We start from the raw sequence: 56,903 nt of genomic DNA on the forward strand, positions 1-56,903 counted from the left end.
ACCAGGTGGTCCTCCGGGTGGGTCCGGTCGCTGAAGAAGGGCTCGTCCGGGGCGGGCGCGGACGGGGTCACCGCGTGCTGGGGCGACCAGGTGTCCCGGTCGAGCCGGGCCAGGGCCGCGTCGTCCTCCTGGCGGGCGGGGCGTATCTCCAGATCGGGCATGTGGCCCAGCCTAGGGGGCACCCGCGGGGGCGGGCAGGGAATTTCCGCGCCCCGCAGCGCGCCCCGGACCGGGGGCGCGCCCCGTTCTTCGGCAGGATGGAACCATGCAGCCTTCCCGCATCGCGGTGGCCGGGGCCTCCGGGCTCGTCGGTTCCGCGCTCGTAGCTTCGCTGACCGCCGACGGCCATCGGGTGGTGCGGCTGGTGCGCCGCCCGCCGCGGGGGCCGGACGAGGTCCGTTGGGACCCGGTGCGCCAACGGATCGAGGCGCCCGGCCTGGCGGACTGCGACGCCGTGGTCAACCTGGCGGGGGCGGGAGTGGCGGCCCATCGCTGGACCCCCGCGTACAAGAAGGAGATCCGGGACAGCCGGGTGCTGGGCACGGCGACCCTGGCCGAGGCCATCGCCTCGCTCGACGTGCCGCCGCGGGTGTTCGTGAACGGCAGCGCGGTCGGCTTCTACGGGGACACCGGCGGCCGGACGGTGGACGAGGGCGCGCCCCCCGGGAGCGGGTTCCTGTCGTCGCTGGCGGTGGAGTGGGAGGAGGCAGCGGCGCCCGCCGAGGAGGCCGGGGTGCGGACGGCGTACGCCCGGACGGGACTGGTCGTGGCCCGCCACGGCGGTGCCTGGCAGAAGCTGTTCCCCCTGTTCAAGGCGGGGCTCGGGGGCCGGCTCGGCCACGGTCGGCACTACTGGAGCTTCATCTCGCTGCACGACGAGGTGGCCGCGCTGCGCCATCTGCTGGACACCGAGGGGCTGTCCGGGCCGGTGAACCTGACGGCTCCCCGACCGCTGACGAACCGTGAGGTCACCGCCGCGATGGGACGGGTGCTGCACCGCCCCGCGGTGTTCGTGGCCCCGGCGCCCGCGGTGCGACTGCTGCTCGGCGAGATGGCCTCGGACGTGCTGACGAGCACCCGGGCGGTTCCGGGGAAGCTGCTGGAATCGGGGTTCGCCTTCGCGTACCCCGGGATCGACGAGAGCCTGCGGGCCGCCCTGCGCTGACGGGGGCGTACGGGGCGGGGCCCGCGCACGGCGGGTGGGTCCCGCCCCGTTGCGGTACGGCCGTGCGACCGGTGTGCGTCCGTGCCACGGTGGCGCGCGCCCTGCCAAGGGCGGCCCACGCTCCTACGCTCGACCGGAACTCGGGTACTCACGGAGCCGCGTCGAGGGTGTCACCCCCCGCGGCCGCGCAACCTCGGGGAGGAGCACGTGTCTGAGCCCGCACGTCACACGGACATCGTCGTCGTCGGTGCCGGAGTCGCCGGACTCTCGGCGGCCCGACGACTCACCAGGGCGGGGATTCCCACCGTGGTCCTGGAGGCCGCCGACCGGCCGGGCGGCCGGATGTCGACCGAGAGGGTCGACGGCTTCCTCCTCGACCGGATGGGGCAGCCCCTGTCCACCGCCCACCCCGAACTGCGGCGCGCTCCGGGACTGGAGGGGCTGGTCCTGCGCCCGTTCTCACCCGGGGTGTTGGTACGGGGCGAGGGTCGCTTCCACCGGGTCGGGGAGGCCCGCAGCATCCGGCGCGCGCGGGGCGCGTTACGAGCTGCGCGCGCCCTGGCAAGCGCCCCTCGGATGCCGCGTACGGGGTGGGTGCCCCGGACGGCGGGCGCGGTCGGGAGCCCACTGGACCAGGCGCGCCTCGCCGCCGCGCTGGCCCGGCTCGCCGACACCCCCCGGGAACGGCTGTTGGCCCGCCCCGAACTGCCCGCGGCCGACGCGCTGCTGGCCCGGGGCGTGCCCGCCCGCACGGTCGAGGGCTTCCTGCGCCCGCTGCTGTCGACGCTGCTCTGCGACCCGGAGCTCACGACGTCCAGCCGGTGCGCGGACCTGGCGCTGCACGCCTTCGCCCGGGGCCGGCTGTGCCTGCCCGAGGGCGGTACCGCCACCCTCCCGGACCTCCTCGCGGCCGGGCTGCCGCCGGGGACGCTCCGTACCGGGGTGCGGGTCCGGTCCGTGTCGACCAACCGGGTGGTCACCGAGGAGCACGGCGAACTCCGCTGCCGGGCGGTGCTCCTCGCCACGGACGCCCGGTCGGCCGCGCGACTGCTGCCGGGGCTTCGGGTGCCGGACTTCCACGGGGTCACCGTCGTGCACCACGCGGTCGACGAGCCGCCGTTGGAGGAGCCCGCGCTCGTGCTCGACACGGAACGGCGCGGGCCGGTGGCCCACACGGCGGTCGTCAGCCAGGTCGATCCGACCCGGGCGCCGGCCGGGCGGTCCCTCGTCGCGTCGACGGTGCTGGGCCCGCCGCCGCCCGACCCCGACCGGGCGGTCCGCGCGCACCTGGCGCAGTTGTACGGCACGGGGACGGCCCGCTGGGAGCTGCTCTCCGTGCGGTACGTGCGGGACGCGGTGCCCGCGATGCCGGCGCCGCACGATCTGCGGCGGCCGGTTCGGGTGCTCGCCGGGCTGTACGTGTGCGGTGACCACCGCGAGACCAGTACGTTTGCCGGGGCCATTCAGTCCGGTTGGCGGGCTGCGACGGCCGTTCTCACGGATCTCGCGCCGGAGCTCAGCCGATCCTCGGAGCGGTTCGCGGCGTAGCCCCGTGCGGGGCGGCGGGGCGGTCCTGTGCGGGTGCGTAGTGGTGGCCCGCGCCGTTCCCCGCGCCCCCTCCGGTGCGCCCGGCTGCGGGTGCGCTGCTCTGCGCGGGCACGCGGCCCCTTTCCGGTGCGACCCGGCCGGCCTGCGCTGCCCCGCGGGGGTACGCGGTCGTCATCCGCGCCGTTCCCCACGCCCCTCTCGGGGCGTTAGCGTCTCGCTGGGGGCGCACGCCCACCCGGAGCGCCCGATAGGGGCGCGGGGAACTGCGCAAAACAACCACGCACCCGCACAGGACCGCGCACCGCAGGTGGACGCACCGATCAGGGGCGCGGGGAACTGCGCAACGCGACAGCGCACCCGCGCCGGACCGCGCACCCGGAAGTGGACGCACCCGATCAAGGGGCGCGGGGAACTGCGCAGAACCGCAGCGCACCCGCACGGGACATCGGACTGTCAGATCAACGCGACCTTGTCGCGATACGCCCGGGCCTGGACCGTCTCCCGATACGGCTCCAACCGCCGCTCGAAGTCCCGGACGTACTCCAACGCCCGCACGGACCGCATGTCCGCAGCCTGCTGCGCGGCCTCCGCACCCAACGCGCAGGCCTGGTCCAGCTCCCCGAGCCCGAGCCGCGCACAGGCCAGCACGACCCGGCAGAACAGCCGACTGCGCGCGTACCCGTGCGCCCGCAACTGCAACGACCGTTCCGCGTGCTGCGCGGCGGCCCGGTACTGCTGGAGGTCCCGGTAACAGTGGCCGAACTCGTCGGCGAGTTGGGCCTCGTCGAAGAACCGGGCCCAGTGCGGGGGCTCGTCCCCGGGCCGGGCCGCGTCCAACGCCCGTTCGGCCCGGACCAGGGACGCCGTACAGGCCCGCACCTCACCGAGCACCCCGTGCCCCCGCGCCTCCGCGGCGTGCAGCAGCGCCTGGACGACGTGCGGGGCGGAGGAGCCGATGCCCTGTTGGGCGACCCGGGCCAACTGCACCGCCTCCCGACCGTGACCGAGGTAGACGGCCTGGCGGCTCATGGTGACCAGGATGTACGAACCGTACGCCCGGTCGCCGGCCGCCTGGGAGAGCCGCAGCGCCTGCACGAAGTACCGCTGGGCGAGCCCGTGCGCCCCGATGTCGTACGAGGTCCAGCCGGCGAGCCGGGTCAGCTCGGCCGCCGCGCCGAACAGTCGCCGCCCGGTCTGCTCGCCGTAGACGCCGCGCAACATCGGCTCGGCCTCGTGCTCCAGGTAGCGCACCAGGGCCTGCCGGGCGTGCCCGCCCCCGTACGCGTTGTCGAGGGTGCGGAACAGTTCGGCGACGGAACGCAGGGCCGCGATGTCACCGCCGGTGACCCGGTGGCCGGGGCCTCGTTCCGTACCGCGCTGTCTCTGCTGGGGCACCGCGCCGCGGCCCTGTGCGGGGATGCGCGCGCCGGCGCCGGGTGCGGGAGCGGGCGGGGGCTCGCTGCGGCCCGGGCGGTCGCCGGGGTGGGCGGGCCGACCCGCCGCGACGGTCGCCCGCTCGTCCACCCGGGAGCGGTCGTCGCCGCGGCTGACCTTGTCGTCGGCGCGGCCGATCAGCCAGTCGCGGCTGGGGACGACGAGCCCGGCGGGGGTGAAGGCGATCTTGCGCAGTTCGGCGTGGCTGCCGGAGTCCTTGCGCCACAGCCCGCTGACGATGTCCACCGCCTCCTCCGGGCCGGCGGCGAACTCCAGCCCGGCGTACACCGGCGCGCACGCGTCGAGGCCCAGGTCCTGGGCGGTGAGTCTGCGCCCGAGGCGCCGGGTGAACACCTCGGCGATGAGGGCGGGGGTGGTGCCGCGCGGCTGCTGTCCGCGCAGCCAGCGCGTCACGGACGTCTTGTCGTACCGCAGGTCGAGCCCGTGCTCCAGACCGAGCTGGTCGACCCTGCGGGCAAGCCCCGCATTGGAGAATCCTGCCTCCGCGATGAGGGCGGCTAGCTGGCGGTTGGGGGTGCGCTGCGGAGGTCGTTCCGTCATCAGATGTGCGGTCTCCTGCCTTTCGGGCCACACCTTGAGCGGCCCTTATGGCCTTGTGAACGGCGCGAATGTAGCGGTAGAAGTCACCCGCAACGCCGCCTTCGCCCCGCATTCATCCGATCGTGTGAGGATCGGCCCGACGGCTGACGCTGCGCGGCGGGTCGTAGAGTGGCGGGGGTGGAGAGGTGGACATCTGCTCCGGAAGGCTCTAGGGAGGCACGTGCCGTGAGTGAGCTGCGGTTCGTCCGGCTGGGATTCGGCGCGGACGCGGTGGAGTACCAGGTGGCCTGGGACGAGCAGCGGCGGGTGCACGCGGCCCGGTTCGCCGACGAGGTCCCCGACACCTGCCTGCTCCTGGAACACCCGCCGGTCTACACCGCCGGACGGCGTACCGAGGACCGGGAACGGCCGCTCGACGGGACGCCGGTGATCGACGTGGACCGGGGCGGGAAGATCACCTGGCACGGCCCGGGCCAGCTGGTCGGCTATCCGATCATGAAACTGCCGCGCCCGGTGGACGTGGTGGCGCACGTCCGCAGGCTGGAGGAGGCCCTGATCCGGGTCTGCGCGGAGCTCGGTCTGGAGACCACGCGGATCGAGGGCCGTAGCGGCGTGTGGGTGCTCGGCGACCCGGTCGACCAGCGGCCTTCGCTCGGCGGGCTCTCCCTGGACTTCGACCCGCGGATCACCGACGACGAGTTCGACGCGCGGTTGAACGGCCCCGAGTACGCCCCGTCGAACGCGGGTCAGCGTCGCGAGGACCGCAAGATCGCCGCGATCGGCATCCGGGTGGCCAAGGGCGTCACCATGCACGGCTTCTCGCTCAACGTGAACCCCGACAACACCTGGTTCGACCGGATCGTGCCCTGCGGCATCCGGGACGCGGGGGTCGCCTCGCTGGCGGGGGAGCTGGGTCGCGAGCTGACCGTCCCCGACGTCCTGCCGCTGGTGGAACGACACCTGACCGAGGTGTGGGAGAACGCGACCCCGCTGCCCCGTGAGGTGCCCGCGACCGAGGACGCCGACCGGCCCGTCGCCACCCCGACCTCCGTCTGACACCGACCCCGACACGGGCCCTTACACCAGGACCGCGCGGCACTGGGTGCCAATTACACACACTCACCCGAACGGGGAATGCTCCCCTACGGTCCGAGGTTGGCACCAGCGCGGGGGCCTTACACCTTTCGGGCGTACCCTGGTGGACGCCCAAGAATCGAATGCACAGGGAGCCGATGTGTCCGCAGTCGCACCCGACGGACGCAAGATGCTGCGCCTGGAGGTCCGCAACAGCCAGACCCCCATCGAGCGCAAGCCCGAGTGGATCAAGACCCGGGCGAAGATGGGTCCCGAGTACACGAAGATGCAGAACCTCGTCAAAAGCGAGGGCCTGCACACGGTGTGCCAGGAAGCGGGTTGTCCCAACATCTACGAGTGCTGGGAGGACCGCGAGGCGACCTTCCTCATCGGCGGTGACCAGTGCACCCGGCGTTGCGACTTCTGCAACATCGACACCGGCAAGCCGCAGGCGCTCGACCGTGACGAGCCGCGCCGCGTCGCCGAGTCCGTCGTCACGATGGACCTGAACTACGCCACGATCACCGGCGTCGCCCGGGACGACCTCGACGACGGCGGGGCCTGGCTGTACGCCGAGACCGTCCGGCAGATCCACGGCATGACCGCGGAGCGCGCCGACGGCCGCACCAAGGTCGAGCTGCTGATCCCCGACTTCAACGCCGAGCCGGACGCGCTCGCCGAGGTCTTCTCGTCCCGGCCCGAGGTCCTGGCCCACAACGTCGAGACGGTGCCCCGGATCTTCAAGCGCATCCGCCCGGGCTTCCGCTACGAGCGGTCCCTGAAGGTCATCACGGAGGCGCGCGCCGCCGGGCTCGTCACCAAGTCCAACCTCATCCTCGGCATGGGCGAGACCCGTGAGGAGATCAGCGAGGCGCTGCGCGAGCTGCACGAGGCCGGCTGCGAGCTGATCACCATCACGCAGTACCTGCGGCCGACCGTGCGTCACCACCCCGTCGAGCGCTGGGTGAAGCCGCAGGAGTTCGTGGAGCTGAAGGAGGAGGCCGAGCAGATCGGCTACTCCGGTGTGATGTCCGGTCCGCTGGTCCGCTCCTCGTACCGGGCCGGACGGCTCTACCAGATGGCGGTGGAGAAGCGGGGCGCGTACATCGCCGTCCAGGCGGTCTGACGCGCTCCCGGAGCGGGTTCCGCGCCGGCGCCCGCTCCCCCCGGGGCAGCACCCGGCTCGGGACCCGCTCCGGGACGGCCTGCTCCCGGGCCCGCGGGGGGCGCACCGCTGCTGCCGGCGTGTGAGTCTCCGCACAGCTCCCTACCGGCTGGTAGCGCCGGCGGGACGGGTCTTCGCAGCTAACGGCCCGCCCCGGGGTGCGACCGGCGAACCGGTCCCCTCCCCCGGGCTTCACGTGCGTTTGACCAGCAGGTCACGCACTGGTAACACCACTTGTAGACCCTGGTTTCCGTGACACCGGTCCCCTCCGCGTACGACGACGTACGAGCCGTACCGTCCGTACGGCTCCGGCAGGTGGACCGGCGCCGCACAGCCGTGAGGCGCCCCACCGCCGCCCGACTGCCGGGCCCACACCACCCGCCGCGCTCCGAGGGGTACCACCATGCAGACCGCGCCCGCCACGATCCCGTCGATCACCGGCGCCCTGCGCGCCGTCGAGACGCTGCTCATCGGCCGCGGCCAGCGCACCGCCCGCCGCAACGCGTGGACGTCCGTCCTGGAGGACCGTCGTCGGGCCGAGGACCGGACCGAGGCGCAGCGCGCGATGGAGCGGTCCCCGGGCCCCGCCCGCACCTCCTGAACCGCGCGGGAGCGCCGCCCCCGCGCACGCAACCGGAATCACGGGGCGCCCGGACGTCGTAGCCGGCCCGCGGGGCACGTAGACTCACAGCATGGCGAGGAAGGAACCCGCAGCGAACGCTGCGAACACCGGGCGTCTCAAGCAGATCGCCCTCACGTACAAAATGACCCGCAGGGCCGACTCCAAGATCGGTCTCGTGCTCGCGGCGGTCGGAATCGGCACCCTCGGTGTCTTCCTCGCGTTCGGTTTCTGGATCGGGCATCCCGTCTACCTGGGCATCCTCGGACTGCTGCTCGCGTTCCTCGCGACGGCGATCGTCTTCGGGCGCCGTGCCGAACGGGCCGCTTTCGGCCAGATGGAGGGCCAGCCCGGCGCCGCCGCGGCCGTCCTCGACAACATCGGCCGCGGCTGGACCACCACGCCCGCCGTCGCGATGAACCGCAGCCAGGACGTCGTGCACCGCGCCGTCGGCAAGGCGGGCATCGTGCTGGTGGCCGAGGGCAACCCGAACCGGGTCAAGTCCCTGCTGGCCGCGGAGAAGAAGAAGATGGCCCGCATCGTCGCGGACGTTCCCGTGCACGACCTGATCGTGGGCACCGGCGAGGAGCAGGTCCCGCTGAAGAAGGTCCGCACGACGATGCTGAAGTACCCGCGGGTGCTCACCGGCCCCCAGGTCACCGCGACCAACGACCGGCTGCGCGCGCTGGGTGACCTGATGAGCAACATGCCCCTGCCGAAGGGGCCGATGCCGAAGGGCATGCGGATGCCCAAGGGCGGACCCAAGATGCGTTAGCCCGACCCTCCATGCCTCTGAAGGGCGCCGGAACCCACCTGGTTCCGGCGCCCTTCGCGTTTCTCCTGGCGCACGGCATGGAGAGACGCAGGTCACACGGGTCCGTGTCACAGGAGGGTGCGCCGTCTCGTCTCGGGTGTGTCAGCACGAACGACGACCGAGGAGCATCCCGTGAACGCACGACTGAACTACTTCGCGAGCCCGATCGCCAGCGAGGTCTTCAAGCACGTCATGACGGCCGGCAAGGTCATCAAGAAGTCGACCCTTCCCGCCGCGACGCAGGAACTGGTGTCGCTGCGCGTGAGCCAGATCAACGGCTGTGCCGTCTGCATCGACATGCACACCAAGGAGGCCGCCGCCGCCGGCGAGACCCAGGTGCGACTGCACCTGGTGGCGGCGTGGCGGGAGGCCACCGTCTTCACCGAGGCGGAGCGGGCCGCGCTGGAGGTGGCGGAGGAGGGCACCCGGATCGCGGATTCGGCCGGTGCGGTCAGCGACGAGGCGTGGGCGAGGGCCGCCGCGCACTACGACGAGGATCAGCTGACCGCCCTGGTGTTCCTGATCTCGTTCATGAACCTGGCGAACCGGCTGAACGCCATCGGGCAGCAGCCGGCCGGCGACTACAAGGTCGGGCAGTTCCACTAAGGGGTGCCGTCACGGGGAAGGGACAGCGTCGTGAACAAGGTCGAGGAGTTCGAGGAACTGCGTCCGCTGCTGTTCTCGATCGCCTATCGCATCCTGGGCAGTGTCAGCGAGGCCGAGGACGCGGTGCAGGAGACCTGGCTCCGCTTCGACGGCTCGCCCACCCGACCCGCCTCCACCAAGGCGTTCCTGTCGGCCACGGTGACGCGGCTCTCCGTCGACGTGCTGCGTTCCGCCCGGGTGCGGCGCGAGGCGTACGTGGGTCCGTGGTTCCCGGAGCCGCTGCTGAGCGATCCGTACCAGGACCCGGCCCGGTCGACGGAGCTGGCCGACTCGGTGTCCATGGCGGCGCTCCTGCTGCTGGAGCGGCTCAGCCCGTTGGAACGGGCGGTGTTCGTGCTGCGGGAGGTGTTCGGCTTCGGCTTCGACGAGGTCGCCGCTGCGGTCGGGCGGTCGGAGGCGGCCTGCCGACAGCTGCTGGTGCGGGCCCGGCGGCACATGCAGGCCGGACGGCCCCGCTTCGCCGCGGACCGGCAGGAGCGGCGGGAGCTGGCCGCGCGGTTCTTCGACGCCCTGCGCAACGGTGACGTGGACGAACTGCGGGACCTGCTCGCCGCCGACGTGCACCTGATCGGGGACGGTGGCGGCAAGGCGCCACAGGGGCGAGGCGCCCACGGCGCCGACAAGGTGGCGCGACTGCTCACGTCCTTCTTCCGCCAGATGGTCCGGCTCGACGTCACGCTGGAACCGCACGAGGTCAACGGCCTGCCGGGCGGGATCATCCGCGACCGGGACGGGCGGGTGCTCCAGACACTGGCGCTCGACGTGCTCGACGGGCAGGTCCAGGCGGTCCGCTCGGTGCTCAACCCCGACAAGCTGGGGCACGTGGGCCCGGTGGCGGACGCCTGGGCGTTCGCCCGTGAGGTACGGCAGGCCCGCCGGAAACCGGAGTGACGTCGGCGGGGCTCACGGGGTCGGTACCGTCCGCACTTCCCGGGACGGTACCGGCCCTTTGCCCATGGCTCGCCGCACGAGGCGTACGCCGCGCACCGGCACGCGCAGGAGCTTCAGATGCGGACCTCGATGGTCCGGGCCAGCTGGTCGTGGAGGCCGCGGCCGTCACGGTCCCAGACGAGGGCCGGAACGCCCAGGCACAGCAGCGCGCCGCGCGTCAGCGCCCGCAACGGACGGAGGTGTCCGCCGTCCGCGGAGATCACCCGCAGCCCGAAGATCCGCTTGCCGGGGGTGGAACCGACCGTTCCCACGGTGAGCACGCTCATCACGAAGAAGAGGAGCAGGGCCCAGTTGCCGGTGGCCTGGTTATAGCCGTCGGTGAGCAGGCCGTATGCGATCAGCACGCACAGCCCCCAGTCGACGAGGAGGGCACCCAGCCGGCGACCCGGGCGGGCGATCGAGCCGGGCCCCGTCTCGGGCAGGCCCAGTTGTCGGCCCCGGTAGCCGAAGTCGGCGCCCTGGTTCTCCGCGGCCTCGCGGGGGCCGGAGAGCCACGATCCGATTGCTTGCCTCTTGTCCACCCGTCCACGGTAACCGGATGGACGACCGGTTCCGCGCCGGGGGTGCGACCCGGCGGCGTCGGGTTGACGCGGGGGTCGCGCGGCCCGGGACGGACGGGGCCGGCCGGACCGGACGGGGCCCTCGGGACGCGGTGCCGCACCGGCCCCGGTTAACTTCGGCGAAACAAATGGGTCACGCTCGGGAAATCCTCCGTCCCTAAGGTCGGGGCGAGCGTGCGCCACCGCACTGGCGCACGAACGAGTTGCAACCCCGCCCCTCCCGGGTCGGGAGTAGGAGGAGTTGGATGTTCCGCAACGCCGACGAGGCCAAGAAGTACATTGCCGACAAGGACGTCAAGTTCATCGACGTACGCTTCTGCGACCTGCCGGGAGTGATGCAGCACTTCACGATTCCGGCCGCGGCGTTCGACCCGGACGAGGAGCTGGCGTTCGACGGTTCGTCGATCCGTGGCTTCCAGGCGATCCACGAGTCCGACATGGCACTGCGTGCCGACCTGTCGACGGCGCGGGTCGACCCGTTCCGCCGTGACAAGACGGTCAACATCAACTTCTTCATCCACGACCCGATCACGGGCGAGCAGTACAGCCGTGACCCGCGCAACATCGCGAAGAAGGCGGAGGCGTACCTCGCCTCGACCGGGATCGCGGACACCGCGTTCTTCGGTCCCGAGGCCGAGTTCTACGTCTTCGACTCGGTGCGCTTCAGCACCTCCGCGAACGAGGGCTTCTACCACATCGACTCCGAGGCCGGCGCCTGGAACACCGGTGCGGTCGAGAACAACCGCGGCTACAAGGTCCGCTACAAGGGCGGTTACTTCCCGGCCCCGCCGGTCGACCACTTCGCCGACCTGCGCGCCGAGATCTCCCTGGAGCTGGACCGCCAGGGCCTCCAGGTCGAGCGCCAGCACCACGAGGTGGGCACCGCCGGCCAGGCCGAGATCAACTACAAGTTCAACACGCTGCTCGCCGCGGCCGACGACCTGATGCTCTTCAAGTACATCGTGAAGAACGTCGCCTGGCGCAACGGCAAGACCGCGACCTTCATGCCGAAGCCGATCTTCGGTGACAACGGTTCGGGCATGCACGTCCACCAGTCCCTGTGGGCCGGCGGCGAGCCCCTCTTCTACGACGAGCAGGGCTACGCGGGCCTGTCCGACATGGCCCGCTACTACATCGGCGGCATCCTCAAGCACGCCCCGTCGCTGCTGGCGTTCACCAACCCGACGGTGAACTCGTACCACCGTCTGGTGCCCGGCTTCGAGGCGCCGATCAACCTGGTGTACTCGCAGCGCAACCGCTCCGCCGCGATGCGCATCCCGATCACCGGCTCGAACCCGAAGGCCAAGCGCGTCGAGTTCCGTGCGCCGGACCCGTCCTCGAACCCGTACCTCGCCTTCTCGGCGCTGCTGCTCGCGGGTCTCGACGGCGTCAAGAACAAGATCGAGCCGGCCGAGCCGATCGACAAGGACCTGTACGAGCTCGCCCCCGAGGAGCACGCGGGCGTGGCCCAGGTCCCGACGTCCCTCCCGGCCGTCCTCGAAGCCCTGGAGAACGACAACGAGTACCTCCAGGCCGGCGGGGTCTTCACCTCCGACCTGATCGAGACCTGGATCGACTACAAGCGCACGCACGAGATCGCGCCGATCCAGCTCCGCCCGCACCCGCACGAGTTCGAGCTGTACTTCGACCTCTAGGCAGCGGGGCCGGACGGCGACCTGGACGGATGCTTGGCGAACAAGCTGTGAACTGCGAGAACACTCCTCAGTAGTTCTCACTGTCTCCGGTCTCTTTCCGCTCTCTTGTGCGCCGAATGCGCACCGCCCGGCCAACTCGCTAACGTGATGGCAGGACGTTGCGAGGGCCGATACCCCCGTCGTGGGGGTATCGGCCCCGTTTTCTTGGTTGCGTACAACCGGCCAGGTCGGTGACCTTCGACGTCTGGATACGCAGGCCGCTGACTTGGCCCTTCAGATGTCTATGGCGCTCGTCGGAAGTGGATCTCCTCGGATGAGGGTGGGTCCGGCAAGTGCCGCCCAGTTGGTTTACGACCTCGGCGAGCAGCTTCCGGGTGTCGATATCCACAGCGGCGACTCGGCGTCAGCAGTAGGTGGCCGCACTCTGAGCACCACAAGCGGCTCATCCGCCTCACCACCTAGGGCACGGCCAAGCCGCGGATTCCGAGCGAAGGCCGCCACCCCGCTCCGGGGTGGCGGCCTTCGCCGTGAGGGCTCCTTACGCGTAGCGAGGGAAGCTAAGCCGTGGGCGGCTCGGGGATACGCCAGATGATGCGGAATCGCTCGGCGTCGGGAAGCCCGAGCGGGCCCACAGGGCCGATCCTTTTGATCAGGTAGCCGAAGACCATGTGATGCGCCTCCTCCGACACCTCTTCCCAGGTTTCCGGAGCCACGATCATCACCTCGCGCATCAGGCTCAGGTCCGACTCGTTCTCCAGCATCTCCACCCGGTCGTCCCGGTCCATCGTGTCGTCGGCGTGCATGGCGCGGATCGACGCCGCAAGGAGATTCGGCTCGCGGCTCAGCCGCCGGAGAACCTCCTGGCAGCCGTACCGAAACGCCGCGTCCGCCTCCATGGCCTCCCGGTCGGGATTGCGGTATCCGTACGGGGCGCCCTCGTCCGCACCGACGTAGTCGCCCTTCAGCAGGTGCAGCAGGACCCGCAGCGTGTGTTCGGCTCCCTGTTCCTCAATGAGCCGCGCCATCCCGTGGACCCATTGGTCCTCAGGTATCAGCGGCTCGTGCGGGGCGGCGAGCGAGGGGTGGATCTCGATGGCACTGAAGGGGTTGATCAACATCCCCATGACCATTTCCGGAGTCCACTTGCCGTCCTCGCCTCCCCAGCCGCCGTTGACGAGTTCCTGGAACGACTTCAGCGCGCCGGACTCCCCTTCACCGATCGCGCGCCACAGTGGCAGGAACCTGGCCGTCTCGGACCCCTCGTCCCGGGGCGGGCTGCACTGCCCGGCCAGGACCAGGACGATGTCATGAACGGTTTCCCAGCGCGGCACCCGTATCCCGTTGACAGCGGAGCGCACGGTCTCATGGCTGGCCGCCGACAGTTGGTCGTCGCGGCAACCGATGAGCGTGCTCACCTTCCGGAAGCTCAACCGGCCCGTCGCACGGTGCAGTTCTTGCAGCGCTTCGACCAACTCGCGGTGTGCACCAGTCGGTTGGGAAGGGGTGCTGGAAGCAGTCAAAGGGGTTCCTCCTGCTCAGGGTGTCAAGTTCCGCCAACACCGTAGAAGCCGCAGGCCAGAGCCGAGTCAGTATTCGTCAAGTTCGCCGGTCCGCCGCCAAACCGTGACTCACGGCCAACTGGCGAGGTGAGCATGGAGACGGCGCCAACGGAGCGCCCCCATCCAAGGAGTTGCTGCCCATGCACATCCCTGCCTACGCTCATGACACGATCCGCGCCGCCGTGCTACCCGAAGTGCCCACGTCTCGGCATGTGGGCGGCTTGGACTGCCGCCTGTGTGACAAACCGTTCGGTGAGGACCTCGCTGCCATACCCCTCGGGCCGACACCGACGTCGGGGCTGTTCGGATGCCGTCCCTGCCTGAGCCGGCTGGTCACCCGGGCGCGACGGGCCCGCGACGCCTCGCTGGTCCACGACGCCGAGCGGGCCCGAGCGGAGTCCGCGGCCTGGATCCCCGTACGTGAGCGTCACCTCGCCCGGCTCGACAGTGTGCGGCAGGCCGCTGAAGCCGTGGCCGAACTGACCCGAGGTGGAGAAACCGAGGCACTGCACGTCGCCTGGCTACTGGTCTCACTGGAATCCGCGTACCTCTGGATCCCCGACGCACCGGAGCCACCCGCTTCTGTGGATCGTGAGGAATCGGAACTGAAGGACGAGGCATTCCGACTCGATCTGGCCATGATCACGGCGAGGGAGGCGGTGGCGGCGCGGCTCGTCTACCACCTGATCAACGAGGCACAGCCCGAGGAACCCGAGATGTGTGAGGAGTTCGAATGCCCGGAAGGCTGCTCGGGGCGCCACGACTCGTCACACATCGACTGCGGGCCTGATGCCATCTTCGACGATCTGGCGGAGCACGGAATCACCGTGGAGCCGCCGGAGCCCCAACCCCTTTCGCCTCGGCTCGCAGCCTTCCTGGGGAGGTCCGAGGCCAAGGTCGAGGAGGATCGCTCGCCGCTTCCGGACATCGAGGAGCAGGCCCCCGTTGTCCTGACGCACTTCGGTATCGACGCGGACGACCCAGATGTCCTGGTGAGCGCCGCGGCGGTCGGCCTGGTGGCCGACGCCTGGCGCGAGGGGCCGCTGGACGTCATCCACGCCGCCGACGGCGGACCGAGCGACGGGGAGATCTTCGCGCAGAGCGTCGATCTGTACCGCAGGGCCCGCGCGGCATTGGTCGCCGCGCGGGACGACGGTCCCGAGGTGCTGCTCGCGTTCGTGGCCGTCGCCTCGAACGTGGACCTTCCATGGGCCGGCGGCTCGGGCTTCGCCCTTCGGACGGTGTCCGAATCAGTGGCGGAGTTTGTCCAGCACGTCGACGACAGGGTCTGGTTCACCGCGGAGGTGATGCGTGAACAGGGCTGGCGCGCAGGGCTCCTGCATAGAGCCACTTCGGCCGCGTTCAAGGCTCCTGCGCACTTCGGTATGCCGGGCTGGCCCGGCGCCGTCGCCTCCGCGATGGAGCGTCTCGCCGTGCTGGACAGGTCGGGGGCACCAGAGGCTTTGACAGATCTCGCAGCGGTGGAAGCCACGTTGCTCGAAGCACCCGACCGGCTGGGGGCGGACACCCTCGACTGGATTCTCACCAGTCGCTGCTTGGCTAGCCCGTCCCCCGGCCCGCCCATCCGCTGACAGGCCCAGGTAGGGAGGGCCCTCGCACCGGGGTACAACATCGATGTATCCGGCTCGCGGGGAGTCGGTGGGTGGCATCTTCCTATGGGCCCGGCACCTTGGGACGCTGCACTTGGGCGTGGTTCGCCCAGCTCCGCACAGCAATTGTTCGTGGGCTCACTAGGTATGTGACCTGAAGTGCCAGCCGGGTTGGCGCGAGGTATCAGCATGCCCAGAAGCACCAACAAAGCAATTGCCCGTGTTCGAATGCAGTACCTGGGTGAACCCAGGGCCGCTGCGCTGGACGCCGTACCCCGTGACGGCTCCCTCGGTCTGGACACCTGCTCGCCAGAGCAGCGTACGCTCCGCGCGTTGATGGCCCTTGGACTGTTCAACCGATCGGGGTACTGGCAGCCTCATCGTGGCGTCGCCGCCTGGGGGCTCCACACCCTCCTCGCGTACGACATCATCGCCTCGCCCCGGTTCGACCGACTCGTCCTCATCACGGACGTGCCACACAACGTGGCTCCGTATCTCCTGCCCAGCCGTGACGGCGGAAGCTCTCTGCCGGGTCTCCGCCTCGAAGAGTTCCGCGGGCGGCGCACGTACCTGGCACGCCATCTTCCTACAGGCGCTCAACTGGTCATCACTGGAAACCCTTCCGGGACCTGGGCCGGGAAGCTGCGCCCATCCCCTCGATGGGGCTTCTATGCCATCGACAGGCCCCTCACGAGTTCTGAACGAACACGACTTGAAGAAGTCCCCGAGATGAGCGAAGACGCCGAACGGTTGTTGGCGGGCCTCACGTGCCGTATCGCCGCACAGGACGCTGAAGGCAGATGGGCGATGGGCAACTGGTTCTCCGACCCGCTGAGGCGTCCCGGCTGGCTGGGCGACCGAGGCGAAGATCGGTACGAGAAGCAACTACAGGGCTCCGGGGACCAATGGGTACTCCGGTGGAATGGCTTTCCCTACGTCGAAGACGTGACCGCGTCGCTGACTGCTTCCCCCATCGGCGTCTCCGGTGCCATTGCTCGTGATACCGGCACCCACTTCGAAGTCCGGTTGGGCAGCGCAACCCTGCGCTTGAACGCGCAACGCGCCCCAGTGCAGCAGGAGTCGGAGGGCGCCTCGTGAGTTGGGAAAGCCTCAGCCTGGTCATCCTTGCCACCTTCGGTTGCCTCACGCTCCTGCTGACGCAGATGGGCGAGGTGCTGTCGAAGCTTCCGCAGATCATCCGTGCTTGGCGGCAAGTACGAAACGAGTTGCGCAACGGGGCGGATCATGAATGCCGCGACGCCTCGCCTGAGCATGGCGATCGAAGTGTCGCACCGGCGCCCGAATCGACTCGTTCCCCTGTCACACCCTGCTGGTGTGAAACACCTGGCGAGCCATCCGCACGGAGTATCGATGAGTGATCCGCTCGATGCCCTCGAGCCGCGTATCTAAGATGGGGAGTCCGGCAGGAACAGTGGCTGTTGTTCGCCATGTGTACCGGTTGTGCACCGAGCACCTCTGGAAGAGAGCGTTGATGCAGTTCAGAAGCCGTCGTTCCACACAGTACTTCGACCTCTAGGCAGCGGAGGGACCCGGGAGCACCCGCCCGGTGACCCGACCGAACCGCGCGCACGCGCCCAGATCGCGTTGACGCCCCCGCCCCGGCTCCCGAGCCGGGGCGGGGGCTTCGTCGTCCGGGCCGCGCGGAACCCGAACGGCACCGCACGGGCGGATGACCCGGGCCGGACCTCCGCCGCCGGACCGGCCGGCCGCCCTAGGGTGTGGTCCCCCACCGGCACCACGGCGGTGGGCCCCGTTCCCCGGAGGGCGTCGCCATGACCGCACCGCACAACTACGCGCACGAGCGCGCCCTGTGGGACGCCTTTGCCGAGCGGGCGGGGAAGGACCCGTCCGACGACGAACCGGTGTTCCGGTGGACGCAGTACCGGGAGCACCCGGCCGACCCCGGCCCGGAGCTGCTCGGCGCCCCGAGCACCGCGCTGGAGATCGGCTCCGGCACCGGTCGGGCGGTGGCCCACCTCGCCGGGCGCGGGGTGAAGGCGACCGGGGTGGACCTCTCGCCGGTCGCCGTGGCCCGGTGCGCCGAGCGGTACGGGCACTCGGGCGCCGAGTTCGTCTGCGCCGAGGTGCTCGCCCACCTGGCCGGTGGGCAGCGCACCTACGACGCGGTGTACTCGATCTTCGGGGCCGTCTGGTTCACCGACCCCGAACGGCTCTTCCCGCTCGTCGCGGAGGCCCTCAACCCGGGTGGCACCTTCGCCTTCTCGCAACCGCCCGCCATCCCCGGCGCCTACGGACCCCAGGGCATGTACAAGGGTGGCTTCGCGGGGCCCGCCATGTTCACGTACCGCTACAGCTACACCCCCGGGACCTGGGAGCGTTTCCTCCGCGACGCCGGGTTCGGGGACGTGCACGCCCGGGTGCTCGACGCTCCGCAGCCCGGCCACATCGGCACCCTCCTCGTCACCGCGAGGGCCATCTGACGCCCCCCGTCAGGTCCCGGTGCGCGGCGGGCGCGGGTGCGTTTCGCGTGGTGGGGCTGCTCCTCGTACCCCGTTGACGGGCGACTCGGCCTGGTGACGGGGTGGGAACGCCCACCACACCCTGGGGGACAAACACCCCCAGATACACCATCTTCCTGAGTAAAACATCACAACCCGTGCCGCTGCGTGCCTTTAGCGTGAGGCCCTAGCATCTGGGCATGACGGTCCTGCCTGACGACGGGCTTTCGCTGGCCGCCGAGTTCCCTGACGCGACCCATGAGCAGTGGCAACGCCTCGTGGAGGGCGTACTGCGCAAGTCGGGCAAGGAAGCCTCGGGCGACGACGCTGAGAAAGCACTGTCCACGACGTTGGAGAACGGGCTCAGTACCCGGCCTCTCTACACCCCGAGGGACGCGGTGGCCGACACCGGGTTCCCCGGCTTCGCGCCCTTCGTGCGGGGCGGGCGCGCCGAAGGCGTGGCACCCGACGGGTGGGACGTGCGGCAGCGGCACGCCGGGAGCGACCCGGCACGGGTCAACGAGGCGGTGCTCGCCGACCTGGAGAACGGGGTCACCTCGCTGTGGCTCGCCGTGGGCCGGGGCGGCATCCCCGTCGACGGGCTCGGGCGGGCGCTGGACGGGGTGTACCTGGACCTCGCGCCGATCGTCCTCGACGCCGGTGACGCGTACGGGGCGGCCGGTCGGGCGCTGTGGGAGCTGTACGGCGAGTGCGGGGTGCGGCCCACCGAGGCCCGGGCGGTGTTGGGCGCCGATCCGCTGGGGCACGAGGCCCGCACCGGTCGGGAGCTCGCCACCGACGACGCGGTCGAGCTGGCCCGGGACGCGGTCGCGCACTGGCCGGGCGTGCGGGCCCTGACCGTGGATGCGCTGCCGTACCACGAGGCCGGCGGCTCGGCGGCCGAGGAGCTGGGCCTCTCGCTGGCGACCGGGGTCGCGTACCTGCGGCTGCTCACGGACGCCGGGCTGACCGCGGAACAGGCGTGCGGGCAACTGGAGTTCCGGTACGCGGCGAGCGCCGACCAGTTCCTGACGATCGCCAAGTTCCGGGCCGCGCGGCGGCTGTGGGCCCGGGTCGCCGAGGTGTCGGGCGTGCCGGGCGCCGCCGGGGCGCAGCGGCAGCACGCGGTGACGTCGTCGGTGATGATGACCCGGCGCGACCCGTGGGTGAACATGCTGCGGACGACGCTCGCCTGTCTGGGGGCCGGGGTCGGCGGGGCGGACGCCGTGACGGTGACGCCGTTCGACGAGGCGATCGGGCTGCCGGACGCGTTCGCGCGGCGCATCGCCCGGAACACGTCGACGATCCTGTTGGAGGAGTCGCATCTGGCGCGGGTGATCGACCCGGCGGGCGGCTCCTGGTACGTGGAGCGGTTGACCGATGAACTCGCCCATCTGGGCTGGGAGTTCTTCCGGACGGTGGAGCGCGCGGGCGGGCTGGGCGCGGCACTGCGGTCCGGGTTCGTCGCCGAGCGGCTGGCCGGGACCTGGGCGGTGCGCTCCCGGCGGCTCGCCACCCGGCGGGAGCCGGTGACGGGCGTCAGTGAGTTCCCGCTGCTGGCGGAGCGGACCGTGGAGCGACAGGCGCATCCCGCGCCGCCGTCCGGGGGGCTGCCGCGGGTGCGCAGGGACGAGGCGTACGAGGTGCTGCGGGCCCGTTCGGACGCGCACCTGGCGGCGACGGGCGCCCGGCCGAAGGTGTTCCTCGCGGCGCTGGGTCCGGCCGCCGCGCACACCGCGCGGGTCACCTTCGCGGCGAACCTCTTCCAGGCCGGCGGGATCGAGCCGGTGCACGATCCGGTGACGGTGGACGCGGAGTCGGTCGGCGCCGCGTTCGCCGCGAGCGGGGCCTCGCTCGCCTGTCTGTGTTCCAGTGACGCGCGCTACGAGGAGGAGGCGCCGGCGGTGGCCGCCGCCCTCCGGACCGCGGGGGCCGGGCGGGTGCTCCTCGCGGGTCGCCCGGGCGACCACCCGGGCGTGGACGGTCACGTCTTCGCCGGCTGTGACGCGGTGGCCACCTTGACCTCCGTCCTCGACTTCCTGGGAGTGTCGTGATGACGATCCCCGACTTCACCGGCATCGACCTGACCGGCGGGCCCGGCTCGGGCTCCGAGGAGCAGTGGCGGACGGCGGTGAAGGAGTCCACCGGCAAGGACGAGGGCGACCTGCGGTGGGAGACGCCGGAGGGCATCCCGGTGCAGCCGCTGTACACCGGGCGGGACCTGGAGGGCCTCGACTTCCTGGGCACCTACCCGGGCGTCGCCCCGTACCTGCGGGGCCCGTACCCGACGATGTACGTCAACCAGCCGTGGACGATCCGGCAGTACGCGGGGTTCTCGACGGCGGAGGAGTCCAACGCGTTCTACCGGCGCAACCTCGCCGCCGGGCAGAAGGGCCTGTCGGTCGCGTTCGACCTGCCGACGCACCGGGGGTACGACAGCGACCACCCCCGGGTCACGGGTGACGTGGGGATGGCCGGGGTCGCCATCGACTCGATCTACGACATGCGGCAGTTGTTCGACGGCATCCCGTTGGACCGGATGACCGTGTCGATGACGATGAACGGCGCGGTGCTGCCGGTGCTGGCGCTGTACATCGTGGCCGCCGAGGAGCAGGGCGTACCGCCCGAGAAGCTGGCCGGGACCATCCAGAACGACATCCTCAAGGAGTTCATGGTCCGCAACACGTACATCTATCCGCCGAAGCCGTCGATGCGGATCATCTCCGACATCTTCGCGTTCACCTCGCGGCGGATGCCCCGCTACAACTCGATCTCCATCTCCGGGTACCACATACAGGAGGCCGGCGCGACGGCCGACCTGGAGTTGGCGTACACCCTGGCGGACGGGGTCGAGTACCTGCGGGCGGGCCGCGGGGCGGGCCTGGACGTGGACGCGTTCGCGCCCCGGTTGTCGTTCTTCTGGGCGATCGGCATGAACTTCTTCATGGAGATCGCCAAGCTGCGGGCGGCCCGGCTGCTGTGGGCCCGGCTGGTGCGGGAGTTCGGCCCCGAGAATCCCAAGTCGCTTTCGTTGCGCACCCATTCGCAGACCTCCGGCTGGTCGCTGACCGCGCAGGACGTGTTCAACAACGTGACGCGCACCTGTGTGGAGGCGATGGCGGCGACCCAGGGGCACACCCAGTCGCTGCACACCAACGCGCTGGACGAGGCGTTGGCGCTGCCGACGGACTTCTCCGCGCGGATCGCCCGCAACACGCAGTTGCTGATCCAGCAGGAGTCGGGCACCACCCGGGTCATCGACCCGTGGGGCGGCAGTGCGTACGTGGAGAAGTTGACGTACGACCTGGCGCGTCGGACGTGGGCGCACATCCAGGAGGTCGAGGCGGCGGGCGGCATGGCCCAGGCCATCGACGCGGGCATCCCGAAGCTGCGGGTCGAGGAGGCGGCGGCCCGCACCCAGGCGCGGATCGACTCGGGGCGGCAGCCGGTGATCGGCGTCAACAAGTACCGGGTGGAGACCGACGAGCAGATCGAGGTGCTGAAGGTCGACAACTCCTCGGTGCGGGAACGGCAGATCGACCAGTTGCGTCGGCTGCGCGCGGAGCGGGACGAGGCGGTGTGTCAGGACGCGCTGCGCGCCCTCACCCACGCCGCCGGACGGACCCCCGGCCCGGATCTGGAGGGCAATCTGCTGGCCCTGGCGGTGGACGCGGCCCGGGCGAAGGCGACGGTCGGGGAGATCTCGGACGCGTTGGAGAAGGTGTACGGGCGGCACGCGGGTCAGATCCGTACGATTTCCGGTGTGTACCGCACCGAAGCAGGTCAGTCGCCGTCCGTGGAACGCACCCGGGCCCTGGTGGGTTCCTTCGAGGAGGCCGAGGGGCGCCGGCCGCGCATCCTGGTCGCCAAGATGGGCCAGGACGGCCACGACCGGGGGCAGAAGGTGATCGCGACGGCGTTCGCGGACCTCGGCTTCGACGTCGACGTGGGCCCGCTGTTCCAGACCCCGGCGGAGGTCGCCCGGCAGGCCGTCGAGGCGGACGTGCACATCGTCGGGGTGTCGTCGCTGGCCGCGGGGCACCTCACGCTCGTCCCGGCGCTGCGGGAGGAGCTGGCGCGCGAGGGCCGCGAGGACATCATGATCGTGGTCGGTGGGGTGATCCCGCCGCAGGACGTCCCGGCGCTCCACGAGGCGGGTGCGACGGCGGTGTTCCCGCCCGGCACGGTCATCCCGGATGCGGCCTACGACCTGGTGGACCGGCTGGCGGAGCAGCTCGGGCACGAGTCCGGGGAAGCGGTGAGTCGGTAGTCCATGGTGAGGACGATCGATCTCGACGACTACGTACGGGGCGTGCGCGAGGGCCGGCGGGCGTCCGTGGCGCGGGCGATCACGCTGGTGGAGTCGACCCGGGCCGACCACCGGGCACGCGCCCAGGAGCTGCTGACCGCGCTGCTGCCGTACGCGGGGCGGGCCCGGCGGGTCGGCATCAGCGGGGTCCCGGGCGTCGGCAAGTCCACGTTCATCGATGCGCTGGGGACGATGCTGACGGGGCTGGGGCACCGGGTCGCGGTGCTCGCGGTCGACCCCTCGTCCACCCGGACGGGCGGCTCGATCCTCGGGGACAAGACGCGGATGGAGCGGCTGTCGGTGGACCCGGCGGCGTTCGTGCGCCCCTCCCCCACCGCGGGCACGCTCGGCGGGGTGGCCAAGGCCACCCGGGAGTCCATCGTGGTGATGGAGGCCGCCGGGTACGACGTGGTGTTGGTGGAGACGGTGGGCGTCGGGCAGTCGGAGACGGCCGTCGCGAACATGGTGGACACGTTCCTGCTGCTGTCGCTGGCGCGGACCGGGGACCAGTTGCAGGGCATCAAGAAGGGCGTCCTGGAGCTGGCGGACGTGATCGCCGTGAACAAGGCGGACGGCCCGCACGAGCGGGACGCGCGGGCCGCGGCCCGTGAACTGGCGGGTGCGCTGCGGCTGTTGCAGTCGCCGGACGCGGCGTGGTCGGCCCCGGTGTTGAGTTGCAGTGCCCGGGAGGGCACCGGTCTGGACACCGTGTGGGAGCGGGTGGAGGCGCACCGCGCGCTGCTCGACTCCACGGGGGCGCTGGCCGCCAAGCGTCGGGAGCAGCAGGTCGACTGGACCTGGTCGATGGTCCACGACGAGGTGTTGGGGAGGTTGCGCACCGATCCCGCGGTACGGGCACTGGCACCGGGCCTGGAGCAGCAGGTGCGCCGCGGGGAGCTGACCGCGACGCTGGCCGCGGAGCGCATCCTGGAGGCGCTGCGGGGCGGGGAGCCCACCGGGTAGGCGCTGCGGGGCGGTCGCCCACCGGGCCGGCGGCTGCCGCGCCCGGGCGGTCACTCCCCGTGCGGTACGGGACGGGCGCCCGTTACCCCGCTGGCGGGCTCTTACTCCTGTGCGCGGCGACCCGGTCGGTCTTTCACCCGTTCGGCGGTACTCCGTTCGCCACCGGCGGCCGGGCGTCACACGCTCGGGGCACCGGGCCCTCGGTGGTCCCCCGGTCGGGGACCACCGCTCAGCGCCGAGGGCCGCGCTTCGAGGGGAGAACCCCATGAGCAGCACCACACCTCCGCCGGCGGGCACCCCGGGGACCGGCGGGACACCCCCGCAGCACCGGAAGTCCTCCGGTGCCGACTGGGTCACCGGAGGGACCGTCTTCGCCGGGGTCCTGATGCTGGTCTCCGGCGTGCTGGCGGTCCTGAACGGCATCGCGGCGGTCGCCGAGGACGATGTGTACGCCCGCGTCGGCGACTACGTGTTCGAGTTCAGCCTGACCACCTGGGGCTGGATCCACATCGTCCTCGGCGTGCTCGTGGCGGTGGTGGGCTACGGCATCCTCAAGGGCGCCGACTGGGCCCGTGCGGTGGGCGTCGGGTTGGCCGCGCTGAGCATCGTCCTCAACTTCATCTGGCTTCCCTACCAGCCGTTGTGGGCGCTGATCAGCATCGCCATCGGCGTCTTCGTGATCTGGGCGCTGTGCAGCACTCCGCGGCAGGAGGACGGTCTCCTCTGACGGTTCCCGCAGGACGGTCCGTGCGGGGCGGTCGCCCCGCACGGACCGCTGCCGGGCACGGGCTCAGTCCTCGCGCACCCAGGGCCGCAGCTTCTCCGGGTTGCGGACCGCCCAGATCCGGTCGATCCGTCCGTCACGGACGTCGAACGCGGCCACGGTCACGACGACGCCGGCCCGTCGGGCGACCAGGCCGGGCACCCCGTTGACCGACCGCTCCAGGAGTTCGAGCCCCGGCGCCCGGTCGGCGATGGCGACCAGGTACGCCGCGATGCGCGCGCCGCCTTCGACCGGGCGCAGCGCGGTGCCGACCAGGCCGCCGCCGTCGGCGGTCATCACGGCGGCCGGGTCGAGCAGGCCGACGAGGGTCGCGATGTCCTTGGCCTGCCACGCCTCCTTGACGTGTCTCACCACGGCGGCCCGGCCGGTCGCCGGCACCGGAGTGCGCACCGCGCCCACCCGCCGTCGGGCGGAGGCCGCCAACTGCTTGCAGGCCGCGGGGGTCCGGTCGAGGACGTCGGCGATCTCGGCGAACGGGTACCGGAAGACGTCGTGCAGGACGAACGCCACCCGCTCGGCGGGCGTCATCGACTCCAGGACGACGAGGAAGGCCATGGTCACCGACTCGTCCAGGACGATCCGGTCGGCGGGGTCCTCGGGGCCGGTGGGGGCGGCGGCGCCCGCACGGTCCGCCCCGGTGGTGCGGTCGGGGAGCGGTTCGGGCAGCCAGGCGCCGACGTAACGTTCCCGGCGGGCCCGCGCCGAGCCGAGCAGGTCCAGACAGATGCGGCTGGTCACCGTCGTCAACCAGGCGCCGGGGGAACGGATCTCCGCCCGCCGGCTGCGCGGCAGCGCGTACCAGCGCGCGTAGGCGTCCTGTACGGCGTCCTCGGCCTCGGTCAACGAACCGAGCAACCGGTAGGCGACGTTGATCAGTCGGCCTCGTTCGTCGACCGTCCCGTCCCTGCCGGCCTCGCCCCTCCCCATGCTCCCGGTCGCCCCCTCGCCTTACCTTTCGCAGGCCCGCGTCGTCGGACTGGTGAGACCTTATCGATCTACTGCCCGAGGGCGGACAAGGGGACTTCGACATGGCGACCCAGCTGACGGCGCACGCACGGCGCAGGCCCTCGTTCCTCCGGGTCGCGATCGCCGTGCAGACCTTGACCGTCTTCCTCCAGGCGGTCTCCGCGGGACTGCTGCTGACCTCGTCCTACGGGGAGGTGCTGCACGACGTCGGAGCCCGGGTGATGTACGGGGCGTCGATGCTGTACGTGCTCGCCGCGGTGCTGGCGTGGAAGCGGGGCGGCGGCTCGCCCCGGGCCGTCTGGCACGCGTCCGGCTTCCTGGTGCTCGCCTCGGTCCAGGTCGCGGTCGGCATCGCGCACGTCCCGTCGGTCCACTTCCCCCTGGGCGTCCTGATGTTCGGCCTGAGCCTGCTGGCGCTGGCCCGTCCGCAACGGTGACGCTCCGGGGGACGTCCCCCGGGGGTTGATTACGATACGGGTCGACCCGTATCGTAAATGCCATGAGTTCCTCTCCGTCCCCCCGGGGACGTCCCAGGGATGCCCGCTCGCACGAGGCGATCGTCCGCGCGGCCACCGAGCTGGTGAGCGAGGTCGGTTACGCGGCGACCTCGATCGGGGCGGTGGCCGCCCGCGCCGGCGTCGGCAAGGACACGGTCTACCGGCGGTGGCGGGGCAAGCCGGACCTGGTCTACGAGGCCGTGTTCACGACCACCGACCGCGCTCCGGCCCCCGACACCGGAACGCTGACCGGAGACCTGACCGCGCTGGTGCAGGCACTGGTCGACGAATTCGGCGCACCCGGCGCCGCAGCGGCGCTCCCGGGGCTGCTCGCCGACTTCGCCGCCGACCCGGGGCTCAGGGCGCGCATCCGCGGCGACTTCCTCGCCCCGGCGAAGGAGCGGCTGTCGATCGTCTTCGAGCGGGCCGCGGCCCGCGGGGAGATCGCGGACGACACCCCCGTGGACCTGGTCCTGGACATGCTGGCCGGGGCCGTGTTCTTCCACGTCGGCCTGGTCGGACAGGAGCCCGACCGGGCGCTGGCCGGCCGGCTGGCCGCCGTCACGGCCGGCGGGATCGAGGTCCGGTGAACGGCTGGTTCCTCACTGCGGGCGTCACCGCGGCCGGCGTGGCCGTCACGCACATCACCGCGGGCCACCGGGACGTGGTGCGCCCCCTGCTGTCCGGCGGACTCGCCGACGAACCCCGGGGCGTGCTGCACGCCGTGTGGCACATGGTGAGCGTCGACCTGGTGCTCTCGGTGGCCGCCCTGGTCTACCTCGCCCTGGCGGACGACACGTCGACGACCCGACTGGCGGCCTGGTTCGTGGCTGCGCACTTCCTCGCGTACGCGGTCGCCTTCCTGGTCGTCACGCTGTCGGTCGGCTGGCCGAAGCCGCTGCTCAGGCTGCCGCAGTGGATGCTGCTCTTGCCGGTCGGCGTCCTGACGGTGGCGGGCGCCGCCTAACGGAGGACCGCGGGGTCCGGTGGGTCACACGCCGGGCTCCGCCGCGATGACGCCGGCCGCGATCGACGCCTCCAACGCCGAGTGGTCGGCCGCGTTCTGGGTCGCGTACCGCAGCGCGAAGTCGGCGACGGCCCGATCGAAGGTGTCGCCCGCGCCCAGGTAGGCGGCGAGGGCGATCCGGTCCCCGGACCGGGCGTGGGAGCGGGCCAGGGCGACACCGCACAGACCGGCGTAGCGCACCAGTTGACCTGCGGACAGCGCGGCGAGGTCGACCGAGCCCTTCATGTCCCGGAGCTGGCGCCAGTAGTAGGCCCGGCCGTGCGAACCGGTCATCCAGCCGAGGAAGATGTCGCTCGCGGCCTGCGTCAACCGCTGGCCGGCGACCACGCGGCGACCGGGGTGGTCGTAGACGCCGTTCGGCAGGTGCTCCTCCAGGACGGACGGCGCCGCCTCCTTGATCTGGAGGAACAGCGGGTCGCCGTCGTCGCGCCCGGTGAGCAGCACGATGAAGCAGCGGGTGCCGACGCTGCCGACCCCGACGACCTTGCGGGCGGCGTCCACGAAGCGGTACCGGTCCAGGAGGGCGCGGCGTTCCTCGGTGAGGGTGGAGCGGTAGTCGCTGAAGGCCTTGCGCAGCTCGGTCAGGTCCGGCCCGCCCACCCGCTCGACCAGCGGCGGATCGTCGACGATCCGCCGGCGGCCGTCGACCACCTCGGTGAGCTTGCCGAGGGCCTGGAGGCTGGTGCGGCGGCGGGCCCGGGCGAAGGTCGCCCGGGCCTGTCCCCGGCTGCCGGGGCGGATCAGCCGGACGATGCCGGCGGCGTCGATGTGCGTGTACCAGACGTCCAGTTCGCCGAGGTCCGCGAGCTTGCGGATCATCAGGCGGTACCGGGTGACGCTCTCCCGCGCGGCGCGGTGGGCGGGCCCCTTGCCGAGGCCGTTGTCCCGGGCGGCGACGGCGGCGCTGACGGCGAGGCGCTTGACGTCCCACTCGAACGGGCCGGGGAACGTCTCGTCGAAGTCGTTCACGTCGAAGAGCTGGATGCGTTCCGGTGAGGCGTACAGCCCGAAGTTCATCAGGTGGGCGTCGCCGCAGAGTTGGACGGTGAGCCCGGTGTTGTCCGTGGCGGCGAGGTCGGCCGCCATGATCGCGGCGCTGCCCCGGAGGAACGCGAAGGGGGACAGGACCATCCTGCCGTAGCGGACGGGGAGCAGTTCCGGTACCCGGTCGGCGCCCTGGCGTTCCAGTACGGCCACCGGGTCGGGGCGGCCGACGGCCGGGATCCACATGCCGTGGGCGCTGCGCGGGACCCGTTTGCGGGCGCGGCGGCCCCGGGTCGCGCGGGCGCGGGGCGTCCGGTCGGCCGGGGGTCCGGCGGGGGTGCTCACGGCGCCCGCCGCGCAGGGGCGGTGGGCGTCCTGGGGGTCCTCGGCATGGGCAGCCTCCCGGGGGTACGCCGCGTGGTGTCCCCAGTGAACGGGACCCCGCGACGGGCCGCACCGCCGGTACGGCATCCGGGTGAGCCCCCGCGGGGCGGGAGCCGGGGGCGGGACGGGTGGACGGGTGGGGGCGGGGGAACCGCCGGAACCGGCTCCCCCGCCCGCGGTCAGCGGCTGTAGCGCATGAACGCCCGGACCATGTGGCACGTGGTGTCCGACGGCGGGTGGATGCCGACGCGCTCGGCGGTGGACCGGATCGTGCGGTTGGGCGCCTGGCTCGGGACGTACACGCCCGCGTCGAGCAGGGCGATGGCCAGGCGCATGGCCTTGAGCCGTCGGTTGTGGGTGACGTACCACTCGCGCGGGCGTCCGGCGGGCAGCGCCTGCTTCCGCAGCGGGGTGCACGGGAGGCCGATCGGCAGGGTCTGGTGCGTGAGTGCGGCAGTGGGCACGGACATCCTCCTGTCGCCGTCGGGGGCTCCTCGCGAACCCCCGTGAACTGCTTCCATTTTACCGCCCACCACTGACAAAAGCCCCTGCTCAGCCCGGATGCGATGGCCCGTCAGACCGCAGCGGCAAGGGCGGCCACCCGTCGACGATCCGGGGGGCGCCAGCCGGGTTCGATTACCACGCCCGGGAAGCACTTCGGCCGGCGGGACGCAGAAACCGGCCCCCGCGACGTGTGGCGTTCGTTACCCCGGGGTTTCGCCGCCCCCATTGAGCAACCACCCCCACTTGATTCGTACCTGTCACCGCAAGCCGCACGGCCGCCCGGCTCCCGGGACACCGCGCCGGCCCGGGAGCCGGAGCACCGCGCGGGTCCACGACACCAGCGGAGGACGGCATGGACGGACAGAGCCCACAGGACACCGGAAGGGACGCCGTACGGCTCCTGCGGGAGGCCTCGGCCGCGCTGACCGCGCTGCACGCGCGGTTCGCCGCCCGGCACGGCATGCACCCCACCGACGTACGGGCCCTCGCCTGGCTCCTGGACGCCCGACGGGCCGGTACGCCCGTGACGGCGGGGCTGCTCGGGTCCCGGCTCGGGCTGAACTCCGCGGGGACCACCGCCCTCATCGACCGGCTGGAACACCTCGGGCACGTCAGACGGGTCCCGGACCGCCAGGACCGCCGACGGGTGCTGATCGACCTGGAACAGCGGGCCGCCACCCTCGCCGCGACCGTGCACGCCCCCCTGCTCGACCGGTCCGCGGAGCTGGCCAAGGAGTACGACGACCACCAGCTCGACGCCGTGCAACAGTTCCTCACCGCGGTGCTGGCCGCGGCACGGGGAACAGCCGGGTAACACGGGGTTCACCTACGGGCAACCGTCGGGTAATCGCGTCTTGACACCGTCGGTCACGCACCGCGCCCCCGCGGCACCCGCACCTACCGCGCAGTCCTGACGCCCCAAGGATGTGTCCCGTGACGTTCAAGGCCGAGTACATCTGGATCGACGGCACCGAGCCGACGGCCAAGCTCCGTTCGAAGACGAAGATCATGCCGGGCTCCGCCGCGGGCCTCGCCGAGCTGCCGCTGTGGGGCTTCGACGGATCGAGCACCAACCAGGCCGAGGGCCGCTCCTCGGACTGCGTGCTGCGGCCCGTGTTCGTCTGCCCGGACCCGATCCGCGGCGGCGACGACGTCCTGGTGCTGTGCGAGGTCCTCAACACCGACCTGACCGCCCACCCGTCCAACACCCGGGCGGAGCTGGCCGAGGTCGCCGAGCGGTTCGCGGCGCAGGAGCCGATCTTCGGCATCGAGCAGGAGTACACCTTCTTCGCGGGGGAGCGCCCGCTCGGCTTCCCCGTCGGCGGCTTCCCCGCGCCGCAGGGCGGCTACTACTGCGGCGTCGGCGCGGACGAGATCCACGGCCGTCCCGTCGTGGAGGCGCACCTGGAGAACTGTCTCAAGGCGGGCCTCGGGATCTCCGGCATCAACGCCGAGGTGATGCCCGGCCAGTGGGAGTTCCAGGTCGGGCCGCTGGCCCCGCTGGAGGTCTCGGACCAGCTGTGGGTGGCCCGCTGGCTGCTCTACCGCACGGCGGAGGACTTCGACGTGTCGGCCACCCTCGACCCGAAGCCGGTCAAGGGCGACTGGAACGGTGCGGGCGCGCACACCAACTTCTCGACCCGGGCGATGCGCGAGGGCTACGACCCGATCATCACCGCGTGCGAGTCGCTGGGTGAGGGGTCCAAGCCGCTGGACCACGTCAAGAACTACGGGGCGGGCATCGACGACCGGCTGACCGGCCTGCACGAGACGGCCCCCTGGAACGAGTACTCGTACGGGGTCTCCGACCGCGGCGCGTCCGTCCGCATCCCGTGGCAGGTCAAGGACGAGGGCAAGGGCTACATCGAGGACCGGCGCCCCAACGCGAACGTGGACCCGTACGTCGTCACGCGCCTGCTGGTCGACACCTGCTGCGCCGCGCTGGAGAAGGCCGGGCAGGTCTGATCCCGCGCCACCCGTCACGCTCCCCCGGGGCGCCCGCCGCGACCGGTGGGCGCCCCGCCCGCGTGGGGCGACCGTGCGTCACGGGTGCGGCCTCCCGGGCCCGGTGTCAGTGGGCCATGGCACCTTGGGCCACGGGTGGGGGCGGACCGTCGGGTCCGGCGACCCGGGGCCGTCCGGTACGGCGGCCCGCGGAACCCGAAGGCCGAAGGGAGCGCCATGACGGACGCGAGCGGGGCAGGAGCGGAGGCGCTCGACCGGAGTGCGCCGGGGGACGGGTCGCGACCGGCCGCCGGTGACCCGCTCGCCGTCCGGGTCAGGACGGAGGGCGACGCGAGCCATCTGCGCCCCTCCGCCGCGCTGCTGCGCGACCTGGTGGAGCGGATCGGCGGGGCGGACGACCACTTCCTCGTCGTGCAACGGGTGCCCGACCTCCCGGACGTGTTCCTCCAGGTCTGGCACGCCGAGGGGGAGGAGTACCGCGTGGAACACCGGTCGAGCCGGGCGGTGTTCCTGGGTACGGACCTCCCGGCCGACGACCGTGACCGGGTCGTCGCGGCGGTCGTCGACTGGTCGCTCGGGGCGGACGGCTGGGACCACGGCATCACGTGGGAGCCGGTGGACGCGGACCCGCCGGTCGACGAGCCGCAGCTGCCCGAGGAGCTGCGCGGCGCCGTGGAGGAGCGGGTGCGGACGCTGATCCGCTGCGGGTACCTCGACCGCGGGGCGCTCGCGGAGGTGGCCGAGGAACACCTGATCGGCTCGGCCCGGGCGGCGCGCGCCGGGTTCGGGCCCGGGCGGCGGCCGGTGTCCCCGGGACAGGCGCGGGAGTTGGTGGACCGGCTGTGGCTGGCGCGGGTCGCGGAGAGCGCCGACTGGTCGGGGACCACGGACCCCGAGCGGGTGACGGAGGCGTTCGCGGCGTTGGAACGCAGGGGGATCACGGCCCGTGAGGACTTCGCCTGTTGCGCCGGTTGCGGGCGCTCCGACATCGACGGCGAGGCCGGTCCGGGCGCCCGGGGATACGTGTTCTTCCACCGCGGGGCGACCGGGTCCGCAGTCGCCGGGCAGGGGCTGGCGCTCGTGTACGGCGGGTTCGACGGCACCGGCACGACCGCGGTGGCGGTGGCCCGTGAGGTGGTCGCGGCGCTGGCGAACGCCGGGCTGTCCACGGAATGGGACGGTGAACCGGACAGCAGTGTCCTCGTGACCCCCGTCAACTGGAGAAAGCGCCTGGTCGGTTGAGGTGAGGGTGCCGGAAACACGCCAAGGGAGGCGTCCATCAGGTGAGAGAGCGTTCCTGACGGGCACCCCCTTCTGGTTCAATGGCGCCATGGCCAGCGACCAGAACACAACGACGGGATGCCCCGACGTGTACGCACTGGAGCCCTTCTGGCCGTCCCGACAGCACCACGACTTCGATCGGGTGTGTCGCCGCGCAAGGAACGCGCAGGCCCTCTAAAGCCGTTCACCCCGGCCTTCGGCCAGCGCGCACGACGTACGTCCTCGACGGGACGGGTCCACCGGCCCGTCGCCCTCGACTCAATCGACGGCATCTCGCGCGAAAGAGCTGACCCCTCATGGCGAACACCCGTTCCTTCCCGGCGAACACCCCCCGCTCGGGCGCTGCCTATCCACAGGGGACCTCGTATCCCCCCTCCTCCTCCGCCGCCGCCTACTCGACGGCCACCGCCGCGGCCTACGGCCAGCCGCTCGGCGGCGCGGTCAGCCGTTCCGGCGCCACCGGTTCCCCCGCCCGGCGCGGGTTGCGCGCCGTGGACCGGGACGAAGTCGTCGACGTGACGGACTTCCTGCCACCGGGGGCCACCTGGCTGCCCGCCCCCCAGCACACCCTGCCCTCGATCCCCGGGCAGCCCCCGATGATCGGGTACCTGGTCCTGGTCCCCGCCGACCAGCAGCGGCTGCTGCCCGTGCCCCCGGCGTCCGGGGAGGAGTCCGTCGAGGGCGACGAACTGGTGCGGGTGGACACCGTACGGCGGACCGCCCAGGTGCACGGGCGGGAACTCGACCTCACCTACCTGGAGTTCGAACTCCTGGCCCACCTCGTGGCCCACCCCGGGCGGGTGCACACCCGGGACCAGCTGGTCACCACCGTGTGGGGGTACGGGCACGTGGGCGACGGCCGGACCGTCGACGTCCATGTGGCCCGGCTGCGCCGCAAGTTGGGGGCGGAGCACCGGCAGGCGATCCAGACCGTGCGCAGGGTGGGCTACAAGTACGTGCCGCCGTCCGCCCCGTGAGGTGATCCCGCGCCGTGCGGATTCCGCTGTCGGAGGAAGACGTTCTCCGACAGCGGAACCGCGTTCCCACCCGGGCCGGCGCGGTGTCAGGGTCGGTGCATGAAGCTACTGATTCTGGGAGGAAGCGAGTTCGCGGGGCGCGCCGTCGCCGAGGAGGCCGTGCAACGCGGCTGGCAGGTCACCGCGTTCAACCGGGGACGGCATCCCGCACCGGACGGCGTCACCACGCTGACCGGGGACCGCACGGCGCCCGGGGGGCTGTCCGCGCTGGCGAACGGCGAGTGGGACGCGGTGGTCGACACCTGGTCCGCCGCCCCCCGCGCGGTGCGGGACACGGCCGCGCTGTTGGCGGACCGGGTCGGGCACTACACGTACGTGTCCACCAAGTCGGTGTACGCCTGGGCGCCGCCCGCCGGGGCCGACGAAAGCCATCCGACGGTGACGGGCGACCCCGATGCGGAGGCGACGGCGTACGCCGAGGACAAACGGGGTGCGGAACTCGCCGTGGAGGCCGCCTTCGGACCGGAGCGGAGCCTGCTGCTGCGCGCCGGACTGATCATCGGCCCCTACGAGAACATCGGACGGCTGCCCTGGTGGCTGAACCGGATCGCCCGGGGCGGTGAGGTCCTCGCCCCGGGCCCCCGGGACCTGCCCCTCCAGTACGTGGACGTCCGTGACCTCGCCGCCTTCGCCCTCGACGCGACGGTCGCCGGGCTGAACGGCCCCTACGACACGGTGAGCCCCTCGGGGCACACCACCACGGGGGAACTCCTGGACGCCTGTGTGGCGGTCACCGGCTCCCGCGCCCAGCTGCGCTGGATCGATCCGGAGGTCATCCTGAAGGCCGGGGTTGAGCCCTGGACGGAGCTGCCGATCTGGGCCCCGCCCGACTCGGAGGTGCATGCGGCCCTGCACGGCTCCGACGTGTCACGGGCCGTCGGAGCGGGTCTGGTCTGCCGCCCGGCCGCCGAGACGGTCGCCGACACCTGGACGTGGCTCACCTCCTTGGGCAGTGCAGCGCCGCAACGGCCGGACCGGCCCGCCGTCCGGCTCTCCGCGGAGACCGAGGCACGCATCCTGCGGGAGGTCGCGGACGGCGGCGACCAGGGCTGATTCCGGTGGCGGTCGCCCGTCGACCGCCACCGCACACCTGTGCCCCACGACGGATCGGCGGGAGCGTTGAACGCCCGCGCGGGCCACCCCGTATGGAACGGAACCGCTTCACCCCTGCCGTGCGCCCCCGGCCCGGCGAGGAGAGCAGAGGAGTTCCATGGCACGCACACGAAAACGCCGACCGAGCACCGCCCGACGCGCCGTGGCCGCGTCGACCGCCCTGATCCTGGGCGCGGGCGCGCTGGTCGTGGCCAACGTCTACGCCGCGGCGCAGGAGCCCGCGCCGGCCGACGGCGACGCCACGCGGCCGGTGGTCGCGACGATCGACTGCCCCGACGTCGGCAACGAACTGACGGAGGTGCCCGACGCGGCGCGGGCCGGGGTGGACGGTGATCTGGCCACCCTCGACGGCCAGATCACCGAGTCCTACCGGCGGCTCGCGGCCTCCCGGGACGCCGCCGCACGGGACCCGCGGTTCGTGCGGGACGACATCCTCACCCCGTTGGGCAACGACCGGGCCGTGGTGATCGAGCGCATCCGGCTCCAGATCAGCCGCAGCGGCGGCCGACCGCCCGCGGGGCTGGACTCCCTCGCCACCTGCACCGGCCGGTCCCCCGACGCCCGCCGCCCCGACAACGGGAGCGGGAGCGGCGGTGGCCAGGCCGGCAACGGTCCCGTCGCCGGCGACTACGTGGACATCAGGTCGGTCCGCGCCGACACCACCCGGCTCCCCCGCTTCCAGCGCAACGCCTCCCGCGGCACCTTCACCACCCGGTGCGGCACCAACCGGAACGGCCTGTTCAACTCGGACAACGTGATCGTGGCGCCGGGTGTCCGCAACGGCGCCCACCACGTGCACGACTACGTCGGCAACCAGGGCAACGACGCGTTCGCCGACGACCGCACGCTCGCCCGGTCCGCGACCACCTGCCGGAACCGGGGTGACCGGTCCTCGTACTACTGGCCGGTGCTGCGGGTGCAGAACGGGCAGGACGAGGCGGACGCCGGTGCGGACGGCGGCGGTCGGGACCGGAACGTGGGCAAGATCCAGACGCCTTCGTCGGTGACCCTGGAGTTCGTGGGCAACCCGCGTTCCCCGGTGGTGGCCATGCCGCGGTTCCTGCGGATCATCACGGGGGACGCCAAGGCCCTGACCAACGGCACCGGCAACGCGAACGCCTCCTGGAGCTGCACCGGCTTCGAGGACCGGCAGCTGAAGGACAAGTACCCGCTGTGCCCGAGCGGCAGCCGGGTGGTGCGCACGTTCCGCTTCCAGGGCTGCTGGGACGGCAGGAACACGGACAGCGCGAACCACCGTACGCACGTGGCGTTCGCCGACCCGCGCACCGGCGCCTGCCCCTCGGGCTTCCGGGCGGTCCCGCAGCTCGTCCAGCGCATCGTCTACGACGTGGCACCGCGCCGGAACTTCGCCGTCGACTCCTTCCCCGAGCAGTTGCACAAGCCGGTCACCGACCACGGTGACTTCATCAACGTCTTCGACCGGCAGCTCATGCAGCGGCTGACGCAGTGCCTCAACCGCGGCCAGCGGTGCTCCTGACCCGGCCCGCGCACCGGCCGGACCGAACGGGCCGGTGAGGGCGCCACGACGGCCCGGAGGGCGGGACCCGATCCCCGCCCTCCGGGTCAGTGGCCGCCGTGGCCCGCCGTGCCGCCCTCCGGTTCGGCGCCCGTGCCGGTGCCGGTGTCCGTGTCGGTGTCCGTGTCGTGCGCGGATTCCTCCACCTGGCCGCCCAGTTCGCGGCGGAGCGCCCCGAGGACCTCCGGCTCGCCCACGGCCACCCACGCCCGCCCCACCAGATAGGTGCCGCCGTAGTCCTTCGCCCCGTTCAACCACTCCCGCTGGCCCCGGTCGGTGGCGAAGGTCGCCAGCACGAACCGGCCCCCGTCCACCCGGCAGTCGGCCAACCTCAGCTCCTCGGCCCCGGTCCGCAGCTCGGGCTCGCAGCCGGCCCGGGCCGCGAGGCGCTCCAGGGTGCCGGTGGCCGTCGGGGGGACGTCCGGGGCCCGGTCGACACAGCCGGTGAGCCCGCCGAGCACGGTGAGCAGCGCGACCGGGCCCGCGAGCCGCGCCCCCCGCCCGGCGCGGGAGCGCGCGCCGTTGACCGTCCCGTCCGGACCCTCCTCGGAGCCGCCCCTCGTCCGCCGCATCGCGCCGCCCTTCCGCCGCTGTCCCGGGGCCCGGGCGGGCCCCCTCCCGGATACGGTTCCGGGCCCCCCTCCGCTCAACGGCCGACACCCCGTCCCCTTCAACACCATGCCCTGCGGGGCGTGTTCGCCAGGGCAAACATGGCTGATCACAGCCTTTCCCCGGCTGCTTGTGGGGTACAAGTGTGCGAAGGTGTGCCTGTGGAGAACGGGAAGGGGAGGCATGCGCGGGAGCGGGAGCGGTGACGGCGGGAGCACGGTGGGCCGCAGGGCGAGCGGACCGGGCGGCACGGCGGGCACCACGGTGGCGGTGACGCACGACGGGGAGCCCGGACTCGCCTGGGAGCAGCGGCTCGCAGCTGCCTGGTCCCGGTACGACACCCTGCCCGCCACCGAGTTCCGGGCGCTCATCGACACCCTGGCCGGGGAGCTGCCGACGGACAGCGCGGTGGCCGCGTTCGAACGGGCCGGCGCCTTCGACTCGACCGGCCGGCCCGAGCGGGCGGTCCCGCTGTACCGGCTCGCCCTGGAGCGCGGAGTGGTCGGCGTGCGCCGGCGGCGGGCGAAGATCCAGTTGGCCAGCTCGCTGCGGAACCTGGGCCGCCCCGAGGAGGGGGTCATCCTGCTGACCCCGGAACTCACCGCGGAGCACGACGACTTGGACGACGCGGTCCGGGCGTTCCTCGCCCTGTGCCTGGCGGACACCGGTCGGGAGCGGGAGGCGCTGGCCCTGGCGCTCAGCTCGCTCGCCCCGCACCTGCCGCGCTACCAGCGCTCGTTGGGGCACTACGCGAAGCAGCTCACGGCTCCGAGCGAACCCTGACCCGCGCCGGAACCCGAACCCCGTCGGAACCGATCGGCGGCCGAGCCCCGGGCAAGGCAGGGGCCGACGTCCCCCGTCCGGGTCGCCCCGGTGACCCGGGGACGGTTCGTTCGTTGCGCTGGTCGTGCAGTCACAGGATGTCGCCACCCGCCCCGACCACCCGACCGGCCCGGCCACCGACGTGGAGCGGGCCGGGGCCGCTCTCGTCGAGCACTACCCGCGGCTCGCCCGGCTCGCCTATCTGGTGCTGCCGCCGGACCTCCCCCGGGCGCGACGGACGCTCACCGCGCACGGTGTGGTCCAGCGGTCCCTGCCCCGCGACCGGAGCGGTCAGCGCGTCGGCGGTGTGGTGCCGGCCCGCCGCTCCGACGACTCCCGGTCGGCCGATCCCGAGTACGCCCTCGCCCGGCTGCGGGTCCTGCGGGCCGCGTTGTCGGCGGGGCGGCCCGCCAAGCGGTTCGCGCTGGCCGACCGGGCCCGACGGCGGCCCGCGCTGCCCCTGGTGTGGGGCCTGAAGCTGTTCCCCCGCTCGGGCGGTGCCGACGAACTCGCCCTCGACCAGCAGTTGGCGGACCTCTCCGTCGAAGGGCGTGCCGCCTACGTGCTGCGGGGTCTGGAACGGCTGTCCGAGGACGCGACGCTGGACCTCCTCGCGGCGGCCGGGGCGAAGGACCCCGAGGGGGCGCTGGACGAGGCCGACGAGGTCGAGGCCCCGGCCGCGCTGTTGGAGTCGCCCGAGTTCGACCCGTGCGCGCTCCAGGCGCGGCCCACCGATCTGGTGCGGCGCCGGCAGCACTTCCGGGCGGCCGGGGTCACCCTGGCCGCGTTGGTGGTGTGCGGCACCCTGCTCGGGCTCCCCGGGGAGGGCTGGGGACCGGACGGTGCGGCGGCCCCGCCCTACGCGCGCAACCCCGCCGGGCAGGCCGCGCTCGACCCCGACCAGCTCACCGGCGCCGAGGCCACCGCCTGGGAGACCTCCGCCCGTACCGACTTCTCGGTCTGGCCGGCCCGGGGCTCCCACACCAAGGACAAGGCACTGCTGCGCCGGGCGCTCGCCGTGTGGGCGCGGCCCGGCGGGTCGGTGCGGGTGTCGGCGACCCCGGGAACGGCGTCCGGCGCGGCGCCCGGACCGGCACAGCTCCTGTACGCGGGCGAGGTGGACGGGGCGCGGGTCGTCCTCTTCTACGACGGGCTGCGGGTGGTCCGGTACGCGGAGCCCGTCGAGGGCACCCGGGAGGCAGCCCTGGACCTCGCCCGGGTGGACGGTGCCCAGCGGGCGGGGGCCGGCGCGCTGGTGCTGGGCCGGACCGACGGCAACGTCCGGTACCTGACGGCGCCCTGGGTGACGGCGGCGTCCATGCGCGATCTGCGCGAGCCCGGCAGCACTCCCGTGACGCTGCGCAGGTCCGCCGACGGGGTCACCGATCCGTTGGCCGCGGGGGGCCGTCCCGACCCGAACACCGGGCTGTGCTCCACCTGGCACGTCCTCCAGTTGGAGGAGCGCGGCGGCGCGACACGGCTGCTCACGGACCTCGGCGAGCTGGCGCCCGCCCGGCTGACCTCGGGTGCGCCCGGCGGTGTGCGGGACGCCACGGGCAAGGGTGCGCTCGACGAGTGGGCGCGCACGGCGTGTTCGCTGGCCATGGTGCAGGGGCAGGGGGTGCGGGCGGTCAACTCCTGGGCGTACGCGCGCCAGCCGCTGCCGCAGGGCAACGGGGAGGCCACCTGGCTGTGCACCCGGGGGGACACCTGGCGGGGCGGGGACGCCAGGGTGCTGGCCCAGGTGCTCGCCCCCGGGAAGCCCGTCGCCGCGGTCGCCGCCCAGTCGTCCGGCTCGCCGGCGTGCGGGGCCCGGGAACCGCGGGTGCTGGCCGGGGCCCTGTGGAAGTCGGAGGCGGGCTCCTGGTACCTGTTGGCCGCCGGCAGCGAAGGGGTCACGGAGGTCTCCACCACCGGTGACGTCGCCGAGAAGGCCCGGGGTCGTTTCCTGGCCGTGCCCGCCCAGCAGGGCGCCCAGGCGCAGTTGCGGGGGCGCACCGCGGACGGCAGCGTCCTGCACGCCCTGCACTAGGGCCGGTCCGGTGGCCCGCCCGGGCGGGCCACCGGAGGGTCAGGCGCTCACTTGTCGTCGATCAGCCGCCGCACCTCCGGCGGGAGTTCCCCGCCGGGGCGGACGGCCACCAGCGTGACCTCGTCCGGGGCGGCGCCGACGGCGATGGCGACCTTCGGGGACACGCCCTCGACGGCGTAGGCGTTCTCCGTGGTGGCCGTCTCGTCGGAGCCGCTGTGGTCGTTGCAGGGCGGGAAGGTGGCCCGGCCCAGCTCGGCACCGACGGGCACGCCCCCGGCTTCGACGTCGCCGACGCCGCCGTACGTCCGGCCCTGGTAGGTCACCTCGTAGGCGCAGGCCGCGGCCTGGTTGCCCGTTGCGTCGTCGTCCACCGCGCACGCGGACAGCGACACCGCCACGAGCACGGCCGCCAACGCGCCGACGGACCGCACGGTCCCCTTCATGAACGTCCTCCTCGCCGGGCGCCGGACTCCGGCCGGCGCGCTCGTGCTCCTACGACGGGCGGCCCCGCCGAAACGTTCACCGCGGGCCGGACCCCGCTACGGATGGTGCGGGAGGAAGGAGCGCACGTCCGGCGGGCGGGGCGGCTCCCAGCCGGTGAGGGCCGGGTCGTGGACCACGATCGGAACGGCGCGGCCCAGCAGGGCGGTCACCGCCCCCGTGGAAGTCAGGGCGTCGGCGGCCTGTTCGCAGGCATCGGCGAACAAGCCGTAGAGGGCCTCCGCGCAGTCGTCCTCCTCGTCGTCGGTGAGGTCGTCCCCGTCCTCGTACCAGTAGCCGAGCCGTTCGGCCGCCGCGCGGAACGCCGCGGCGCCGTCGGGGTCCTCGGGGCCGCCGCCGATGCGTTCGGCCTCGGGGAGCCAGTGCGCCGGGTTCCACCGGGCCTCGTCCGGCCCGTGCCGGTCCGCCTCGGCGCGGAACCGGCTCTCGGTGTTGTGGCCGACCGCGAGGTACGGGCGGCGGGGGTCGTCGCCGAGGCGACCGATGCGGAAGGAGACGACGTAGATCTCCGGGCGCAGGGCGTGGGGGAAGCGGCCGATGGCCTCGGCAGCGGCCCGGCGCAGGTGGTGGGGGTACCTGGTCATGGCGTCTTCGTGCTCCGGATGGTGGGGGGTGAAGGGCCGGTCGGGGTGGGGGGTGTCCGGCGGCCCTTCGTCGGACCATGGAGTACTTCACCACGGGTGGAGCGGCCGTGCGGTGCGGTCCGTCGAGAAACCCGGCCCGCGGTCGGTCGGGTTCCTCCGCCGGCCGGCGGACGCGGCCCGGTCCCGCCCGGTGGAGGGAGCCGCGACTGATACCGGAATCGACCCTTCTCCCGTATGTCCAGGGGGAGTTGGCACGTGGTACCTGAGGTTCCGGTAACGGTCCTCGGGCGGGGCCGAGCACGCGGGATGCGTGCCGTTAGGGTGTTCCCCATGACGACCGGGGTGCGCCGCAGGATGGGTGTGGAGGAACGGCGGCGGCAGTTGATCGGGGTCGCCCTCGACCTGTTCAGCCGCCGTTCGCCCGACGAGGTGTCCATCGACGAGATAGCCGCCGCCGCGGGGATATCCCGGCCGCTGGTCTACCACTACTTCCCGGGCAAGCTGAGTCTGTACGAGGCCGCGCTGACCCGGGCCGCCGAGGACCTGGCGGGGCGCTTCGAGGAGCCGCACGAGGGTCCGCTCGGGGACCGGCTGCTGCGGGTGATGCGCCGGTTCTTCGACTTCGTGGACGAACACGGGCCGGGCTTCTCGGCCCTGATGCGCGGGGGCCCCGCCATCTCCCTGGGCGAGTCGGTCCCGGTGAACACGGTCTCCGCGACCAACGCCCTGATCGACTCGGTGCGGCAGACCGCGTACGAGCACATCCTGTCCCATCTGTGGGTGGAGGCCACTCCGCCGCGGCTGGAACTCGTGGTGCGGTCCTGGATCTCGCTCGCCGAGTCGACGGCGCTGTTGTGGTTGGACAAGCGGCAGATCCCCCGCCACGAGTTGGAGTTGCAGCTCGTGCACGACTTCGCGGCGCTCCTCGCGGTCAGCTCCGCCTACGACGAGGAGATGGCCCGGATACTGGTCCGCATCCTGGCGGCCGAGCCCGTGGACGGTCCCTTCGGCGATCTCGTGGGCCGGCTGATGGCGTTGGCGCCCCGGGCCTCGGTCTGAGCCGAACCACCAAGGAATCGTTCCTGCACCTCCGGTGCGCCCCCGACCCGCGGGCGGCGGTTCGGGGGCACGGGCCGGGCGTCAGGGAGAGGTCCACCAGGCGGTCGTGTCGGCGGGCAGTTCGCCGTCCGCCCCCAGCGGGGCGCTCGACAGCAGCAGGGTGCCCGGAGCCGTCCACGGCACCGGCGCGCCCGTCGTGTTGGCGGCGCAGACGAGGTCGCGTCCCCCGGCGGTGCGCCGGAAGGCGAGCACCCCGGCCGGGGCGTCCAGCCACTGCACCCGGTCGCCGGCGCCCAGCGCGGGGTGGGCCCGACGGGCCGCGAGGGCCGCCCGGTACAGCTCCAGCGTGGAACCCTCGACGCCGGTCTGCGACCGTACGCTCAGCTCGCCCCAGCCCGCGGGTTGGGGCAGCCAGGAACCGCCGGAGCCGAACCCGTACGAGGTGCCGTCCACGGTCCACGGGATCGGCACCCGGCAGCCGTCGCGGAAGCCGTCCTGTCCGGCGGCGCGGAAGAAGGAGGGGTCCTCGCGGACCTCGTCCGGCAGGTCGACCACGTCGGGCAGGCCCAGCTCCTCCCCCTGGTACACGTACGCCGATCCGGGGAGCGCCAGCATCAGCAGGGTCGCCGCGCGGGCCCGGCGCAACCCCAGCTCGCGGTCGCCGGCGGTGCGCAGTTGGGTGCCGAGGCCGGGCGGGTTGGCGAAGCGGGTGGCGTGCCGGGTGACGTCGTGGTTGGAGAGCACCCAGGTGGTCGGGGCGCCCACGGACCGCATGGCGTCCAGGGACCGGTCGATGACCGTCCGCAGTTCGACGGCGTCCCACGGGGTGGTGAGGTAGGGGAAGTTGAACGCCTGGTGCAGCTCGTCGGGGCGGACGTAACGGGCGGTCCGCTCGATGGTGGGGGTCCACGCCTCGGCGACGAAGATCCGCTCCCCGGGGTACTCGTCGAGCACGGTGCGCCAGGAGCGGTAGACCTCGTGCACGCCGTCCTGGTCGAAGAAGGGCTTCGCCTCGCCGTCGAGCAGGCGCAGCTGTTCGCGGGTGCCGAGGTCGGGCAGGCCGGGGGCCTTGACGAGGCCGTGGGCGACGTCGACGCGGAAGCCGTCCACCCCCATGTCGAGCCAGAAGCGCAGGATGGAACGGAACTCGTCGCCGACGGCCGGGTGGTCCCAGTCGAAGTCCGGCTGCTGCGGGGCGAAGAGGTGCAGGTACCAGTCGCCGGGGGTGCCGTCGGGGTCGGTGGTGCGGGTCCAGGCGGGCCCGCCGAACACCGATTCCCAGTCGTTGGGCGGGAGTTCGCCGCTGCTTCCCCGGCCGGGGCGGAAGTGGTAGCGCTCGCGCAGTGCGGAGCCCGGCCCCTCGGCGAGGGCGCGCCGGAACCACTCGTGCTGCTCGGAGGAGTGGTTGGGGACCAGGTCCACGATGATCCGCAGTCCGTGGGCGTGGACGTCGCGGATCAGGGCGTCGGCGTCGAGCAGGGTGCCGAACACCGGGTCGACGGCGCGGTAGTCGGCGACGTCGTAGCCCGCGTCGGCCTGCGGCGAGGCGTAGAAGGGGCTGAGCCACAGCGCGTCGACCCCGAGGTCGCGCAGGTACGGCAGCCGGGAGCGCACGCCTTCGAGGTCGCCCAGGCCGTCGCCGTCGCCGTCGGCGAAGCTGCGCGGGTAGACCTGGTAGATGATCGCCTCGGTCCACCAGCCGGGGCTGGTCGCGGCCGGGCCGGGTCCGGACTGCGGCTGGTCGGCGGTGTGCTGACTCATGGTGTCCTCGCTGCGTCGGGGGCGGATGCGCTCGGGAGGTCTGCCGCGGGTCCGGCGGGTCGGGTGCCGGGTGCCGCGCGCGGTGCGGCCGGTGACGAGGGGCTTCGGGCGGGACGCGGGGGGGGGGCGACGAGCTGCCGGGAACGGGGACGCGGGGGCCGGGTCGGTCCGGCGGTGCGCACCGGAAGAGGTGAACGTAACAGCGGTGCCTTCCCCTACGAAATACCTTGCAGAAAGAATGCGCAAGAAGGTCGACGGTCCTTCGCAAGGTCTTGCGGTCCGGGTGCCGGTTCGGGTGCGGGGCACCGTGCTTCGGGGCTACCGGAGCCACCCGGACGTGCGGGGCGCCGCACTTCGGGGCTATACGTTGAGCGGGCGCGGGCCGACGAGCCGACCGTGCGCCGCCCGTGCGCCGCCCGGTCAGCCGACGTGTCGTCATGTCGACCCGGCCGCAAGCCCGTTCGGCACGACCACGAGGGAGCCCGATGAGCCAGCAGCCCGCGGCGCACCACCCCACCGACCCGGTGCCGCCCCCGGCCGGGGGGTGGGTGGACGACGGGCGGCCCGCGCCCCCGTCGGGGACGGCACGGCTCGCGGACATCGCGGCGCGGGCGGGGGTCAGCGAGGCCACCGTCAGCCGGGTCCTCAACGGGAGGCCGGGGGTCGCCGCGGCCACCCGCCGGTCGGTGCTCGCCACGCTCGACGGCCTCGGCTACGAACGGCCCGTGCGGCTGCGGCAGCGCAGCGCCGGACTGGTGGGGCTGATCATCCCGGAGCTGGACAACCCGATCTTCCCGGCGCTGGCCCAGGTGATCGCCCAGTCCCTGACCCGGGAGGGCTACACCCCGGTGCTCGCCACCCAGGGCCCGGGCGGCTCCACCGAGGACGAGCTGACCGAGATGCTGGTCGAGCGGGGGGTGCGCGGGATCATCTACGTCTCCGGGCTGCACTCCGACACCACCGCCGATCCGGGGCGCTACGAGCGGTTGCGGGCGCAGGGGGTGCCGTTCGTGCTGGTGGACGGGTTCGCCCCGGCGGTGCGGGCGCCGGCCATCTCCCCCGACGACCGGGCGGCGGTGGAGTTGGCCGTGACGCACCTGGTCTCCCTCGGTCACACCCGGATCGGTCTGGCGCTCGGGCCGGGGCGGTTCGTGCCCGTCCAGCGGAAGGTCGAGGGCTTCGTCCGGGCGGTGCGCGCACAGCTCGGCCTCGACGAGGAGGAGATCACCGGACGGCTGGTCCAGCACTCGCTGTTCTCCCTGGAGGGGGGTCAGGCGGCGGCCGGGATGCTGGTCGACCGGGGGTGCACGGCGGTGGTGTGCGCCAGCGACATGATGGCGTTGGGTGCCGTGCGCGCGGTCCGACAGCGCGGGCTGGACGTGCCGCGTGACGTGTCCGTCGTCGGGTTCGACGACTCCCCGCTGATGGCGTTCACCGATCCGCCGCTCACGACGGTCCGCAAGCCGGTCCCGGCGATGGGGCGGGCGGCGGTGCGCGCCCTGCTGGAGGGGATCGGAGGGACGCCCGCGCCGCCGAGCGAGTTCGTGTTCCTGCCCGAGCTGGTCGTCCGGGGGTCCACGGCCTGCGCGCCCGGGCGGCCCGCCCCGCGACCGGAGCCGCCCCGTGCCCGTCCGTGAGCCGGGCCCGTCCCCGCGTCGGCGGCCCGGACCCGGGCGTCCCGTACGCCGCGCGGAGGAGGGGCGACGGTACGTGAGGGGGACCGCGTGCGGGGTGGGCCCTCCCAGGGGATGATCAGACGTAGCACCATCATCTGGCAGACTCTTCCCCCATGGGTGAGACGACCGTGACACAACTGGAAGGCCGGCAGCAGGCCGCCAGCGGGGAGCCCGGTGCCGCTCCCCGAGGCGGCGTCGCACCCGTGGACGAGCAGGTCAGTGCCCCGCGACGGGCCGGGGGACGCGCTGCGCGCGGGCTGCTCGACCGGATGCGGGCGCCGCGCCGGCCCCGGCTGTGGTTCGAGGTCCTGCTGATCGCCATCAGCTACTGGACGTACTCGTTGATCCGCAACGCCGTGCCCGAGCGGGAAGCACAGGCGATGCGGAACGCCCACTGGATCTGGGACCTCCAGCAGAGCATGGGGTTGGCCTTCGAGAAGGCGGTCAACCACGCGGTGGACTCGGTCACCTGGCTGGTCGTGGGGATGAACTACTACTACGCCACGTTGCACTTCATCGTGACGCTCGGCGTGCTCGTCTGGCTGTTCCGCAGCCATCCCGGCCGGTACGCGGCGACCCGCACGGTGCTGTTCGCGACGACGGCGGTGGCCCTGGTCGGGTACTACCTGTACCCGTTGGCGCCGCCGCGGCTGATGACCGGCGGCGGTTTCATCGACACGGTCCTCGTGCACGAGACCTGGGGGTCGATGGCCTCCGGGGACCTGAAGAACATGTCGAACCAGTACGCGGCCATGCCGTCGATGCACATCGGGTGGTCCCTGTGGTGCGGGCTCACCCTCTACTTCCTGGCGCGGGTGCCGTGGGTGAAGGTGCTCGCCCTGCTCTACCCGGTCGCCACGCTCGTCGTGATCGTCGCCACCGCCAACCACTTCTGGCTGGACGCGGTCGGCGGAATGATCTGCCTCGCCTTCGGCTACGGCGTCGCCCGCCTCTGGTACGGCGACTGGCCCTCGCGGCTGCCGCAGACGGTTCCGGCGAGCGGCTGACCCCGCCGGAGCCGCCCGCCGCAGCCGCGGGTCAGCCGCGGTGGGTGATGCGGCCCGCCACGGTGGTGAGCCTGACCTCCGCCTCGGCGACCTCGTCGGCGGGGGCCTCGACCGGGTCGAGGCCGAGCGCGGTGAGGTCGGCGCGGTAACCGGGGGCGATCCGGCCGGCGACGTCCGCTTCCCCGGCCGCGAGCGCGGCGTGCGAGGTGAGCCCCTCCAGAGCCATGAGCCCGGTGAGTCCGGCCCGGGCGGAGGCCGCGCCGCGCGGTGCCCGGGCGGTGGCGAGCACGGACCGGGCGTCGAAGGGGGCGATCGGCCAGTCGGACCCGAGGGCGACCACCGCGCCCGCGTCCCGGAGGTCCCGCACCCGCCAGGCCCGCCCGGCCCGCTCGTCACCGAGCCGCCGGGACCACTCGTCGCTGTGGTCGGCGCGGGTGTAGGCGCTGTGCGGGGGCTGCATCGAGGCGATGGCGCCCAGGGCGGCGAAGCGGGGCAGGACGTCGTCGGGCACGGTCTCGATGTGTTCGATGCGGTGCCGTAGCCGTCCGCCGTCGCCGAGCGAGGCGACGGTGTCCAGGACGTGCCGTACCGCCGCGTCGCCGATGGCGTGGGTGGCGGTGCGGACCCCGGCCGCGTGCAGGTGGCGCACGGCGTCCGCGTAGGCCCCGAGGTCCGGCCAGAGCGCCTCGGTGCCCCGGCCGTGGCAGTCCGGGTGGTCCAGCCAGGCGGTGCCGCCCTCGACGGTGCCGTCCAGGAAGAACTTCACCCCGTCGATCCGCCAGCCCCGGCCGCCGCGCCCTTGGAGGGCGATCAGCCCGTCCAGGGCGTCCCGGTCCGCGCCGGGCATGCACCAGGGGGCGAGCCGCAGCCGCAGCGGCAGTTCCGCCTCCTCGGCGACGGCGGCCAGCAGGGCCGTGTCACCGGCGTCCATCACCTGGGCGCCGGTCAGCCCGGTGGCCGCCATGGAGGACAGCAGTCCGAGCAGTCGGGCGCGCCGTTCGGCGTGCGGCAGTCGGGGCAGTACGGGGGTGAGGAGTTCCATCGCGGCGTGCTCGATCAGATGGCCGGTGGGCCCTTCGGCGTCGCACACGACCTCCGCGCGCTGGGTGAACTCCCGGGGCCCGGTGACCTCGGCGGCGCGCAGGGCCGCGCCGCTGGCCAGTGCGGAGTGGCCGTCGTAGAGGCGGAGCAGGGCCGGGGCACCGGCCACCGCCTCCTCGATCAGGGCCCGGTGCGGGGCGGCGCCGCCGAAGGCGTTGTGGTCGAGGCCCCAGCCGAGGACCCAGCCGTCGATCCGGTCCGCGGCGGCGAGCGCGGCGCGCAGCCCCGCCAGGTCGGTGACCCCGGTCAGATCGGCTCCGGTGGCCATCTCCAGGCCCCACACGGGGTGGCTGTGCGCATCGGTGAGCCCGGGGACGAGGGTCGCCCCGGCGAGGTCGACGACCTCGGTCCGCGCACCGCGCCAGTCGCGGGCGTCGGTGTCGTCGCCGACCGCGGTGATCACGCCCTCGCGCACGGCGACGGCGGTGGCCGCGGGTCGGGCGGGGTCGAGGGTGCGGACCCGGGCTCCGGTCAGGACGAGGTCGGCGGCGGTGTCCGGGGCGGGGTGCGGCATCGGTTGCTCCTTCTCGCGGCGGGCGGCGCGGGCCACGGTGCCTCTCCCGTCCGGCCACCCGAAACCTAAAGGCTTTCGGTTTTGCCACGGTAACCTGTGCCGGGGAGGTCCGGAAGGCCCGGTCCGTGCGACCTCCGCGCCCCCGACGGAAGGCCCACGGCATGGGACGGCCCCGCACCCCCCTCCTCGACCGGGAGCGGATCACCACGACCGCCCTGGAACTCGTCGACGAACAGGGCGACTTCAGCGTGCCGCGGATCGCCGCCCGGCTGGGGGCCAGGACCGCTTCGGTCTACCATCACGTCGACGGGCGGGACGGCATCGTGGAGCTGCTGCGGGAGCGGATCTGCGAGGCGATCGACTCCGGGACGCTCGACGCCGAGCCCTGGGACCGGGCGCTGACGGACTGGGCCCGCTCCTACCGGGCCGCCTTCGCCGCGCACCCCCGGGCCATCCCCCTGCTGGCCACCTCACCGGTGCGCGCGCCCCGGGTGCTCGCCCAGTACGAACGGGCGGTCGTCCGGCTCCTTGACGCCGGGTTCCGGCTCCCCGACGTGATGCCGGTGATCATCGCCCTGGAGAGCCTGGTGTTGGGCTCGGCGCTGGACCTCGCGGCTCCCGACCCGATGTGGGAACTCCCCGACCGGACGCCCACCCCGCACCTGGCGGACGCCCTGGCCGCGGGGGGACCGGAGCGCGCCGACCGGGCCTTCGCGTGGGCGCTCACCGGTTTCGTCGCCCAGGTCGCGACCCTGCGCGCACCGGGGGCCGACAGGTCGTGACCGGTCCGGGGGCCCGGTAACCGAACCTTTGCGCGGACGAGTTCGCTCTGAGACGATCACGAAAGTGTGGATCTTCGGCTCCACCCGGAGCGGCCACCGGTCGTTCCGCCCCTGCGACTCACAGGAGTTCACCGTGCCCATCGAGGACTTCATCACCGGAGCGATCAGCGACGCCACCGACGCGGCCACCGAGGCGGCCACCGACGCGGCGACCGAAGCCGTCGAGACGGCCACCGAGACGGCGACCGACTCGGTCAGCGACGCCTTCGGCTCGGTCGGCGGCCTCTTCGGCTGACGTCCGAGGGCGGTTCCCGGTTCCCGGCCCGTTGCGGTCCTCCGCTCCGGCCGGTGCCGGGACCCGCCGCGGCTCCTCCTCCCCCGGCCGGACCGGACTTCGGCCGCGCGGGCGGGAGCGGGAAGGCTCAGGAACCGTAGAACACCTCGTCGACCACCGCGCGGGCCCGCCGGGTGACCCGTCGGTAGCCGTCCAGCATCTCGCCGACCTGGCCCGGACCGTAGCCCAGGTAACGCCCCACGGCGGCGAGTTCGCGGCCGTCGGAGGGGAAGGTGTCCCCGGCCCGACCGCGCACCAGCATCACCGCGTTGCGCACCCGGGAGGCGAGCACCCACGCCTCGTCGAGGACGGCCGCTTCCTCACCGCCCAACAGCTCCGCCGCGCGGGCCGCCGCCAACGCCTCACGGGTCCGGGTGGTGCGCAGGCCCGGTTCCGCCCAGCCGTGCCGCAGTTGGAGCAGCTGCACCGTCCACTCCACGTCCGAGAGTCCGCCGCGCCCCAGCTTGGTGTGCAGCGTGGGGTCCGCGCCCCGGGGCATCCGCTCGGACTCCATCCGGGCCTTCAGCCGCCGGATCTCCCGGACCGCGTCCACCCCGACGCCCTCCGCCGGGTACCGCAGGGGGTCGACCAGTTCGATGAACCGCTGCCCCAACGCGACGTCCCCGGCCACCGGTTCGGCGCGCAGCAGGGCTTGTGCCTCCCACACCAGCGACCAGCGCCGGTAGTACGCCGCGTACGAGCCGAGGGTCCGTACCAGCGGTCCGCTCTTGCCCTCGGGGCGCAGGTCCGCGTCGATGAGCAGCGGCGGGTCGGCGCTGGGGATCTGGAGCAGTCTGCGCAGTTCGGCGACGACGGTGTTCGCGGCCTTCGCGGCGACCTGTTCGTCCACGCCGGCGCGCGGCTCGTACACGAACAGGACGTCGGCGTCGGAACCGTAGGACAGTTCGTGCCCGCCGAAGCGCCCCATGCCGATGACGGCGAACCGGGCGGGCAGTTCGTCGCCCCAGCCGGCGCGGACGACCGCGCGCAGCGTGCCGGCCAGGGTCGCGGCCGTCAGGTCGGAGACCGCCCCGCCCACCAGGTCCACGAGGGCGCCCTGATCGGCGACGGCGGGCTCCTCCTCGGTGCCGTAGGAGGAGACGATGTCGGCGGCGGCGGTGCGCAGGAGCTCCCGGCGGCGCACCCCGCGGGCCGCTCCGACGGCCTGTTCCACGCCGTCCGCGCGGCGGACGGCGGCCAGGACCTCCTGTTCCAGCGCGGCCCGGCCCCGGGGGCGCAGTCCGCTGGGGTCACCGAGCAGGGCCACCGCCTCGGGGGCCCGCAGCAGCAGGTCCGGGGCCAGTCGCCCGGCGGACAGCACCCGGGCCAGGTTCTCCGCCGCGGCGCCCTCGTCCCGCAGCAGCCGCAGGTACCAGGGGGTCTTGCCGAGCGCGTCGGACACCTTGCGGAAGTTCAGCAGCCCCGCGTCGGGGTCGGCCGAGTCCGCGAACCAACCGAGCAGCACCGGCAGCAGGGTGCGCTGGATGGCGGCCTTGCGGCTCACCCCCGAGGCCAGCGCCTCCAGGTGCCGCAGTGCCGACGCCGGGTCGGCGTACCCGAGGGCCACCAGCCGTTCCCGGGCCGCCTCGGTGCTCAACCGGGCTTCCCCCGGGGCGAGTTGCGCCGCGGCGTCGAGCAGCGGGCGGTAGAACAGCTTCTCGTGGAGCCGCCGCACCATCGAGGTGTGCCGCCGCCAGGCCCGGTCGAGTTCCGTGATGGGTTCGGTGCGCATGCCGAGCGACCGGCCGATGCGGCGCAGATCGGCGTCGTCCTCGGGGACCAGGTGGGTGCGGCGCAGCCGGAACAGTTGGATGCGGTGTTCCAGGGTCCGCAGGAAGCGGTAGGCGTCATCGAGTTGGGTGGCGTCGACCCGGCCGACGTACCCGCCGCGGGCCAGTGCGTCGAGCGCGTCCAGGGTGGTGCCGCTGCGCAGGGAGGTGTCGGCGCGGCCGTGCACCAGCTGGAGGAGCTGCACCGCGAACTCGACGTCCCGCAGCCCGCCGGGGCCCAGTTTGAGTTCCCGGTCGACCTCGCCCGCGGGGATGTTCTCGACCACCCGCCGCCGCATCTTCTGCACGTCGGCGACGAAGTTCTCCCGTTCGGCCGCCTGCCACACCAGGGGCGCGAGCGTGGCGACGTAATCGGCGCCGAGTTCCTCGTCCCCGGCGACCGGTCGGGCCTTGAGCAGGGCCTGGAACTCCCAGGTCTTCGCCCAGCGCTGGTAGTAGGCGAGATGGCTGGAGAGGGTGCGCACCAGGGGCCCGTTGCGGCCCTCGGGGCGGAGGTTGGCGTCGACGGGCCAGATGGTGCCCTCGACCGTGGTCTCGGAGCAGATCCGCATCAGGTGCGAGGCGAGCCGGGTCGCGGCGCGCAGCGCCTCGGCCTCCCCGCCGCCGTTGCCGTCGCGGCTGTCGTTGCCGTCGTGACTGCCGTGACTGCTGTCGGCGGCGGGCTCGGCGACGAAGATGACGTCCACGTCGGAGACGTAGTTCAGCTCGTGACCGCCGGTCTTGCCCATCGCGATGACCGCGAGCCGGCACTTGGCGGCGTCCTCGGGCGCCGCCGCGGAGGCCAGTCGCAGGGCGGCGCGCAGGGTCGCCGTGGCGAGGTCGGCGAGTTCGGCGGCCGTCTGGGCGACGTCGGTGGTCCCGCACACGTCGCGGGCCGCGATCGACAGCAGACACCGCCGGTAGGCGACCCGCAGCGACACGGGGTCGGTGGCCCCGGCCAGTTGGCGGGTGAACTCCCCGACGCCCGGGTGCAGGTCCTGCGCCTCGTAGGTGGCCAGGGCCAGCCAGTCCCGGGGGTGCCGGGCCAGGTGGTCGGCGAGCGCCTCGGAGGCGCCGAGCACCCCGAGCAGCCGGTCGCGCAGGGGCTTCGCCGTGATCAGGGTGTCCAGCAGCTCCCGGGCGCCCACCTCGTCCGGCTGGGCCTCCACCAGCCGGGAGAGTCCCAGCAGGGCGAGATCGGGGTCGGCGGTGCGGCTGAGCGCGTCGAGCAGCACCGGGTCGGCCCGCACCGGGGCGAGCGCCGCGCCGTCCAGCAGCCGTTCGGCCGCGGAGGGGTCGGTGAAGCCGTGCCGCAGCAGCCGGGTGAACGTGCTGCTCCTGCGCCCCTGGGGCACCGTCATCGCCGCGTCCCTCCGACCGCCGTCGCGGTGGCCCGACCGGGCGGTGCGCCCGCCGGCCCCGTGTTCCGTCCGTACCGTCCGTACCGTCCCGCCATCGTTTCGCCGCCCGTCCTTCCCGTGGTGCGGACCGTCCCGGAACCGGCCGGGAGATCACGCGGCACGCCGAGCCTACGTCGTGACCGATCGGTTCCGCCCGGGAGCACCGTCTACCCTGTGCCGCACCCCGTCGCCGGGGCGGGGGCCGGGCCGTGGCGAAGGAGCCGCACCATGTCGCAGGACGCACCGAGCGCAGAACTCAACGCCGACTTCAGTTCCCCGGGGGCGAAGCCCACCGAGTGGTCGCGGGTGGAGGAGGTGCTGTCCGGCGCGGGGGCGTTCTGGGTGTCGACGGTACGCCCGGACGGCCGACCGCACGTCACCCCGTTGATCGCGGTGTGGTGGGACGGCGCGCTGCACTTCGCGACCGGTCCCGGCGAGCGCAAGGCGCTGAACCTCGCGGAGAACCCGGAGGTGGTCCTCACCGCCGGCACACCCACCTGGGACGCCGGTACGGACGTGGTGGTGGAGGGCCGGGCCGAGCGGGTCACGGACGAGGCGGTGCTGCAGGAGCTGGCCGGCGCCTGGCAGTCGGCCTACGGGCCCGACTGGGCGTTCGAGGTGCGCGAGGGCGCCTTCGAGGCGGACGGCGGGGTCGCCTGGGTGTTCCGGGTCCCGCCGCGCACCGTCTTCGCCTTCGCCAAGGGGGAGCCGTTCGGCCAGACCCGCTGGCGGCTGGGCTGATCGGTCCGGTCGACGGAAGCCGGGCCCCGCATTCCCCGACGGCGGGCCCGGCCGTTACGGCAACCCGGATCAGCAGGCAGTATGGGCACTGAGCCACGGCGGGCGGCCGGTCGCGCACAGTCGGCCCCACGCCCGAAACGTGCCCGAAACCGTGTGAGGGGATGCTCGTGACCGGACCTTGTCCCATGGCACCGGAGCACGCGGCCTGACCAGCAAGGATGGGTGGAAGTCGACAATGGACAAGCAGCAGGAGTTCGTGCTCCGCACGCTGGAGGAGCGCGACATCCGGTTCGTACGCCTGTGGTTCACGGACGTGCTGGGCTTCCTGAAGTCCGTCGCGGTCGCGCCCGCGGAGCTTGAGCAGGCGTTCGACGAGGGCATCGGCTTCGACGGTTCCGCCATCGAGGGCTTCGCCCGGGTGTACGAGTCCGACATGATCGCCAAGCCCGACCCGGGGACCTTCCAGGTGCTGCCGTGGCGCGCGGAGGCACCCGGGACGGCCCGGATGTTCTGCGACATCCTCATGCCGGACGGTTCGCCGTCCTTCGCGGACCCCCGGTACGTGCTCAAGCGGGCCCTCGCCAAGGCGTCCGACCTGGGCTTCACCTTCTACACCCACCCCGAGATCGAGTTCTTCCTGCTGAAGGACCGGCCGCTGGACGGTTCCCGGCCGACGCCGGCCGACAACTCCGGCTACTTCGACCACACCCCGCAGAACGTCGGCATGGACTTCCGCCGCCAGGCCATCACCATGCTGGAGTCGATGGGCATCTCGGTGGAGTTCAGCCACCACGAGGGCGCCCCGGGGCAGCAGGAGATCGACCTGCGGTACGCGGACGCGCTGTCCACCGCGGACAACGTCATGACCTTCCGGCTGGTGATGAAGCAGGTCGCGCTGGAGCAGGGCGTGCAGGCGACGTTCATGCCGAAGCCGTTCTCCGAGCACCCCGGTTCCGGGATGCACACCCATCTGTCCCTCTTCGAGGGCGACCGCAACGCGTTCTACGAGTCCGGTGCCGAGTACCAGCTCTCCAAGGTGGGGCGCTCCTTCATCGCGGGCCTGCTGCGGCACGCCGCGGAGATCTCCGCGGTCACCAACCAGTGGGTCAACTCGTACAAGCGCATCTGGGGCGGCTCGGAGCGCACCGCGGGTGCGGGCGGCGAGGCGCCCTCGTACATCTGCTGGGGCCACAACAACCGCTCCGCGCTGATCCGGGTGCCGATGTACAAGCCCGGCAAGACCGGCTCGGCGCGGGTGGAGGTCCGTTCCCTGGACTCGGGGGCGAACCCGTACCTCTCGTACGCGGTGCTGCTGGCCGCGGGCCTCAAGGGCATCGAGGAGGGCTACGAGCTGCCGCCGGGCGCCGACGACGACGTGTGGGCGCTGTCCGACGGGGAGCGCCGGGCGATGGGCATCGAGCCGCTGCCCCAGAACCTGGGCGAGGCGATCCGCCTCATGGAGCGCAGCGAGCTGGTCGCCGAGACGCTCGGCGAGCACGTCTACGACTTCTTCCTGCGCAACAAGAAGTCGGAGTGGGAGGAGTACCGCTCCGAGGTCACCGCGTTCGAGCTGCGCAAGAACCTGCCGGTGCTGTAGGCGCGGGTCAGGGGGCCGAATCGGCCCGGGACCCCGATCGGCCCGGGCCGTCCGCGGGCCGTCGGGCTCCGTGGATTGTCAGTGCGTTGTCGTAGCCTCATGGGGATTGATCTCCTCGATCCCACGGGGGTGGGCATGACGACGTGGCTTCTGGCGTGCAACCAGGAGATGTTCGCGCTCGACCGGTACCGGGAGGACGGGCACGGCCTCGAATCCTGGAGCGTCGGGCGGCACCTGACGGAGTTGGCCGCCGGCGATCGGTTCGTCATGTGGGTCACGGGGCCCCGCGGAGGGCTCGTCGGCCGGGGGCGCGTCACGGGTGTCCCGACGCAGCGGGCGAGCGCCCCGGACGAGTACTGGCAGCAGGACCCCGGAACGCGCTGGTACGCCCCGCTGGTCATGGAGGAATGGCTCGGCGAGGCGATCCCGCGGCAGCGGTTCACGGCGGATGCGCGCTTCGCGGAGCAGTCGCCGCTCGGCACCCTGTTCGCTGCGAACCCGCACCGGGTGACGGAGGGGCAGTGGGCCGCCTTCGAGGAGGCCTTCGCCGGCGGTCAGGTCGTGGACACCGCACCCGACTGGCACCTGCTGCCCGGCCAGACCATCAAGCGCAAGGAGCTGCACGACCGGTACGGCGGCAGCCGGCAGGGCGGTATCAGCAAGTGCGCCAAGTCGAAGAACGTGCTGCTGTTCAGCGACCCCAAGACGGGTCACCAGCACGGCTACTTCGACGCATGGGCCGAAGACGGCACGTTCCACTACACGGGAGAGGGGCAGACCGGGCCGCAGACCTTCGACAGCTTGGGGAACGCGTCCACGCGTGACCACGTGGGTCTGGGGCTCGCCCTGCGGCTCTTCGAAGGGTCGCGCGGCACGGTTCGGTACGTCGGCGCGTTCGCGGTGGACCCGGAGCAGCCGTACTCCTGGGGTGAAGCGCCGGAGACGGGGGGAGGCCCGCTGCGGCCGGTCATCCGCTTCCACCTGGCGCCGGTCGGCGAGGCCACGCAGCCGGCGGACGTCCCCGTCGGTTGCGGATATCGCGAGGCGGACGAGTCGGTCGAGCCGTCCCCCGCCCAGCACGGCCCTGCTGACGCGGATCTCGTCGGGAGGAACCTCAAGGCGCACCGCAAGCTGCAGAACGACTTGGCCAAGGCCGCTGCCGCGCGCGGACTGGAAGCCTTCTCGCCGGGCATCGCGGACCCCGACTTCGACCTGGGATGGCGGTGGAACACTGCCGAGCTGACGGTGTGCGAGGTGAAGTCGCTGACGCCGGCCAATGAGACGCGGCAGCTTCGGACGGGAATCGGACAGCTGCTCGACTACCACGACCGGCTCAGGGACCGGGCCACCTCCGTGCGGGCCGTCCTGTGGGTCGAGCGCGAGCCGTCGGACGCGCGGTGGGTCGCCCTGTGCGAGCGCGTCGGGATCACTCTCGCTTGGCCCGGCCGTGAGGACGACGTGCTCATCTGATGTTCCTGCCGGTGGGGTCATCGCAGGTCACGACCCGTCCGGGCCCGCGGCGGCCGTCCGTGGACCCACCCCGGGTCCGCCCCCGCCCGGGGCCCGTACCGGCCCGGACGGGACATTGCGTCGGAGTGACGATTACACTGGTGGGGTGCCTCAACTACGTCTTGCCCTGAACCAGGTCGACTCCACGGTCGGCGCCCTCGCCAGCAACGCCGACGCGGTGCTCCGGTGGACCCGGCACGCCGCCGGGCAGGGGGCCCATCTGATCGCGTTCCCCGAGATGGTCCTGACGGGGTACCCCGTCGAGGACCTGGCGCTGCGCTCCTCCTTCGTGGAGGCGTCCCGCACCGCCCTGCGGGACCTCGCCCGACGCCTCGCCGACGAGGGCTTCGGGGAGATCCCGGTGGTCGTCGGCTACCTCGACCGCTGTGAGACCGCGCAGCCGAAGTACGGCCAGCCCGCGGGCGCCCCGCAGAACGCGGCGGCCGTCCTGCACGGCGGCGAGGTGGTGCTCACCTTCGCCAAGCACCACCTGCCGAACTACGGGGTGTTCGACGAGTTCCGGTACTTCGTGCCGGGCGACACGCTGCCCGTCGTACGGGTGCACGGGGTGGACGTGGCCCTGGCGATCTGCGAGGACCTGTGGCAGGACGGGGGCCGGGTGCCGGCCACCCGGAGCGCGGGGGCGGGCCTGCTGCTGTCGATCAACGCCTCCCCGTACGAGCGGAACAAGGACGACACCCGACTCGAACTGGTCCGCAAGCGCGCGCAGGAGGCCGGCTGCACCACGGCGTACCTGGCGATGATCGGCGGCCAGGACGAGTTGGTCTTCGACGGTGACTCCATCGTGGTCGACAAGGACGGCGAGGTCGTCGCACGGGCCCCGCAGTTCGCCGAGGGCTGTGTGGTGCTGGACCTGGAGCTGCCCGCGGCGAACGACGAGCCGCCGGCCGGGGTGGTGGACGACGGGCTGCGGATCGACCACGTGACGCTGTCCGCCGCGCCGCTGCCGCCCTACGAGGCGGAACTGACCGGAGGGTACGCGGAGCGCCTGGACGACGACGAGGAGGTGTACTCGGCGCTGGTCGTGGGGTTGCGCGCCTATGTCGCGAAGAACGGTTTCCGCTCGGTCCTCGTCGGGCTGTCCGGCGGGATCGACTCGGCGCTCGTGGCGGCCATCGCCTGCGACGCGCTCGGCGCGGAGCACGTGTACGGGGTGTCCATGCCGTCGAAGTACTCGTCGGAGCACTCGAAGGAGGACGCCGCGGAGTTGGCGCGGCGCACCGGGCTGAACTTCCGCACGGTGTCGATCGCCCCCATGTTCGACGCGTACATGGAGGCGGTGGAGCTGACCGGGCTCGCGGAGGAGAACCTCCAGTCCCGGCTGCGCGGCACCCTGCTGATGGCGATCTCCAACCAGGAGGGCCACATCGTGCTGGCCCCGGGCAACAAGTCGGAGCTGGCGGTGGGGTACTCCACGCTGTACGGCGACTCGGTGGGCGCCTACGGGCCGATCAAGGACGTGTACAAGACGACGGTGTTCCGGCTGGCCGAGTGGCGCAACCGGGCGGCGGTCGAGCGCGGCCAGGCCCCGCCGATCCCGGAGAACTCGATCAGCAAGCCGCCCAGCGCCGAACTCCGTCCGGACCAGGTGGACACGGACTCCCTGCCGGACTACCCGGTGCTGGACGGCATCCTCGACCGGTACGTGGACCGGGACCAGGGCGCGGACGCGATCGTGGCGGCCGGGTACGAGGCGGAGTTGGTGACGAAGACGCTGCGGATGGTGGACACCGCCGAGTACAAGCGGCGCCAGTACCCGCCGGGCACCAAGACCTCCGCGAAGGGCTTCGGCAAGGACCGGCGGCTGCCGATCACCAGCCGGTGGCGGGAGTCGGCCGCGGACGCGGAGTGAGTCCGGCCCGGCCCGGGGGC

The 56,903-nt window shown here is 72.8% G+C and carries 49 protein-coding genes (1 of these 49 cut by a window edge); 36 read left to right on the plus strand and 13 right to left on the minus strand.

The window, feature by feature from the left end:
• On the minus strand, positions 1-161 hold the 5' end (the start) of the coding sequence (locus ACFWIA_RS04405) for a GNAT family N-acetyltransferase (protein WP_387000263.1). Its footprint begins 328 nt before the window's first position; only the first 161 of its 489 coding nucleotides appear in the window; the start codon lies at positions 159-161; its stop codon lies beyond the left edge, outside the window.
• 104 nt (positions 162-265) lie between these two features.
• Between ACFWIA_RS04405 and ACFWIA_RS04410 the strand changes: the two genes are divergently transcribed.
• Both ACFWIA_RS04410 and ACFWIA_RS04415 read left to right on the plus strand, forming a co-directional pair.
• Positions 266-1,165, plus strand: coding sequence for a TIGR01777 family oxidoreductase (locus tag ACFWIA_RS04410; RefSeq protein WP_387000265.1), 900 nt, complete (start codon positions 266-268; stop codon positions 1,163-1,165).
• A 207-nt stretch (positions 1,166-1,372) separates the two neighbouring features.
• Positions 1,373-2,713, plus strand: coding sequence for an NAD(P)/FAD-dependent oxidoreductase (locus tag ACFWIA_RS04415; protein WP_387000267.1), 1,341 nt, complete (start codon positions 1,373-1,375; stop codon positions 2,711-2,713).
• Between the two features lie 453 nt (positions 2,714-3,166).
• On the opposite strand, the gene ACFWIA_RS04420 is transcribed toward ACFWIA_RS04415, so the two are convergent.
• Positions 3,167-4,708, minus strand: a complete 1,542-nt coding sequence (locus ACFWIA_RS04420; protein ID WP_387000270.1) for a regulator — start codon at positions 4,706-4,708, stop codon at positions 3,167-3,169.
• A 225-nt stretch (positions 4,709-4,933) separates the two neighbouring features.
• On the opposite strand from ACFWIA_RS04420, the gene lipB reads away from it, so the two are divergent.
• The 6 genes from lipB (at position 4,934) to ACFWIA_RS04450 (ending at position 9,937) form a co-directional block, all read left to right on the plus strand.
• Positions 4,934-5,764 carry a lipoyl(octanoyl) transferase LipB gene (gene lipB, locus ACFWIA_RS04425; protein ID WP_387000272.1) on the plus strand — a complete coding sequence of 277 codons (831 nt, stop codon included), beginning with the start codon at positions 4,934-4,936 and terminating at the stop codon, positions 5,762-5,764.
• A 178-nt stretch (positions 5,765-5,942) separates the two neighbouring features.
• Positions 5,943-6,908, plus strand: a complete 966-nt coding sequence (gene lipA / locus ACFWIA_RS04430; RefSeq protein ID WP_387000274.1) for a lipoyl synthase — start codon at positions 5,943-5,945, stop codon at positions 6,906-6,908.
• A 442-nt stretch (positions 6,909-7,350) separates the two neighbouring features.
• A complete protein-coding gene (locus ACFWIA_RS04435; protein WP_387000276.1) occupies positions 7,351-7,548 on the plus strand; it encodes a hypothetical protein in 198 nt (65 codons plus the stop codon).
• Between the two features lie 91 nt (positions 7,549-7,639).
• Entirely contained in the window at positions 7,640-8,341 is a 702-nt protein-coding gene (locus ACFWIA_RS04440) for a DUF4191 domain-containing protein (RefSeq protein ID WP_387000277.1), read from the plus strand.
• A 171-nt stretch (positions 8,342-8,512) separates the two neighbouring features.
• On the plus strand, positions 8,513-8,986 hold the full coding sequence (locus ACFWIA_RS04445) for a carboxymuconolactone decarboxylase family protein (protein ID WP_387000279.1): 474 nt from the start codon (positions 8,513-8,515) through the stop codon (positions 8,984-8,986).
• 30 nt (positions 8,987-9,016) lie between these two features.
• Positions 9,017-9,937 (plus strand): RNA polymerase sigma-70 factor, encoded by a 921-nt coding sequence (locus ACFWIA_RS04450; RefSeq protein WP_387000282.1) that lies wholly within the window; start codon positions 9,017-9,019, stop codon positions 9,935-9,937.
• 113 nt (positions 9,938-10,050) lie between these two features.
• Here ACFWIA_RS04450 and ACFWIA_RS04455 read toward each other — a convergent pair whose 3' ends face one another.
• Positions 10,051-10,518 carry an RDD family protein gene (locus tag ACFWIA_RS04455; protein ID WP_387000284.1) on the minus strand — a complete coding sequence of 156 codons (468 nt, stop codon included), beginning with the start codon at positions 10,516-10,518 and terminating at the stop codon, positions 10,051-10,053.
• 284 nt (positions 10,519-10,802) lie between these two features.
• On the opposite strand from ACFWIA_RS04455, the gene glnA (ACFWIA_RS04460) reads away from it, so the two are divergent.
• Positions 10,803-12,212, plus strand: a complete 1,410-nt coding sequence (gene glnA, locus ACFWIA_RS04460; protein WP_387000286.1) for a type I glutamate--ammonia ligase — start codon at positions 10,803-10,805, stop codon at positions 12,210-12,212.
• 557 nt (positions 12,213-12,769) lie between these two features.
• Here glnA (ACFWIA_RS04460) and ACFWIA_RS04465 read toward each other — a convergent pair.
• Positions 12,770-13,627, minus strand: a complete 858-nt coding sequence (locus tag ACFWIA_RS04465; RefSeq protein WP_387000288.1) for a hypothetical protein — start codon at positions 13,625-13,627, stop codon at positions 12,770-12,772.
• A gap of 284 nt (positions 13,628-13,911) precedes the next feature.
• Here ACFWIA_RS04465 and ACFWIA_RS04470 point away from each other — a divergent pair, with 284 nt between their 5' ends.
• The 7 genes from ACFWIA_RS04470 (at position 13,912) to ACFWIA_RS04500 (ending at position 23,860) form a co-directional block, all read left to right on the plus strand.
• Positions 13,912-15,363 (plus strand): hypothetical protein, encoded by a 1,452-nt coding sequence (locus ACFWIA_RS04470; protein ID WP_387000290.1) that lies wholly within the window; start codon positions 13,912-13,914, stop codon positions 15,361-15,363.
• Positions 15,364-16,110: 747 nt separating this feature from the next.
• Positions 16,111-16,479: a hypothetical protein gene (locus ACFWIA_RS04475; protein WP_387000292.1), complete on the plus strand. Its 369-nt coding sequence runs from the start codon at positions 16,111-16,113 to the stop codon at positions 16,477-16,479.
• A 695-nt stretch (positions 16,480-17,174) separates the two neighbouring features.
• Positions 17,175-17,843: a class I SAM-dependent methyltransferase gene (locus tag ACFWIA_RS04480; RefSeq protein WP_387000294.1), complete on the plus strand. Its 669-nt coding sequence runs from the start codon at positions 17,175-17,177 to the stop codon at positions 17,841-17,843.
• Between the two features lie 218 nt (positions 17,844-18,061).
• Positions 18,062-19,915 carry a methylmalonyl-CoA mutase small subunit gene (gene mutA / locus ACFWIA_RS04485; RefSeq protein ID WP_387000295.1) on the plus strand — a complete coding sequence of 618 codons (1,854 nt, stop codon included), beginning with the start codon at positions 18,062-18,064 and terminating at the stop codon, positions 19,913-19,915.
• Positions 19,915-22,131 carry a methylmalonyl-CoA mutase gene (gene scpA, locus ACFWIA_RS04490; RefSeq protein ID WP_387000298.1) on the plus strand — a complete coding sequence of 739 codons (2,217 nt, stop codon included), beginning with the start codon at positions 19,915-19,917 and terminating at the stop codon, positions 22,129-22,131. The genes mutA and scpA overlap by 1 nt, the downstream gene beginning before the upstream one ends.
• A gap of 3 nt (positions 22,132-22,134) precedes the next feature.
• Complete coding sequence (meaB, locus tag ACFWIA_RS04495; protein WP_387000301.1) at positions 22,135-23,133, plus strand: methylmalonyl Co-A mutase-associated GTPase MeaB; 999 nt, start codon at positions 22,135-22,137, stop codon at positions 23,131-23,133.
• Between the two features lie 265 nt (positions 23,134-23,398).
• Complete coding sequence (locus tag ACFWIA_RS04500) at positions 23,399-23,860, plus strand: hypothetical protein (RefSeq protein WP_387000303.1); 462 nt, start codon at positions 23,399-23,401, stop codon at positions 23,858-23,860.
• 63 nt (positions 23,861-23,923) lie between these two features.
• Here the strand turns inward: ACFWIA_RS04500 and sigJ are convergent, their stop codons facing one another.
• Entirely contained in the window at positions 23,924-24,844 is a 921-nt protein-coding gene (gene sigJ / locus ACFWIA_RS04505; protein WP_387000305.1) for an RNA polymerase sigma factor SigJ, read from the minus strand.
• 101 nt (positions 24,845-24,945) lie between these two features.
• Here sigJ and ACFWIA_RS04510 point away from each other — a divergent pair, with 101 nt between their 5' ends.
• The 3 genes from ACFWIA_RS04510 to ACFWIA_RS04520 all read left to right on the plus strand — a co-directional run bounded on the left by ACFWIA_RS04510 (position 24,946) and on the right by ACFWIA_RS04520 (position 26,347).
• Complete coding sequence (locus tag ACFWIA_RS04510; RefSeq protein ID WP_387000307.1) at positions 24,946-25,320, plus strand: hypothetical protein; 375 nt, start codon at positions 24,946-24,948, stop codon at positions 25,318-25,320.
• A 62-nt stretch (positions 25,321-25,382) separates the two neighbouring features.
• Positions 25,383-25,970, plus strand: a complete 588-nt coding sequence (locus ACFWIA_RS04515; RefSeq protein WP_387000309.1) for a TetR/AcrR family transcriptional regulator — start codon at positions 25,383-25,385, stop codon at positions 25,968-25,970.
• On the plus strand, positions 25,967-26,347 hold the full coding sequence (locus ACFWIA_RS04520) for a hypothetical protein (protein WP_387000311.1): 381 nt from the start codon (positions 25,967-25,969) through the stop codon (positions 26,345-26,347). The genes ACFWIA_RS04515 and ACFWIA_RS04520 overlap by 4 nt, the downstream gene beginning before the upstream one ends.
• A gap of 24 nt (positions 26,348-26,371) precedes the next feature.
• Here the strand turns inward: ACFWIA_RS04520 and ACFWIA_RS04525 are convergent, their stop codons facing one another.
• Positions 26,372-27,736 carry a DUF2252 domain-containing protein gene (locus ACFWIA_RS04525; RefSeq protein WP_387000313.1) on the minus strand — a complete coding sequence of 455 codons (1,365 nt, stop codon included), beginning with the start codon at positions 27,734-27,736 and terminating at the stop codon, positions 26,372-26,374.
• A 218-nt stretch (positions 27,737-27,954) separates the two neighbouring features.
• The gene (locus ACFWIA_RS04530; protein ID WP_387000315.1) at positions 27,955-28,245 is read right to left on the minus strand and encodes a hypothetical protein; all 291 of its coding nucleotides are present in this window, start codon (positions 28,243-28,245) and stop codon (positions 27,955-27,957) included.
• Between the two features lie 386 nt (positions 28,246-28,631).
• Between ACFWIA_RS04530 and ACFWIA_RS04535 the strand changes: the two genes are divergently transcribed.
• The 6 genes from ACFWIA_RS04535 (at position 28,632) to ACFWIA_RS04560 (ending at position 35,173) form a co-directional block, all read left to right on the plus strand.
• Positions 28,632-29,093: a MarR family winged helix-turn-helix transcriptional regulator gene (locus ACFWIA_RS04535; RefSeq protein ID WP_387000317.1), complete on the plus strand. Its 462-nt coding sequence runs from the start codon at positions 28,632-28,634 to the stop codon at positions 29,091-29,093.
• 119 nt (positions 29,094-29,212) lie between these two features.
• Positions 29,213-30,244 carry a glutamine synthetase gene (gene glnII / locus ACFWIA_RS04540; RefSeq protein ID WP_387000319.1) on the plus strand — a complete coding sequence of 344 codons (1,032 nt, stop codon included), beginning with the start codon at positions 29,213-29,215 and terminating at the stop codon, positions 30,242-30,244.
• Positions 30,245-30,460: 216 nt separating this feature from the next.
• Positions 30,461-31,486 (plus strand): DUF6891 domain-containing protein, encoded by a 1,026-nt coding sequence (locus tag ACFWIA_RS04545; protein ID WP_387000321.1) that lies wholly within the window; start codon positions 30,461-30,463, stop codon positions 31,484-31,486.
• A 335-nt stretch (positions 31,487-31,821) separates the two neighbouring features.
• A complete protein-coding gene (locus tag ACFWIA_RS04550) occupies positions 31,822-32,502 on the plus strand; it encodes a winged helix-turn-helix domain-containing protein (RefSeq protein ID WP_387000323.1) in 681 nt (226 codons plus the stop codon).
• A gap of 99 nt (positions 32,503-32,601) precedes the next feature.
• Positions 32,602-33,615: an NAD-dependent epimerase/dehydratase family protein gene (locus tag ACFWIA_RS04555; RefSeq protein WP_387000325.1), complete on the plus strand. Its 1,014-nt coding sequence runs from the start codon at positions 32,602-32,604 to the stop codon at positions 33,613-33,615.
• Positions 33,616-33,772: 157 nt separating this feature from the next.
• A complete protein-coding gene (locus tag ACFWIA_RS04560) occupies positions 33,773-35,173 on the plus strand; it encodes a DUF1996 domain-containing protein (protein WP_387000327.1) in 1,401 nt (466 codons plus the stop codon).
• Positions 35,174-35,259: 86 nt separating this feature from the next.
• On the opposite strand, the gene ACFWIA_RS04565 is transcribed toward ACFWIA_RS04560, so the two are convergent.
• Positions 35,260-35,784 carry a hypothetical protein gene (locus ACFWIA_RS04565; RefSeq protein ID WP_387000328.1) on the minus strand — a complete coding sequence of 175 codons (525 nt, stop codon included), beginning with the start codon at positions 35,782-35,784 and terminating at the stop codon, positions 35,260-35,262.
• 220 nt (positions 35,785-36,004) lie between these two features.
• Here ACFWIA_RS04565 and ACFWIA_RS04570 point away from each other — a divergent pair, with 220 nt between their 5' ends.
• Positions 36,005-36,604, plus strand: coding sequence for a tetratricopeptide repeat protein (locus ACFWIA_RS04570; protein WP_387000330.1), 600 nt, complete (start codon positions 36,005-36,007; stop codon positions 36,602-36,604).
• A gap of 124 nt (positions 36,605-36,728) precedes the next feature.
• Positions 36,729-38,675, plus strand: a complete 1,947-nt coding sequence (locus tag ACFWIA_RS04575) for a hypothetical protein (protein WP_387000331.1) — start codon at positions 36,729-36,731, stop codon at positions 38,673-38,675.
• 47 nt (positions 38,676-38,722) lie between these two features.
• On the opposite strand, the gene ACFWIA_RS04580 is transcribed toward ACFWIA_RS04575, so the two are convergent.
• Both ACFWIA_RS04580 and ACFWIA_RS04585 read right to left on the minus strand, forming a co-directional pair.
• On the minus strand, positions 38,723-39,118 hold the full coding sequence (locus ACFWIA_RS04580) for a DUF6281 family protein (RefSeq protein ID WP_387000333.1): 396 nt from the start codon (positions 39,116-39,118) through the stop codon (positions 38,723-38,725).
• A 96-nt stretch (positions 39,119-39,214) separates the two neighbouring features.
• Positions 39,215-39,760 carry a hypothetical protein gene (locus ACFWIA_RS04585; protein WP_387000335.1) on the minus strand — a complete coding sequence of 182 codons (546 nt, stop codon included), beginning with the start codon at positions 39,758-39,760 and terminating at the stop codon, positions 39,215-39,217.
• 330 nt (positions 39,761-40,090) lie between these two features.
• On the opposite strand from ACFWIA_RS04585, the gene ACFWIA_RS04590 reads away from it, so the two are divergent.
• Positions 40,091-40,819 (plus strand): TetR/AcrR family transcriptional regulator, encoded by a 729-nt coding sequence (locus ACFWIA_RS04590; protein ID WP_387000337.1) that lies wholly within the window; start codon positions 40,091-40,093, stop codon positions 40,817-40,819.
• A gap of 81 nt (positions 40,820-40,900) precedes the next feature.
• Here the strand turns inward: ACFWIA_RS04590 and ACFWIA_RS04595 are convergent, their stop codons facing one another.
• Complete coding sequence (locus ACFWIA_RS04595) at positions 40,901-42,580, minus strand: glycoside hydrolase family 13 protein (RefSeq protein WP_387000339.1); 1,680 nt, start codon at positions 42,578-42,580, stop codon at positions 40,901-40,903.
• A 485-nt stretch (positions 42,581-43,065) separates the two neighbouring features.
• On the opposite strand from ACFWIA_RS04595, the gene ACFWIA_RS04600 reads away from it, so the two are divergent.
• Together ACFWIA_RS04600 and ACFWIA_RS04605 are read left to right on the plus strand one after the other, a co-directional pair.
• Positions 43,066-44,217, plus strand: a complete 1,152-nt coding sequence (locus ACFWIA_RS04600) for a LacI family DNA-binding transcriptional regulator (RefSeq protein WP_387000341.1) — start codon at positions 43,066-43,068, stop codon at positions 44,215-44,217.
• Between the two features lie 152 nt (positions 44,218-44,369).
• Positions 44,370-45,263 (plus strand): phosphatase PAP2 family protein, encoded by an 894-nt coding sequence (locus ACFWIA_RS04605; RefSeq protein ID WP_387000343.1) that lies wholly within the window; start codon positions 44,370-44,372, stop codon positions 45,261-45,263.
• A gap of 31 nt (positions 45,264-45,294) precedes the next feature.
• On the opposite strand, the gene ACFWIA_RS04610 is transcribed toward ACFWIA_RS04605, so the two are convergent.
• Positions 45,295-46,878: an amidohydrolase gene (locus tag ACFWIA_RS04610; RefSeq protein ID WP_387000345.1), complete on the minus strand. Its 1,584-nt coding sequence runs from the start codon at positions 46,876-46,878 to the stop codon at positions 45,295-45,297.
• 161 nt (positions 46,879-47,039) lie between these two features.
• Here ACFWIA_RS04610 and ACFWIA_RS04615 point away from each other — a divergent pair, with 161 nt between their 5' ends.
• Both ACFWIA_RS04615 and ACFWIA_RS04620 read left to right on the plus strand, forming a co-directional pair.
• The gene (locus tag ACFWIA_RS04615) at positions 47,040-47,660 is read left to right on the plus strand and encodes a TetR/AcrR family transcriptional regulator (RefSeq protein WP_387000347.1); all 621 of its coding nucleotides are present in this window, start codon (positions 47,040-47,042) and stop codon (positions 47,658-47,660) included.
• A gap of 133 nt (positions 47,661-47,793) precedes the next feature.
• On the plus strand, positions 47,794-47,955 hold the full coding sequence (locus ACFWIA_RS04620; protein WP_387000348.1) for a hypothetical protein: 162 nt from the start codon (positions 47,794-47,796) through the stop codon (positions 47,953-47,955).
• Between the two features lie 127 nt (positions 47,956-48,082).
• Here ACFWIA_RS04620 and ACFWIA_RS04625 read toward each other — a convergent pair whose 3' ends face one another.
• On the minus strand, positions 48,083-51,124 hold the full coding sequence (locus ACFWIA_RS04625; protein WP_387000350.1) for a bifunctional [glutamine synthetase] adenylyltransferase/[glutamine synthetase]-adenylyl-L-tyrosine phosphorylase: 3,042 nt from the start codon (positions 51,122-51,124) through the stop codon (positions 48,083-48,085).
• Between the two features lie 267 nt (positions 51,125-51,391).
• On the opposite strand from ACFWIA_RS04625, the gene ACFWIA_RS04630 reads away from it, so the two are divergent.
• The 4 genes from ACFWIA_RS04630 (at position 51,392) to ACFWIA_RS04645 (ending at position 56,883) form a co-directional block, all read left to right on the plus strand.
• A complete protein-coding gene (locus ACFWIA_RS04630; protein WP_387000352.1) occupies positions 51,392-51,904 on the plus strand; it encodes a pyridoxamine 5'-phosphate oxidase family protein in 513 nt (170 codons plus the stop codon).
• Positions 51,905-52,139: 235 nt separating this feature from the next.
• Complete coding sequence (gene glnA / locus ACFWIA_RS04635; protein ID WP_385485864.1) at positions 52,140-53,501, plus strand: type I glutamate--ammonia ligase; 1,362 nt, start codon at positions 52,140-52,142, stop codon at positions 53,499-53,501.
• Positions 53,502-53,636: 135 nt separating this feature from the next.
• A complete protein-coding gene (locus tag ACFWIA_RS04640; protein ID WP_387000355.1) occupies positions 53,637-54,971 on the plus strand; it encodes a hypothetical protein in 1,335 nt (444 codons plus the stop codon).
• A gap of 145 nt (positions 54,972-55,116) precedes the next feature.
• The gene (locus ACFWIA_RS04645) at positions 55,117-56,883 is read left to right on the plus strand and encodes an NAD+ synthase (RefSeq protein WP_387000357.1); all 1,767 of its coding nucleotides are present in this window, start codon (positions 55,117-55,119) and stop codon (positions 56,881-56,883) included.
• The last annotated feature ends 20 nt before the right edge of the window (positions 56,884-56,903 follow it).

This window comes from Streptomyces sp. NPDC127068 (genome assembly GCF_042724695.1).
Classification (GTDB): Bacteria; Actinomycetota; Actinomycetes; order Streptomycetales; family Streptomycetaceae; genus Streptomyces.

Bases quoted from the DNA above. Each gene is read 5' to 3' on its own strand.
- ACFWIA_RS04410 (WP_387000265.1), top strand. From the start codon at position 266: ATGCAGCCTTCCCGCATCGCGGTGGCCGGGGCCTCCGGGCTCGTCGGT.
- ACFWIA_RS04420 (WP_387000270.1), bottom strand. From the start codon at position 4,708: ATGACGGAACGACCTCCGCAGCGCACCCCCAACCGCCAGCTAGCCGCC.
- ACFWIA_RS04435 (WP_387000276.1), top strand. From the start codon at position 7,351: ATGCAGACCGCGCCCGCCACGATCCCGTCGATCACCGGCGCCCTGCGC.
- ACFWIA_RS04440 (WP_387000277.1), top strand. From the start codon at position 7,640: ATGGCGAGGAAGGAACCCGCAGCGAACGCTGCGAACACCGGGCGTCTC.
- glnA (WP_387000286.1), top strand. From the start codon at position 10,803: ATGTTCCGCAACGCCGACGAGGCCAAGAAGTACATTGCCGACAAGGAC.
- ACFWIA_RS04470 (WP_387000290.1), top strand. From the start codon at position 13,912: ATGCACATCCCTGCCTACGCTCATGACACGATCCGCGCCGCCGTGCTA.
- ACFWIA_RS04475 (WP_387000292.1), top strand. From the start codon at position 16,111: ATGAGCGAAGACGCCGAACGGTTGTTGGCGGGCCTCACGTGCCGTATC.
- ACFWIA_RS04480 (WP_387000294.1), top strand. From the start codon at position 17,175: ATGACCGCACCGCACAACTACGCGCACGAGCGCGCCCTGTGGGACGCC.
- mutA (WP_387000295.1), top strand. From the start codon at position 18,062: ATGACGGTCCTGCCTGACGACGGGCTTTCGCTGGCCGCCGAGTTCCCT.
- scpA (WP_387000298.1), top strand. From the start codon at position 19,915: ATGACGATCCCCGACTTCACCGGCATCGACCTGACCGGCGGGCCCGGC.
- meaB (WP_387000301.1), top strand. From the start codon at position 22,135: ATGGTGAGGACGATCGATCTCGACGACTACGTACGGGGCGTGCGCGAG.
- ACFWIA_RS04500 (WP_387000303.1), top strand. From the start codon at position 23,399: ATGAGCAGCACCACACCTCCGCCGGCGGGCACCCCGGGGACCGGCGGG.
- sigJ (WP_387000305.1), bottom strand. From the start codon at position 24,844: ATGGGGAGGGGCGAGGCCGGCAGGGACGGGACGGTCGACGAACGAGGC.
- ACFWIA_RS04510 (WP_387000307.1), top strand. From the start codon at position 24,946: ATGGCGACCCAGCTGACGGCGCACGCACGGCGCAGGCCCTCGTTCCTC.
- ACFWIA_RS04515 (WP_387000309.1), top strand. From the start codon at position 25,383: ATGAGTTCCTCTCCGTCCCCCCGGGGACGTCCCAGGGATGCCCGCTCG.
- ACFWIA_RS04530 (WP_387000315.1), bottom strand. From the start codon at position 28,245: ATGTCCGTGCCCACTGCCGCACTCACGCACCAGACCCTGCCGATCGGC.
- ACFWIA_RS04535 (WP_387000317.1), top strand. From the start codon at position 28,632: ATGGACGGACAGAGCCCACAGGACACCGGAAGGGACGCCGTACGGCTC.
- ACFWIA_RS04545 (WP_387000321.1), top strand. From the start codon at position 30,461: ATGACGGACGCGAGCGGGGCAGGAGCGGAGGCGCTCGACCGGAGTGCG.
- ACFWIA_RS04550 (WP_387000323.1), top strand. From the start codon at position 31,822: ATGGCGAACACCCGTTCCTTCCCGGCGAACACCCCCCGCTCGGGCGCT.
- ACFWIA_RS04555 (WP_387000325.1), top strand. From the start codon at position 32,602: ATGAAGCTACTGATTCTGGGAGGAAGCGAGTTCGCGGGGCGCGCCGTC.
- ACFWIA_RS04560 (WP_387000327.1), top strand. From the start codon at position 33,773: ATGGCACGCACACGAAAACGCCGACCGAGCACCGCCCGACGCGCCGTG.
- ACFWIA_RS04565 (WP_387000328.1), bottom strand. From the start codon at position 35,784: ATGCGGCGGACGAGGGGCGGCTCCGAGGAGGGTCCGGACGGGACGGTC.
- ACFWIA_RS04570 (WP_387000330.1), top strand. From the start codon at position 36,005: ATGCGCGGGAGCGGGAGCGGTGACGGCGGGAGCACGGTGGGCCGCAGG.
- ACFWIA_RS04580 (WP_387000333.1), bottom strand. From the start codon at position 39,118: ATGAAGGGGACCGTGCGGTCCGTCGGCGCGTTGGCGGCCGTGCTCGTG.
- ACFWIA_RS04585 (WP_387000335.1), bottom strand. From the start codon at position 39,760: ATGACCAGGTACCCCCACCACCTGCGCCGGGCCGCTGCCGAGGCCATC.
- ACFWIA_RS04590 (WP_387000337.1), top strand. From the start codon at position 40,091: ATGACGACCGGGGTGCGCCGCAGGATGGGTGTGGAGGAACGGCGGCGG.
- ACFWIA_RS04595 (WP_387000339.1), bottom strand. From the start codon at position 42,580: ATGAGTCAGCACACCGCCGACCAGCCGCAGTCCGGACCCGGCCCGGCC.
- ACFWIA_RS04600 (WP_387000341.1), top strand. From the start codon at position 43,066: ATGAGCCAGCAGCCCGCGGCGCACCACCCCACCGACCCGGTGCCGCCC.
- ACFWIA_RS04605 (WP_387000343.1), top strand. From the start codon at position 44,370: ATGGGTGAGACGACCGTGACACAACTGGAAGGCCGGCAGCAGGCCGCC.
- ACFWIA_RS04610 (WP_387000345.1), bottom strand. From the start codon at position 46,878: ATGCCGCACCCCGCCCCGGACACCGCCGCCGACCTCGTCCTGACCGGA.
- ACFWIA_RS04615 (WP_387000347.1), top strand. From the start codon at position 47,040: ATGGGACGGCCCCGCACCCCCCTCCTCGACCGGGAGCGGATCACCACG.
- ACFWIA_RS04625 (WP_387000350.1), bottom strand. From the start codon at position 51,124: ATGACGGTGCCCCAGGGGCGCAGGAGCAGCACGTTCACCCGGCTGCTG.
- ACFWIA_RS04630 (WP_387000352.1), top strand. From the start codon at position 51,392: ATGTCGCAGGACGCACCGAGCGCAGAACTCAACGCCGACTTCAGTTCC.
- glnA (WP_385485864.1), top strand. From the start codon at position 52,140: ATGGACAAGCAGCAGGAGTTCGTGCTCCGCACGCTGGAGGAGCGCGAC.
- ACFWIA_RS04640 (WP_387000355.1), top strand. From the start codon at position 53,637: ATGACGACGTGGCTTCTGGCGTGCAACCAGGAGATGTTCGCGCTCGAC.